This window comes from Streptomyces sp. NPDC060209 (assembly GCF_042728155.1).
GTDB lineage: Bacteria > Actinomycetota > Actinomycetes > Streptomycetales > Streptomycetaceae > Streptomyces.
Map to the genome: position 1 here is coordinate 1 of NZ_JBHWZS010000014.1, position 56,429 is coordinate 56,429.

Genomic DNA, 56,429 nt, shown 5'->3' on the forward strand with positions numbered 1-56,429 from the left:
CACCTGGGGCATCCTGGGGATCGTGGCCGTGATCCCTTCGATGTTCTAGTAGCGGGGACAGGATTTGAACCTGCGACCTCTGGGTTATGAGCCCAGCGAGCTACCGAGCTGCTCCACCCCGCGTCGGTGAACCCCACTCTACGCCACCACCAAGGTGCCCCTGACCAGCTTCGCCTCGCCCAGGTGCATGGCTGTTCAGCGATGGTGATGAGTTGGATGCCCGTCTGGTCGGTTTGGGCGGTGAGGATGCGTGCGACGGTGTGCAATGGTGGCCGGCTTTGACGCGATGGGCTGGGGATGACGGCTCCGCCTGTTGGGACGGCGGGTAGAGGCGCCCGTAGTCCGGCGTGGCGTTGTCGGCAGGGCGTCGGCCGGCCAGGGACTCGGAGATCCCGCGGCCGGCTGGCCGGCCGGGCTTGGGCTTGCGGCTCCTCGGCAACAACGGCTCCAGCACCGCCCACGGCCCGTCTGCGAGATCTCCGCGCCACGAACCACGATCATCCGACGCTGGAGATCCGCTTTCGATTCACACCCTGACCGGGGCCGGGAGATCGCGCCGGCAGGCAGGAGTCCCTCTCTGACCGGCGTACGCCCTGCTCACCTGCGCAGTTGACCGTGCCGCATGAGGCCCCTTGCGGACCTGCCTGCTCCCGGACCCGCCTTCGGGCCGCTGCGGAGCCGTCGGCGCCCGTACTGCTCACCGTTCCCGCCGTTCTCACCATGCAAGATTTCCCGGTGGAGTCAGTGGGCACTCTTGACGAGGCCCGCAAGCGGTTCGACACTCCAGGGGAGAATGTGAGCGAACGGGCAGGAGACCATGGGGCGTTCAGAGCGGGACACGATCTGCGCGCTCCAGCTGCCGTTGCTGACCTCCCGTCGCCACATTGATCTGCTGCGCGTCTGCAGCGCGGCGAGTCCTCTCGGCTGAGGCGGAAGCGGCGACATCGGCAGCGGCTTAGCCCGCGCCTGCGCACCCCATCCGACTCCCCATCCTTCTGCGCATCGTCGCGCGCCGTTGCCGCCGCGCTGCACGCCGCCGCATGTCTGCGTGCCCGAATCCGAACACCGGATCTGCCCACACAACCCGCGTACCGCGACCTGGACCAGGGAGACGCATGCTCGGAGCACCCTCGACAACCACCCCCTCCTTCCGTGGAAGGATCGGCGGTGACACACGCAGCGGCTACTACGCCGCACCGCACCGCTATCGGCTCCACCTCTCACTGTCCTGTCCGTCCTGTTTGCAGATCGCCGTCACCCACAGCCTGCTCCGCCTCGACGACATCCTCCCGGTGACGCTGCTGCCGTCGGTGCCCGACGGCCCCGATGGCAGCCACGCCACGCTGCGCCCGCTGTACGAGGCCAGTTCGCACCAGCACCCCGGCCCGGCTGCGGCGCCTGTGCTCAGCGATGGCTGGACGGGGCGGATCGTCAGCACGCACACCCCCGACATCCTCCACGACCTCGCTCGGTACTTCCGCGGTTGTGGCCCCACACTCCAGCCGTTCGGCACCGAGGAGAAGATCGGGACCATCGGACACCTCTGTGAGCAGGACATCAACGAAGCCGCGCAGCGCGCCGGGCAGCCCGGCACCGACGGCACGGCACGTGACACCGCTCTCTCCACCCTGATCAGCGCGCTGGACTCGCTCGAGCAGCTGCTCGCGTTCCAGGAGTACGTACTGGGCAGCGAACTGACCACGGCCGATGTGCAGGTGTGGGTGACATTGCTGCAACTGGACACCGTGCACCGGCGCCACCTTGACGCCGATGCGGTGCACCGCATCGCCGGCCACCCGCGGCTGTGGGCCTACGCACGGCGCCTGGCATCGCTCCCCGCCTTCGGCTCCCACCTCGACCTGGACGGCATCGACCGTAGGCACGACGCACACTGCCAGGGCCTGGAATCCGCGGGTGCGGCCGTGCAGATCGTGGACTGGGCGGCGGCATACGCACCGAAAGAGGCCCCGGCAGCCGGGGAGCAGCCCGGCTGAGCGGAGGCCCGAGCTGCAACAGTGCTGAGGGGCTTTCCCTCCGTCGCATCTACGGTTGGTGCAAGGCGGCCGCCGGCCCGGCCCCACTCGGGACGGCTGGACGGAACAGACGGCGTTGCAGTGTTGTTGTGCGTCGTGGATGTGAGCATGACCATGATCTTCGGACATTGCGCAGGGCAGGTGCCACGCGTAGCCTCCGGGGAAGGTTATGAGTGTCAGCGTCAAGCCCTGGCTTGCTGACCGGCAACCCTCCTGCGCGGCGGGGTGCTCCAGGTGATGACCAGGCGGAGCCCGGCCGGGTTCCGCAAGCGCGATGCGGGCGAGACCCTCGGGTCCGCCGAGACGGAGGGCGGAAGTGACTGTCATGCCACCCGTGCCCCGCCTGCCTGTCAGGGTTCTTGCCCCGCGACGGCGTCTCCACCTGTACTCCCGGGCCCACATCGACCTGCAGCGTGTCGCCGGCGCGCTCTGTTGTTCCTGACCCGTTCTCCTGCCGCCGAACCTTCCCGACGAAGGCCGGCGATCACGTACGGTCAATCAGGAAGGCGCCCTTTCGTGTCCTCATCTTCTTCCCCGTCCTCCGCGCTTCACCTCGCCGTCGCTCTCGACGGCGCGGGCTGGCACCCGGCCGCATGGCGCGAGCCGGGAGCCCGGCCCCGGGACCTGTTCTCCGCGAGGTACTGGTCCGACATCATCACGGAGGCCGAGCAGGGTCTGCTCGACTTCGTGACGATCGAGGACGGGCTCGGGCTCCAGTCCTCGCACTTCACGGAGCCCGACGGGCGTACCGATCAGGTGCATGGGCGACTGGACGCGGTACTCATCGCCGCGCGCGTCGCCCCGCTGACCCGGCACATCGGGATCGTACCGACCGTGGTCGCCACCCACACGGAGCCGTTCCACATCTCCAAGGCCATCGCCACCCTGGACTATGTCAGTTCCGGTCGGGCGGGCCTGCGGGTTCAGGTGTCGGGGCGGCAGAACGAGGCGGCGCACTTCGGCCGCCGTACGATCCCGCACATCCGCTTCGGAGAGGCATACCCACCGGAGATCCAGGAAGTGATCACCGGACTCTTCGACGAGACCGCCGACTACGTCGAGGTGGTGCGCCGCCTGTGGGACAGCTGGGAGGACGACGCGGAGATCCGGGACGTCGCCACCGGCCGCTTCATCGACCGCGACAAGCTGCACTACATCGACTTCGAGGGCCGCCACTTCAGCGTCAAGGGCCCCTCCATCACGCCCCGGCCACCGCAGGGGCAGCCGGTCGTCAGCGCACTGGGGCACGCGACCGTTCCGTACCGGCTGATCGCACGCTCGGCAGACATCGGGTACGTCACCCCGCACGACAGCGACCAGGCCCGTGCCATCGTCGACGAGATCCGCACCGAGCAGGCCGCGGCGGGGCGTGCGGGGGAGCCCCTGCACGTCTTCGGCGACCTGGTGGTGTTCCTCGACGACGAACCCGCAGCGGCGGCGGCCCGCCGGGACCGGCTGGACGGCCTCGCGGGCCATGCGTACACCAGCGACGCGAAGGTCTTCACCGGCACGCCCACGCAGCTGGCGGACCTGCTTCTGGAGTGGCAGCAGGCCGGACTGTCCGGCTTCCGGCTGCGTCCCGCCGTGATCGGCCACGACCTCGAGGCGATCACCCGCGGCCTGGTGCCCGAACTGCAGCGCCGCGACGCCTTCCGGCGGGCCTATGAGGCCGACACCCTGCGCGGGCTGCTCGGACTCTCCCGCCCCGCCAACCGCTACGCCACCGTCTGAGCCGGAGGGACCACCGATCATGAGCACCAGCAAGGGCACCGGCAAGCCGCTCAAGCAGATACATCTCGCGGCCCACTTCCCCGGCGTCAACAACACCACCGTGTGGAGTGACCCCGAGGCGGGCAGCCACGTCGAGTTCAGCTCGTTCGCGCACTTGGCTCGTACCGCGGAACGCGCCAAGTTTGACTTCCTGTTCCTCGCCGAGGGGCTGCGACTGCGCGAACAGGGCGGCAAAATATACGACTTGGACGTAGTGGGGCGCCCCGACACCTTCACCGTGCTGTCCGCACTCGCCGCCGTCACCGAACACCTCGGCCTGACCGGCACCATCAACTCCACCTTCAACGAGCCCTACGAAGTGGCCCGCCAGTTCGCCAGCCTTGACCACCTCTCGGGCGGGCGCGCAGCGTGGAACGTCGTCACCTCGTGGGATGCCTTCACCGGCGAGAACTTCCGCCGCGGCGGGTTCCTCCCGCAGGAGGAGCGGTACTCCAGGGCCGAGGAGTTCCTGGCCACTGCGAACGAACTCTTCGACTCCTGGCACGGTGACGAGATCGTCGCCGACCAGGACACCGGCACCTTCCTCCGGGACGCGCAAGCCGGAGCCTTCGTGCACAAGGGGCAACACTTCGACATCGAAGGGCAGTTCAACGTCCCGCGCAGCCCGCAGGGCCGTCCAGTGATCTTCCAGGCCGGCGACTCCGACGAAGGACGCGAGTTCGCGGCCTCCAGCGCCGACGCGATCTTCAGCCGGTACAGCACCCTCAAGGAGGGCCAGGCGTTCTACTCCGACGTCAAGGGCCGCCTCAGCCGCCACGGCCGCGCCCACGACCAGCTGCTGATCCTGCCCGCCGCGACCTTCGTCGTCGGCGACACGGACGCCGAGGCGCAGGAGGTGGCCCGCGAGGTACGTCGCCAGCAGGTCAGCGGCGCCACAGCGATCAAGCACCTGGAGTTCGTCTGGAACCGCGACCTGTCCGCGTACGACCCGGACGGCCCGCTTCCCGACATCGACCCGGATCTCGGCGAGCACACGATCGCCCGCGGCCGCGCCCAGGTACGGATGTACCGCGACCCACTGGCCATCGCCCGGGAATGGCGGGAGCGCGCGGCCGCGAACAACTGGTCGATCCGAGACCTGGTCATCGAGACAGGCAGCCGCCAGGCCTTCGTCGGCTCTCCGGCCACCGTCGCCGAGACCATCAATTCCTTCGTCCAAGCCGACGCCGCCGACGGCTTCATCCTCGCCCCGCACATCACCCCCGGCGGACTGGACGTGTTCGCCGACACCGTGGTCCCGCTGCTACAGGAGCGAGGCGTGTTCCGTACGGAGTACGAGGGCACGACCCTGCGCGACCATCTCGGCCTGGCCCACCCCGACGCCGACGCGCCGGGTCAGCGGGCAGCCTCATGAAGTTCCTGGCCATCACCCTCATCACCCACGCCCCCGATCCGGTGACCGGCGTGCAGAAGCCGACCAACGAGCGATTCCGCGAGGTCATCGACAACGCGCTGCTCGCAGAGGAGTTGGGGTTCGACGGCTTCGGCGTGGGGGAGCGGCACGAGCGGCCGTTCATCTCCTCCTCACCGCCGGTCGTCCTCAGCCATATCGCCGCGCTCACCTCCCGGATCCGGCTGTTCACCGCTGTCACCACCCTCAGCCTGCTGGACCCGGTGCGTGCCTACGAGGACTACGCGACCCTGGACCATCTGTCCGGCGGGCGGCTGGAGTTGATCATAGGCAAGGGCAACGGAGCAGCCCAGCGTGAGCTGTTCCACGTCACGCCCGAGGACCAGTGGGACCGCAACGCCGAGAGTTATGAGGTGTTCCGCCGGATCTGGCGGCAGAACAAGGTGACTGCCGCGACGCGTTTCCGCCCCGAGCTGAAGGACGCGGAGGTGTGGCCGAGGCCGCTCCAACAACCCGTCCGAGTCTGGCACGGCAGCGCCACGAGTAAGGAGTCGGTCGACCTGGCCGCCCGGTACGGCGACCCGCTCTTCTCCGCGAACGTCACCAACACCATCGAGCCGTACGCGGAGTTGATCCGCTACTACCGCGAGCGCTGGGAGTACTACGGACACGACCCGGCGCGCATCGCTGTCGGCGCGGGGACAGCGGGCTACTACGCTGCCCGCACCTCACAGGAGGCGATCGCAGCGTACCGCCCGGTGTTCGAGGGATATCTCGCCTTCCAGAAGCGGCTGGGCATCGAGCCGGTGTTCCCGACTCTGGTGGACTTCGTCGAGCGGAGTTCGGCGCTGATCGGCAGTCCCCAGCAAGTGATCGAGAAGGTGCACCGTTACCACGAGCAGTTCGGGCACACCGTCCTGCACCTGCACGCGGACGCGGGTGGTCTCACCGACGCCCAGCACCGCGACTCGCTCGAACTCTTCCAGTCCGACATCGCCCCCGTGCTGCGGCGGGACGTCCCCGACCCGCCGTTCGCCTGGGAGCCGGTGCTCGCCGAGCACGAGTAAGGCCCTGCCGACGCCACGGCCGAGGGCGCGGCCGGTTCCATACCTGCGTCCGTTGCCCTTGCCGCCGAACACTGAGGAGAAACCAGGCCGTGTCCCGCATCCCCCTCGGGGTCCTCGATCTCGTCCCGATCTCGTCCGGCTCCACCGCTGCTGAGACGCTTCGCAACACCATCGACCTGGCCAGGCAGGCCGAGCGATTCGGCTACGCCCGCTACTGGTTCGCCGAACACCACCTCAACCCCGGTGTGGCCGGCACTTCTCCGGCCGTGATGCTGGCCCTGACCGCCTCCGCGACCTCGACGATCAGGCTCGGCTCCGGGGCTGTACAGCTCGGCCATCGCACCGCCCTGTCCACCGTGGAGGAGTTCGGCCTGATCGACGCCCTGCACCCTGGGCGGCTCGACCTGGGCCTCGGCCGCTCAGGCGGACGTCCCGCCAGGCGCTCCGGGGAGTCCTCGCCGATCTCGATTCCCGTCGTCGACGGACGAGCACCCAACGGGCTGAGAATCCCACCGAAGTTCTCCTTCGAGCGCCTGCTCGGCTCACCCAGGATCGCACTCCAGCAGCAGCTGCTGCATCAAACGGGTGCCCAGCCACAGGACTATGGTGAGCAGATCGACGACATCCTCGCGCTGCTGCGGGGTACGTACCGGTCCGGGGCCGGCATCGAGGCGCACGCCGTCCCCGGCGAGGGCGCCGACGTGCAGGTGTGGATCCTGGGCAGCAGCGGCGGCCAGAGCGCCGACGTCGCAGGCCGTAACGGTCTGCGCTTCGCCGCGAACTACCACGTCAGCCCGGCCACCGTCCTGGAGGCCGCCGAGGGGTACCGCGCCGCGTTCCAGCCGTCCGAGGTACTCGACAAGCCGTACGTCAGCGTCTCCGCCGATGTCGTCGTCGCCGAGGACGACAAGACCGCCCGCGAACTCGCCACCGGCTACGGTCCATGGGTCCGCAGCATCCGCACCGCCGAGGGCGCCATCGAGTTCCCCACCCCCGAACAGGCCCGTGCCCACGTGTGGACCGACGCCGACCGGGAGCTGGTCGCGGACCGCGTCGACACCCAGTTCGTCGGATCTCCCGGGCGTGTGGCCGACCAGCTCGAACAACTCCAGGAAGCCACTGAGGCCGATGAGTTGCTTGTCACCACCATCACCCATGGCCACGCCGACCGGGTGCGTTCCTACGAATTGCTGGCCGAGGAGTGGCAACGCCGGTGAGCCGGTCGCCCTGTTCACCGATCACTGCGGTCAGCTGAGGGAGAACCCGCCCTCCCCGCTGATGTTCGTCGGAGCTGGAGCCGGAGTTGCAGCTCCGGCCGAGTGCACACGACTGACATGCAGCCGTCACACAAGGATCGGAATGCGTGGCGGGCCGGTCCGGTTTTCGCTGACATGACTACAGGAGTAGCGCTCAACGCGACCGACGCCGACAACCAGGTCGACGCGTCCGTGCGGCTTGCACATGAGGCCGCGGCTGCCGGGCTGCGGTCGGCCTGGTTCGGGCAGACCTTCGGTGCCGACTCGCCTCTGCTCGCGGCGGTCGTCGGGAGAGAGGTGCCCGGCCTGCACGTGGGTACGTCGGCGATCCCTGTTTTCGGCCGCCACCCGCTGCTGGTCTCCAGCCAGGCCCAGACCGCCCAGGCGGCCACGCACGGCCGCTACCATCTCGGACTGGCGCTCGGCACCAAGCTCCTGACCGAGGCTGGCTTTGGTATCCCCTTCGAACGGCCCATCGGGCGCCTACGCGAATTCCTCATCGCGCTACGGCAGTTGACCGAGTCCGGCGCAGCGGACTTCCACGGTGAACTGCTCACCGCGACGACACCGATCCCCGCACGGGTGCCGGGCGCCGAGGCCGGCGTGCCATTGCTCGTCGCCGCGATGGGACCCCAGGCGCTGCGTGCCAGCGGTGAACTGGCGGATGGGATCCTGCCCTATCTTGCCGGGCCGCGCGCTCTTGGTGAACACATTGTTCCCGCGGTCACCGCTGCGGCAGAGGCCTCTGGCCGGCCCACGCCCCGGATCGTCGCCCTTGTGCATGGCGTGGTCACCGACGAGGTCGACTCCGTACGGGAGAAGGCCGCCGAGCAACTCGCGTTCTACGAGCAGATCCCGTCCTACGCGCGGGTAATCGGACTCTCCGGCGCCCAGCGCGCCGTCGATGTGGCTGTGATCGGCGACGAGCGGACCGTTGCCGATGAGGTGCGACGTTACCGGGACGCCGGGGCGACAGAGGTGGTCTTCTCGGGGACCGAAATCGCCGGAGAGGCAGACCGGCGCCGTACCTGGGCACTCCTTGGAGAGCTGGCTGGCTGAGCGCCGCAGTCCCAATGACAGTCCGGACAACCTCTGGACCCCCATCGGCTTCCGCAAGGTCACCCTCGCAAGCATCCGCCTCACCTTCAGTGCCAGCGCCCGCGACCTCTCGGTGGGGGTGCACGCGGGCTGCCGCTGGACCAGGCGTTGCCGGTCCACCGCAGGATGGACGCGCGAGAGGTGTTCGGGAGGATCGTCACCTTTGCGGGCTGATCCCCCGTACCGTCAGGGCGAGCAGTCTGTTCGCTTCGGCCGCGGGTTCCGGATGATGCTCCGTGGCGAGTGCGACGCCGGTGACCAGCGAGATCAGGTCGGCAGTGGTCACCTCTGGTGCCACTGCGCCGGCCCGGGCGGCGCGGTGCAGTAGCGGATCGACCGCGCCGCCGAGCCGTGCCGAGCAGGCATTCACGTGGTCCGCGTCTGCCGTCCCGTCCTGGAGCAGCGCATCGGCCATGCCGCGCGCGGAGGTTGCGTACGTGGTGAGGGCGCTCAGCCAGTCCAGTAGCGCGGCTCGGGGATCATCCGCGTCGACGAGATCCGCGGCACGGGCGCACAGGGCGTCGATCCGGTTGCTGAACACGGCCTCCAGCAAGGCCCGGCGGCTGGGGAAGTGCCGGCGCACGGTGGCCGATCCGACTCCGGCGGTGCGGGCGATCTGCTCCAGGGAGGCGTCGGCTCCGTGCGCGGCGACCTCCTCTTCCGCCACGGCGAGGATCAGTGCGTAGTTGCGCCGGGCATCCGCGCGCTGGACCGTCATGGCGTCATCTCCGTGCTTGCTAAGTGGCGGGGCCCTCCGTATCGTACTCGGAAGTAAATGGCGGGCCCCGCCGTTTACGTCCGGATGTGATCCGAGGAGCATCATGAACACTGAGTCCGCCCCGGTCCTGGTCGTCGGTGCCACAGGTCAGCAAGGTGGCGCCACCGCTCGCGCCCTGCTCACGGCAGGGATTCCCGTTCGGGCACTGGTCCGCAATCCCGCGACCGCCCGGGCGAAGGCCGTCGAAGCGCTTGGCGGCGTACTGGTCACCGGCGACCTCGACGACCGGGGCTCCGTCGCCCGGGCCGCCGAGGGAGTGCGCGCCGTCTTCTCCGTCCAGATGCCCGACATGGACGGCCGTGGGTTCGAGGGCGAGGTCGCGCAGGCCGGCAACCTGATCGATGGTGCGCGAGCTGCCGGGGTCCCGCAGTTCGTGCACACCTCTGTCTCCGGTGCGGGGCAGCACGTCAGCTGGGTCAAGGGCCGGTGGGCCTGGATGGAGCCGTACTACACCGCCAAGGCCGGGATCCAGGACCGGGTCCGTGAGGCGGGCTTCACGCACTGGACGCTCATCAAACCGGGGTTCTTCATGGAGAACTTCCGTCCCTCCGCGCAGATCATGTTCCCTCGCGGGGTCGAGGGCGGGCTGGTGAGCCTGCTGAAGCCCGCGACCCGGTTGTCCCTGATCGCGGTCGACGACATCGGCACGGCAGCCGCCGCGGCCGTCGCCGAGCCGAAGCGGTTCGACAGGGTCGAGCTTGAACTGGCGGGTGACTTCCTGACGATGACGGAGATCGCCGCGGTCCTCTCCCGAACTTTGGGTACCGGGCTGGCCGCACCCGACATGACGGAAGAGGAGGCGACCGCCGCCGGGATGCCCGGCATGGGCTTCGCGCAGGCCCGTATCAACGAACAGCCCCAGCCCGCCCGCCCCGAGTTCGCACGGGATCTGGGTCTGCCCCTCACCCGCTTCGATGCCTGGGCGCGAGACCACCTCAGGGACACCAGGTGACGCCGATCGGCGCTGAATGGGAGATCGGGCCGCGACCGGCGCCGCGGCCCGGTCCGCGTCGGAAAGAATGCGGTCCGAACCGCCCCCAGGTCACCACCGCGGTCAGGATCGGCAGCACCAAGTTCCGTGCCACATACGGGAACTCCCCGCGCCGCGCGTCCCCCGGTCTCCCGTGAGACAACGAAACGCTCCCAGTCGAGCTCGGCATCCCGCAACTCGGTGAGAACCCCGGTCCGCCCCCTCCCGCAGGGCCTCCACACGCTGGGCAGCCGCTCGTTCTCGTTCCTCTGACATGGTCAGGCGGATACTGGGCGGGACGGATGCTCGGCGTTGAGGATGAATGCCGAGCTGTCGTTCTTCGGCGGCAGGCCGAGGACCGCTCGGGCGGCCAGCTCGCCGAAGGCCGGTGCGTTCTTGAAGCCCTTGCCGGAGAAGCCGGCGCAGACGAAGACCGAGGGCATGCTCGGGTGCTCGCGCATGAACTCGATGCGTGAATGCGTGTAGGCCTCGAAGTACGCCTGGGCACGCATCGGGTAGTCATCCAGCATCGGGAAGAGGTCCCGGGCGACGGCACGGATGGGCTCGAGGTCCCTGCCGGTGATGCGCAGGGGCGCGGTGTCCGGGGACTTGATGGGCAGGTGGTCGCGGAATCCGACGCCGAGCTTCATGGCCAGGCCGTCCGCGGTCGGCAGCCCGTACGAGTAATCGGGTTCCGTGCGCAAGTAGGGGAGAATTCCGTCGAGCGTGCTTCCAGCTTTGGGCAGGTACCACGATGAGATGAGGCGCCGCGTCGCGAGGTACGGTGCCACCTCCGGCAAGAGGGTGGCGGTCCACGCGCCTGCTGCGACGACGACTCGGTCGTAGCGTTCTGTACCGTTGTCGGCCACGATGTCGACCTCGCTGCCGACTTGGTTGATGGCCGTGACACGGCACTCGCGCAGAATTCGTGCGCCGCGTGCGACGGCCGCGTCCGCGACGGCACGAACGGTGCGTTCGGGGAAGATGATGCCGGCGCCCTTGTCGAGGATCGCGATCTCGTCCTCGTGCAGCCGGTATTGCGGAAATCGCAGCTGTGCTTCCTCGCGACTGAGCACCTCGGCGCGGCTGCCGAGAAGGGCTGCGCTCTCGAGCGCGGTGTGCGTTGCGGGGCTGGCGGTGCTGCCGATGGCGAGGGCGCCGGTCAGGTTGCGCAGCGTGCGTCCGGACTCCTCTTCGAGCTCGTGCCAGATGAGATCCGCCCGGGCGGTGATGGGCAGGTACTCCAGGTGTTCTACGTCGATATGGCGGAACAGCCTGGTTTCGCCGCCGGCGGCTCCATGCGAGTGCCCCGGGCTGAAGAGTTCGTAGCCGGTCGCGTCGGCGCCTTGCTTGGCGAGTTGCCAGAGCGTCTGCGCTCCGATGGTTCCCGTTCCGATCACGGCGATGCGAGGAGTGGGCATGTGGATCAGATCTCGATTCCGGCATACAGGCTGCGGTGGATGGGCCTTCGAAACGCGTACAGCGACAGGCCCGCAGCGACTGCTCCGAGCGCGAGGGTCATGAAGTAGGTGTTGTTCGAGACGGCGGTGAAGTACTGCCCCAGCAGGCCCGAGAGAGAGGAACCGAGAGCCAGCGTGAGGAAGTTGATGGCGACCATCTGTGCGGTGAAGGCCTTCGGCGCGATCTGCGTGGCCAGGGAGAGGCCGATGGGCCCGACAAAGATCTCGGAGCTGCCCATGATGAACATGAACACGACGATGTAGGAGAACGGAATTGTGGTGCCGTCGAACAGTGCGGAGATCACCAGGATGAACGCGAAGCCCAGGCCTATCTGCACGAGACCGATGGCGAACTTGGTACCGGCCTTCGGCTGACGTGCCCCCATCCTCTTCCAGATGGCGGCGCCGACCGGGAGCATGGCCACGCCGGACGCGGACGAGATCATGGTGATCCAGCCGACGGGGAACGACCAGTCGCCGATGCTGAGGTCCACGCGGCTCTTGACCAGAAGGGAGATTGCGGTGAACTTCGCGAAGAGCAGCCCGAAATACAGGGCTGCGCCGAGAAACAGTGGGATGTAGGAGCTCACGCGGCGGCGCTCGAAGGAGGTCACGTTCCCTGAGCGCAGGATGATCGTGAAATAGGCGGCGGCAGTGAGGAGGGTCCCCACCGTGACGATCAAGGAGAGCCGCTCGGCCTTGAGGAGGCCGGTCAGGGCCGCCAGGGTGATGACCGCGATCGCGGCGACAGCGATGCAGAGAGCTTTGGGCAGTGCTGTCGCGGGCAGCGGGTTGATGACCTGGCTGGCACGAGAAGGCAGGAAGCGTGCCGATCGGACGTACTGGACGAGGGCGATGACCATGCCTACCGCGGCGAGCCCGAACCCGACGTGGAAGCCCCACTGATTCTGGGCGAGGCCCGTGGTCAACGGGCCCAGGACGGCGCCCATGTTGATCGCCATGTAGAAGTACGAGAAGCCGGCGTCCTTCTTGGCGGCACTCTCGCTCGCGAGGATGAAGCCCACGATGGAGGTGATGTTGGTCTTCAACGCGCCCGTGCCGAGGATGATCAGGACGAGACCTGTGCCGAGCCCGAGCAGCCCCGGCGCGACGGCGAGCACGATGTGGCCCAGGGTGATGACGATGCCGCCACCGAGGACGAGCGTATGGGGGCTGACAAGGCGCTCGCCGGCCCAAGCGCCCAGCAGCTGGGCCAGGTAGACGGCACCGCCATAGGCGCCCGTGATGCCGACCGCTGCGACGGCGGGAAGGGCGAGCCCTCCTTGGCTCAACGCGTCCAGGAGGTAGAACGCGAGGATGCTCTGCAGGCCATAGAAGGAGAAGCGTTCCCAGAGTTCCGTGAACGCCATCCCTCCGACGCCCCGGAGTCCGGACTTCGCATTCTGGGCACGCTGCGGGGACGTAACGGACAAAACAACTCCTTGGGTGTCTCGTCAGATGATCGTGGGCTGTTGCCGAGTGATACGTCGCCATGATGTGCCGGTGCCGGAACGGGAGTTCGACCGTCCGGCTTCGTGTGGCCGCAGGCGGTTGGGTGATCCGACGGTCCTGAGCGGGATCGTGTGGAAGGTCAGGCTCTTGCGGCCCCGTGGGACGCGCGTGAACGGGGCGGCTCCTGGATCACCCCGCACAGGCGACTCCGGTCCCCGACGGGGCGTGGCCACGCGTGACATGAGGTGTGCTGGTCAGTACGTGGGGGGCGCCATGGCCCACATGACCTTGGCGGGGTGTGTACCCGTGCGTTCGGTGACCTTGTGGGGGTGACCACTGTTGTAGCTCACGGAATCGAGCGGGCCGAGGGTGTGGGTTGTGGTGCCGACCTGTAATTCGACCTGGCCTTCCAGCACCAGGAGGAGTTCTTCGGAAGCGCCGTGCGTGTACTGGTCCGTGCCGGTGTTGCCGCCGGGCTCAAAGGTGCCGAGGAGCACTTCGAGGTGGTCGAAATGCGCCGGGGTCAGCTTGAACTTGGACGCCTTGTTGCCGAACTGTCGACTGGTGGCGTCCGCGAAACGCAGAACCGGCCGTGTTGGCGTACTGCTGGACGCGAAGAGATCACCGACGTTGAGCTTCAGTACACCGCAAATCTTCTGCAGGGTGCTGACGCTCCCGTTGGCGCGCCCGCGCTCAAGCTGCGACAGGTAACCGACAGTGATGCCGGTGGCTTCGGAGACTTGTTGCAGCGTTAGGTGGAGAGCTTTCCGACGACGACGGAGGCGGTCTCCGAGCGTGACATCAGACTCGTCAGTCTCGAACATGGCGGCGACGCTACACGAGACTTTGAGTTCTGTCTCAAAAAATTATTCTCTCAGTGTGCTTGATCATGACTGGCAGTGCGCCGTCTCAACCTGCCGTGGAGCTTTTTAGGTGGCGAGTTCAGGTTCCCTGACAGCCTGCTCGCGGGCCGGAGGAAGCTGTATGAGGCGATCTCCGACCGCGATGCCTACGCGAAGGCCTCCGGTGGCCGTTCACCGAGGTCGATGCGATCTCCCAGTCCGGGCCCGCGAGTTCGGGCACCTGCGGTCGGTGAGGACACCGCCGAGGAGACGCCGGCACGGTACGCCGCGCTCCGGGTCCGTGCCCTGGAACGGATGACGTTCAGGCACCACCCGAGGGCCCAGCCCGACGAGCCCAGGAGGCTTGACGCGTCAGCCGACGAGGCTCGCCGGAAGGAACAGGGCCAGAGGGCCTGCTGGGTGGAGGACGCGCCGTGTCGGTTGTCGGCCGCGCCGAGTTGAGTGGCCATCAGCTGAGCGCGAAGTCCTGTTCCTTCATGGTGAGTTCGTGGCCCGAGGTTCAGGCTCTGGGCCATGAAGAGGTGGATGCGGGCAGTTGAGGCCACCGGCGGCGGCCCCGACCAGCGCAAGGTGCTGGCAGGGCTGATCGAGGAACTCCTGGAAGCTCACCCTCTTTCGAAAGTCCTGAGCCGATGCCGGGAGTCGGAGCCAGGACCGGTGCCCGCATCCTGATCGAGGTCGGTGACGGCAGTACCTTCCCGACCGCCGCCACCTGGCCGCTTATGCGGGTCTCGCCCCGGCGACCCGGAGCTCGGGCTCCTCGATCCGCAGTGAACAGCCCCTCCCGGAGAGGAAACAAGCAGCTCCAACGGGCCTACTTAGCCGCCGCGCGCCAAAATCTGTGTTGTTCGGACCGGAGCGGTTGTGGCGCACGGCGCGTCGGGTGCGCCTTCAGCGGGATTCGGACGAGGCAGGCAGGGGCGCGGCTGTCGGCGACGGTGCCCGGCCGGTCTTCTCGTCAGCCACGAGCCGTGACACGCGCTCCCGCTCGCTGCGGCCCCAGGTCTCCTTCGTCAAGAGGATGCCGGCAAGGCCGATCAGCGCCGCACCCAGGTAGAGCAGCGCAGCGCCCGGCCAGCCGTAGGCTCCCACCAGCGCGGCGGCGAGCAACGGTGCGAAGCCGCCGATGGCCGCGGCGATCTGGTAGCCCAGTGAGGCGCCGGAGGTGCGGGTCGCGGTGCGGAACTGCTCGGTGAGCAAGGCCCCTTGGGTCCCGGTGAGCGAGGCGTGGATGAGACCGATACCGATGATGAAGACGGTGACCACGAGGGCGGGTTGGGCGGAGTTGGTGAGCAGGTACATCGGGAAGGCGAACAGGATCGCCACGGTGCAGGCCGCGATGTATATGGGGCGGCGTCCGATGCGGTCGGTGAGAGCGCCGGCCAGGAAGGTCACGGCGATGGCGAGGATGCTGGCGGCGGTGATGGCTCCGAGGGCGACGGGCCGGAGATCGGGGTGGCGGTCGGTGATGTAGTTGAGCAGGTAGGTCGCGGTGGAGTAGTAGGCGAAGGACTCCACGACGCGCAGGGCGATGACGCGCAGGATGCCGCGCCAGTCGCCGGCGAGGGTCGCCAGCAGGGGGTTCTTCTCGGTCTTGCCGGTGGCCTGGGCTTCCTGGAACTCGGGGGATTCCGACAGACGGGAGCGGACGATCAGCGCGACGATGACCAGGACGGCACTGAGCAGGAACGGCGTCCTCCACTGCCAGCTGCCTTCCAGTGTGTCGCTGAAGGCGAACACGCCGCTGGCGAGGGCGATGCCCAGGGGGTTGCCGGACTGCGGGATCGCCGCGAACATACCGCGGCGGTGCCAGGGCGCGTGTTCGTAGGCCATGGTGATCGCGCCGCCCCATTCGGCGCCGAACGCCAGGCCCTGCACCATCCGGATGATCACGAGCAGGACCGGTGCGAGCACCCCGACCTGCTCGAAGGTGGGCAGTACGCCGATGAGGAAGGTAGCTGTGCCCATGACGATCATCGCCGTGACCAGGACGGGCTTGCGTCCGAACCTGTCGGCGAAGTAGCCGCCGACGGCGCCTCCCAGGGGGCGCATGACGAAACCGACGGCCAGGGTGGCGAAGGAGAGAAGGGTGCCGACGAACCGGTCGCTCTCGGGGAAGAAGACCGCGCCGAAGTAGAGCGCGGAGGCGGTGCCGTAGGCGATGAAGTCGTAGTTCTCGACGCTGGTACCCAAGGCCGCGGCGACCGCGGTCTTGACGCGGTCCTTCGAGCCGAGGACGCTTCGCCGTCCGGCGGTGGCGCTGGTGGACATGCAAGGTCTCCTTGGTGGGTCGCCGGCCGGGTGCCGGCATCAACGCAGTGAGAAGGAGGCGGCCGCACGCGCGGGGCCGGGTCCTTCGGCTTGGGTTGCGGGCATGACGAACAGACGCCTGACGAGGCCGTGCGGGCCCGGGCGTTCGGCGTCATTCAGCGCGACGGACGGTCCGTCCGCGCGAGAGGCGGGGCGGTGAGGGTCAGAGGGGCGGGGTCAGGTCGTCGAGCGCGTTGAGCTTGGCGACCCGGCGGCGGGTCTCCTCGTCGTCGTCGAACACGGCGTTGAGGAACTCGCGCATGATGTCGGGTACGAGTGCGTGCGGTACCAGCCACGCCCCCACCGCGATGGCGTTGGCGTCGTCGTGCTCGACGGCCTGGTGGGCGGAGTACGGCTCGTGGGCGAGACCGCAGCGGATGCCAGGCAGCTTGTTGGCGGCCATGACGGCTCCCTGGCCCGTGCCGCAGACGAGCACGGCCCGATCGGCCGATCCGCCGAGCACCGCCTCACAGGTCGAGCGGGTGATGTCAGGGAAGTCGACGGGGTCACCGCTGTAAGTGCCGCAGTCGATCACCTCGTGCCCGAGGACCTCGATAGCCGCGCGCACGGCGTCCTTCAGTGAGAAACCGGCGTGATCTGCGCCGAGGGCGACCTTCATGGCTTGTTCCTTTCAAGTAGGGCGTACTGTCCCGCGTCAGCCGCGGACGCCTCGGCGCTCGCTGGGCGGGGCGGCTGTTCCCGCTGCTCGTGCCGGCAGCGGCGGCAGCGCGACAGGCTCAGGTGTTCAGGCCGTTGTCGGCGGCCGGGGACGTGTCGGTGCGGCTCCGGCGGGAGGCGCGGGGGCCGGGACAATCAACCGGTGCCCCTCACCGCTCGGTCGGTGAAGGTGGTCGCGATGCGCTGACCGACTGCCTGGCGGCCGGCGAGGAGATCGATGAGTCCTCGTACACCGAGCCGGCCGATCGCCGAGGCGTCGTTACGGACCGCGCTGATGGGCGGTGAGGTGAACTCGAACCAGTCGAGGTCGTCGAAGGAGACGACCTCGATGCGGGCTGCCTGCTCCGCGCCGAGCCGCTCCCGCAGCGCGCGCACCGCGCCCAGGGTGGTCTGGCCGTTCGCGCCGAACACGGCGGTGAACGGCACGCCGCGGTCGATGACGCGGCCCATGGCCTGGGCAGCGCCGCCGGCCAGGAAGTCACCGGCGTCGAGCAGCCGGTCGTCAGTGCTGATGCCGTGTGCGGCCCGGCCGGCGACGTAGGCGGCGCGGCGCTCGGCGCCGGTGGAGATCGTGTCCGGTCCGCCGATGAACGCGACGTCGCGGTGGCCTCGGCGTTCGAGCCAGGAGAGCACCTGTTGCACGCCCTGGGCGTTGTCCGTGCCGTACAGCGGTGCGTCGACGCCCTCGACCGTCCGGTTCAGGAAGACCAGCGGCGTCCCCGAGGCGAGTGTGGCGGCGAGCTGCGGCGAGATGTTGTCCTGGGGCGAGAACAGCAGGCCGTCGACGCGCTGGCCGGCGAAGGTCCGCAGGTAGGCATCGGCCTGCTCGGCGTCCTCGTTGGCGTTGGCCAGAAGCACGGTGAATCCGTGCCGGCGCGCCTCCTGTTCGGCTGCGTGAGCCAGCTCGGAGAAGAACGGGTTGCGGATGTCCGACACCAGCAGCCCCAGCACATCGGTCCGAGCCCGCCGCAGGGACCGGGCCGGCCCGTGGGCGACGTAACCGAGCTCAGCGGCAGCGGCGAGCACCCGGGCCCGGGAATCGGCGGAGGTCTGACTGCTGCCGCTCAGTACCCGTGATGCGGTTCCCAGCGCGACCCCTGCCCTGGCCGCGACGTCCTTGATCGTGGTCATCGCCCCACCTCCTCGTGGAAACGTTTCCATACTTCGATGACGTAAAGGTTCCACACGGTGGGCGAAGAGGCAAGGGTCGAGACCGACCCGTGGCCTCGGCGCTCGGCCCCTCACCATGAGGTCGCAGCCTTCGGGGAGGGGCGCCGGCGGCGGTGTCCGACCGGCACACCGCCGGGGTCCGGGGTCGGGACCGCACTCGGCCGCCTGCGGCGGGCCTCCACACGTCACTTGCGCGTGTCCCTGCCGTGACCGGCGCCAACGCATCGGACGACCGGCCCGGCAGGGACGATCGGGCCTCAGGCTGGGGCAGAGGTGCGGGAGACGGCGTGACTTCGTCTTGTCCGGCCATTCCAACTCATCAGCGAAGAGATGCTCGACCACCGGCGAGATGAGGGCGTGCGGATGCGCCTCCAGCCGCCCTCGCTCAGCCGGGGCCCTCTGTCAGTAACGCGGGCGGCGGGGCAGCGGGGTGACCGAACGGGCGTCGTGGAGGGCGGTTCGCAGGCGGTCGTTGCCGATGGTGAGGTGTTGTATGGCGGCGATGGCGAGTTCGAGCTGCTCTGCCGGGTCGCGGTTTTCGTGTCGGAGCCGGTCGTTGTCGGCCCTGGCCTTGATGTAGGCGTCGGCGCGTCAGGAGCGCGCGGCTGACACGGGATGTCTGTCAGCTGGGTGCAGATGTCGGGGAAGTTGCGGCGGAAGGTGGTGTTGGTGAGGCCGAGGCGGGTGGCGAGGGTCAGCACGTTGAGGCTCCGGCCCGTCTCGGCGGCGAGACACTCGATCGCGGCCCGGACATCGGCGAGGCGGGAAGGGGCCGGCGGTGGGCCGTCACGTGGCGGCCCCGATCGTGGTGAGGAAGCGGCGGATCGCATTGCTGGCCCCTCTTATGGCACAACAACCATGCGAGCAGCGCGTGGCGTCGTGTTCCCTGACGCCACGCGGGTGAGCATGTGCGGACCCAGCCCTCTTCCCGCACCGAGGCGATGCGATGCCCCGCGCCAACCACGTCCGCCCCGAGAGCGTCGCCTCAAGGTGGATCTTGCGGCACCGGCCGCCGGAGCAGTCGCTGTTCAGCGCCATCTACGGCCTGGTGCTGGCCAGCGCCCTGGTGGCTGCGCTGGACGTGACGGACGAGAACGCCGATCCCGGTCAGGACGCGCTGTGGGTACTGCTCACCGCGCTGGCGGCGGCCGCCGCCCATGGGTATGCGCACGTCATCGCCCAGCGTGCGTCTTCCGACGGGGCAGCAACCATGAGCAGACTGCGGTTGGTGCTTGCGGAGTGGCCACTGGTCGCCGCCGTGCTGCCGACAGTGGGGATACTGCTTGCCGTGGTAGCCGGGTGGTGGTCAGAAGCCACGGCTGTGGACACAGCCCTGCTGCTCAACACCGTCGCTCTGTTCGGCTGGGGTACCTGGGCCGCCCGCATCGCCGGGTACGGATGGCCGTCGTCGTGCCGGGCGGGGAGCCTGGACATGTTGATCGGCCTGATGATCATCATCGCCGATGTCCTGATCGACTAGCGTTTCCGCCCGCTTTCCCAGGTCACATCGCCGACTGGGGAGAGACCGGTCCATCCCCCGTTGCCGGCCAACCCCCGCGCCTCACCTGAGGACATCGAGGACCTGGGGCGGCTGGGCACTCCACCGGCTACGCCACAGTGCCCCGACATACGACGCCGAGGGCGGCACCTCAACCCCAACGCTGCTGGCCCGCTCCCGCCACTCCTCGGTCCGTTCCCTGGCGCGATACGCCCGTCCCGGAGTCGACGCGGTCGCCCGTCACGTCGCGGAACGCGACCCCGCCGCGCGTCGCCGCACGTGACGCTCGTCGTTCGCGGCCGGCGACAGCGTTCTTACCGGCACCCCGACATCGACGAATCGTCCGCCAGTTGCTGGACGAAGGAGAGAAGGTCGCCCCGGAGGACCTGGCGCAGGTATCGCCGTATCTGACCGAGCACATCCGCCGCTTCGGCGAATACTCCACCCGCGAGCTCGCCGACGAACCCGACGCCTACGACCCGCGCCTGGACGTCGACTTCACCCCGATCCGCGGCGACGGCCCGCCGGCCGACGGATTCAGCGGGGCCGCGTGAGCCGGCCAAGGGCCGGATGCCCGAGCCGGCCGGGCGGGTGTCGGCGAGCACGGAGCCTTGGCACCGCGTCCGAGGGCTGATCCCGGGGACCGGGGGTGAGGTCACAGCATTCGGTCGACCAGCCCGTCGACGTAGTCCGGGGTGAGCTCCATGCCGAACAAGACGCGGATATACATCGGGGCCAGGATGTGGTCCAGCACGCCGAACGCGTCGGGTGCTTGCTCGCCACGTTCGCGGGCGCGATCGAGCATGGACTGCAGTTGCCGCATGCGTTCGGCGCGGAGGTCGTCACCAGCCCGCAGGCCCTGCTGACCGTTGCTCGACAGGGCGACGGCCAGGCGCACCACCGCCACACCGTCGGGCCCGGTGATCTCGCGGGCCACGTTGGCTGCGTAGGTGCGCAGGTCGCCGGCCAGGCTCCCGGTGTCGGGCATCGGCGACTGCGCGTTGAGGCGGGTGAGCGCCACGTCGGTGAGCAGGGTTTCCAGGCTGCCCCACCGGCGATAGATGCTGCTGTCGGCTACGCCCGCGCGGGCTGCGACCTCGCCGACGGTGAAGTTGCCGTAGCCGCGCTCACTGATCAGGTCGGTGACGGCCTGGTGCACCTCCGCGCCGACGCGGGCGCTGCGCCCGCCGGGCCGCTGGGCTCGCTGTCGCTCGTTCATGCCCCCCACCTTAACGCAGTCATGACTTGCGTTTGCGAGACGCCCCCCTTACAGTCACCTAACGCAGTCGATGGCTGCTTTAGAGCGCTCAGGTGCATCGCCACCCTTGTCGGCCATGGCCGGGCGTAACTGACGATCGAGAGGAATCCCCATGGCTGCATCGCCTGCGACCGTAGGCAGTCGATCAAGCCGGGCCGTGCTGCTCACGGCGACCTGCTTAGGCCAATTCATGGTCCTGCTCGACAACACGATTGTTGGAGCGGCGCTGCCCGATATGCAGCACCGGCTGCACACCCAGTTGACCGGTCTGCAATGGATCGTCGACGCGTACGTACTGCTGGTCGCCATGCTGCTGCTGTCCGGCGGTGTCTTCGCCGACCGGTTCGGCCGCAAGCGGGTGTACCTGACCGGCGTGGCGGTGTTCACCGCCGCGTCGGTGCTGTGCAGCCTCGCGCCCTCGCTCGGCTGGCTGGTCGTCGGCCGGGTGCTGCAGGGCATCGGGGCCGCAGCGCTGAGCCCTGCCTCGCTCGCCCTGCTCGCCGCCGCCTATCCCGTACCGCAAGAACGGATCAAGGCGATCGGGCTGTGGGCCGGATTCAGCGGAATCGGTCTGGCCGCAGGCCCCGTGGCCGGCGGCGTGCTGACAGATGCCTTCGGCTGGCCCGCCATCTTCCTGGTCAATCTGCCCATCGGCGTGGTCCTTCTGCTGCTCGGTCTGCGCAGCCTTGAAGAGGCCCGCAATCCGAGCGCCCCCGCGATCGACATCCCGGGGACGGTGCTGTCCGTGATGGGGGTGGGGGCGCTGACCTACGGACTGATCGAGGGGGGTGCCCGCGGATGGACGTCGCCGGTGATCCTGGGAAGCTTCGCCGCCGCGGTGATCCTCCTCGCCGCCTTCGTCGCCGTCGAAGCGCGTCGTTCCGCTCCGATGCTGCCGCTGAGGCTGTTCCGGCAGCGTCTGTTCACCGTGTCCAACACCGCCATGGTCGTGGTGGGGTTCGCGCTCATGGGCTCGTCGTTCTTCTTCTCCCAGTTCTTCGTGTACGTCCAGGGCAGCTCGATCCTGCGCGCCGGCCTGCAGACCCTGCCGATGTCCCTCGGCATGGTGATCGTCAGCCCGTACGCGGGCCGGCTCGCCGCCCGGTACGGCTTCACAATCGTGGTTACCATCGGCCTGGCCCTGGCCGGCCTGGGACTGCTGGCGCTCGGAATGGTGCACGCCGACACCGGCTACGGGGACGTGTGGTGGCGGCTGGGAGTCGTCGGCATCGGCTTCGCCCTGACGATGTCCCCACTGACGGGAGCCGCAATCCAAGCAGTCGGCCCGCAGGAAGGCGGCCTCGCGTCAGGCGTCAGCAGCACCACCCGGCAGATCGGCGCGGTGCTCGGCGTGGCGGTACTCGGAGCCATCGTCCGCACCCGGCAATCCGGCGGCGCCTCCTTCGAGACCGGCCTCAACAGCGCCTTCCTCGCTGCCGGCGTCGTCACTTTGGCCACCGCCGTGTTCACCGGCCTGTGGCTGGCGAGGTCCGAGCCCGCGGAAGGCTCCGTGGCGCCGCAACGTTCCACCGATCCAGATGAGGTCACCATCTTGAATGAGGCATCCGCGAGCAGCCCGAACTAGACCAAGATCATCCCATTGCCCGTTTCTGCCGTATCCGGGACACATCCCCACTGGAGAGGAACCGCCCTCACGATGCCGCCCATTCCCGCTGACCCCACCGTGCTCCACCCGATGCCCGAGCACCCGCGCGTGGTTCTGCTCAAGCAGCTGGTGAAGTCGCCGCTGATCGAGGTCGGTGACTTCACCTACTACGACGATCCGGACGACCCGACCGCGTTCGAGACGCGCAACGTCCTGTACCACTACGGTCCCGAGCGGCTTGTCATCGGCAAGTACTGCGCGCTGGGGACGGGCACCCGGTTCATCATGAACGGCGCCAACCACCGCATGGACGGCCCTTCCACCTTCCCGTTCCCCACCATGGGGGGCTCGTGGGCCGAGCACTTCGACCTGATCACCGACCTGCCCGGCCGGGGCGACACGGTCGTCGGCAACGACGTGTGGTTCGGCCACGGCGCCACGGTCATGCCCGGCGTACGCATCGGGCACGGCGCGATCATCGCCGCCGGCGCCGTGGTCACCGGCGACGTCCCCGACTACGGCATCGTCGGCGGCAACCCTGCCCGGCTCATCCGCACCCGCTACGACGCTGCGGACATCACCCGGCTCCTCGCCGTGGCTTGGTGGGACTGGCCCGTGCAGCACATCACCCGGCATGTACGGACGATCATGTCGGGGACCGTCACCGAGCTGGAGGAGGCCGCCGTGCAGATCGACCAGCCCTGACACCGCGTCCTCGCCACACGCGCCCGCACCCGTCCCGCGTCGGAAACGAGTGATCGCCCATGTCCCGTCGCCGCGCCCATATGGGCACCCACTCCGCACCGGCGGACTCGATCCGGTCGGCCACGAACGGATCGTTGGCGTAGGTGACCCGGTGCCCGCAGGCCGCCAGCTCACGGATGAGCGCGAGGCCGGGGGGTCTCCTCCGGTTACAGCTACCCAAGCTCCTGCGTGCTTGAGCGGTACGGAAGCTGACTGAACGGATGGTGGCCCCCGCCCCCTGGAGAGGGTCACCACCAGGGCCTATCGCACTTCATGGCCCGGTGCATATCGGTCACAGAGACCTGGCACATGTCCCATAACGCATCACGCTGTCTACTCGGCATGGGCATTACATGGGCGTCGCGAGCGCGTTGCCCCCGTCCGGCACCCGGATGCCGAAGCCGCCTGATGGCCTGCGGCGTGGGAGCCCTGCCGGCCCATCGGAGTGACGGTGATCACGGACGCCCGCGGGGGAGCGCTGCGTAGGCTTGTGGGGTCCCGGTGGTGGGGCCGGGAGGGCGCGCGATGCCCTTCTGCCATCACCTGATGGTGCGTCAGGATAGTCGGCAAGTGGTCAGCATGGGTCCTGAAAAACCTGGGGAAGCTGACCGGGCCTGCGACTCGTTGTACTGTGGGCGCACCGCCCTTGACCTGCAAAAACGCAGGCAGGGAGCCTACTTGTGGGAGTCCCCCGATGATGCGTACAATGTTCAAGTCCAAGATCCACCGAGCCACCGTGACCCAGGCCGACCTGCACTATGTCGGCTCAGTGACGGTCGACGCCGACCTGATGGACGCCGCGGATCTGCTGCCCGGCGAGCTCGTGCACATCGTGGACATCGACAACGGCGCCCGACTGGAGACGTACGTCATCGAGGGGGAGCGCGGCTCCGGGGTCATCGGGATCAACGGCGCAGCGGCCCACCTCGTGCACCCCGGTGACCTGGTCATTCTCATCAGCTACGCCCAGGTCGACGACGCCGAGGCGCGTGCTCTCGTGCCGAGTGTCGTGCACGTCGACGCGGGGAACCGCATCGTTGCCCTGGGAGCCGACGCATCCGCCCCCGTGCCGGGTACGCGCACCGAGCGCAGCCCGCAGGCCGTTCCCGCTCGGAGCTGATCCGCCCGCGCCCACCGTACGAGGGAGCACCCGCCATGGCAGAGAACACCGCAGTGGAGATCCGGGACGACCGCGAGAACGGCAAACTGGTGGCGTACGAGGACGGCTCGGCCGTGGGGGCCGTCGCGTATTTCGTGATGCACCCCGAGCCCGGTGCGCTCGTCGCCGTGCACACCGTCGTCGAGCCGGAACACGAGGGCAAGGGCATCGCCGGTGCCCTCGCGCGGGAGTTCTACGCCATGGCGGGCCGCGAGGGGGTTCCCGTCGTTCCTCTCTGCCCGTACATCGTCACGTGGGCCCGGCGTCATCCCGAGCAGGCGTGTCAGGCCCCGGACGAGCTGGTTCGGGGAGCCGAGCGGCAGCTCGGGTCGCATCCCGAGCTGTTCTGAGGGCGGGCGGGCGGCTTCCGTGGACAGGAGTCGCGGTGTGTACGTATGGACTCGGCAGGCGAGGGCAGCCGCACGGGGAGACGGTGGATATGAGATCCACTCGTCCGGATCCACTCGTCGTGTTCGTCGCAGTTGGAGGACCGAGATGACGCACCCGAATCCCGCCCCCGTACCGCCCGCGCCGACGCCCCCGCCCGTGCCGGGGCCGCCGACACCCGTGCCCTCCCCGCCGCCCGTACCGCCGGGCCCTGTGCCTCCCGGCCCCGCGCCCGACCCGATTCCGCAGCCGCCGAACCCGAACCCCGATCCGGTACCCGAGCCGGAGCCCTCGCCCCAGCCGGCGGGGTGAGCCGGAGCTCCTACGGCTTCGTGCGGAGTTCCCTCAGCGCATCGGCGTGGCGCAGCCCGCTCTCCGCCGCCACCGAGTCCAGTGACTGCGCCTCGCGCACCGGGGCGAAGCGCAGACCGCCGGCTTCCCCCGCGAAGCCGTACACCGCCGGCCGGGGCAGGCTGTTGTAGGCCCACGGGGTGGAGAAGTAGTACGCCCCCGTGTCGTACAGGGTCACGAAGTCGCCCTCCCGCAGTTCGGGGAGTTCACGGGCGTGGGCCACGATGTCCCCGGCGAAGCAGCACGGCCCCGCGATGTCCTGGACCACCGGCGGCCCGCTCCGGGGGCGGCCCTCCCCGTCGAAGGCACCGACCCGGAGTGGCCAGGCGTCGGGCATGAAGACCGTGCGGGTGGCGATCTGCGCCCCCGCGTGGGTGAGCGCGATGCGGCGGCCGCCGGCGTCCTTCGTGTACTCGACGCGTGCCCCGATGAAGCCGTTCTTGGCGAGCAGGGACCTGCCGAATTCGGTGACCAGGTCATAGCGCCCGTCGAAGATGCCCGGAGCCGCGGCACGGAGTGCCGCCACGTAGTCCGTGAAGGCGGGGCGGACCTCGTCGTCGGTGAAGTTGACCGGCAGCCCGCCCCCGATGTCGATCCCTGTGATCCGGCGCGTGCCCAGCACCTCGTTGATCTCCTCGGCGAGCCGGTACGTCTCGGCGATGCCCGCGGCGATGAGCTCCAGCGAGCAGCCCTGCGAGCCGACGTGGGCGTGCAGCCTGGTCAGCCAGGGACGCTCGGCGAAGGTCTGCACGACCTGCTCCCGTGCGCCGGGGTCACGCAGCGCCACGCCGAATTTCGACGTGGCCGTCGCCGTGCTCATGGCTCCGATGGAACCGCCCCCCACCTGCGGGTTCACCCGAAGCCCGAGGACGGACGCCGAGCCCGGTGAGCGGAGCTCCTCGATACGGCGGATCTCACCGAAACTGTCCGCGTTCACGGCGACACCGAGCGCCAGCGCCAGTCTCAGCTCGTCGCGGGTCTTGGCGGGCGAGTCCAGGACGATGTGTGCCGGGGCGAAACCGGCCTCGACCGCGAGCCTCAGTTCGCCCGGGCCCGCCACCTCGCAGCCCATGCCGCAGTCGGCGAGCAGCCGCAGCACCGGGATCAGTGAGGCGGCCTTCGCGGCGAAGGTGTGCAGCACCCGTACGCCCTGCTCGGCGGCGAAGGCGTCCCGCAGCGCGTCGACGGAGTCGCGTATCCCGTCGGCGTCGAGGAAGCCCGCGAGGGGGCGCTGCTCTCCGAGCAGACCCTTCGCCACCGCGAGGCGGAGCACCTCGGCGAATCTCGCGGAACGCGGTGCGCGGAGGGAGCCCTCGGTTGCCGCGGGAGCCGACGGTGGCGTACGGCGGGTGTCGTTGATGGGAGCCTCGCAGGTCGGCGTTTTCAGGCGATGAGCGGCACGACGGCCTCGGGCGTCAGCATCCGGAAGGTGAACGCCTGGTGGAAGTAGAGCCGGATGCTGGAGGCGTCGTGGTCCAGGTATCCGATGGACAGGTCCTGGCCCAGGCACAGCTCGAAGTCGCCGCCGCGGGTGGACAGCAGTACCCCGCCGGTGACGGCGGGCGCCCACAGGATGGGTTCGTCGAGTTGCCGCGCCAGGTGGGTGGCCACCGGATAGCCGTGGTCGGAGGTCTCGGTGGCCTCGGTGAACGCGTCGGCGCCGAGCAGCAGCCGGTACGGCCCGTCGACGCCCGCGAGCCGCAGCCGGGTCAGGGCCTGGCTCACCGCGGTCGGATAGTCCCTCGCGTCGGCGGGCAGCGGCAGCGGGGGGTGCGAGGAGCCGTCCCGCAGACCCGTGATTCCGGCCGCCGCGTACCCGTCGATGACGGCCATGTCCTCGGCGAACGCGCAGGTGCGGGCCGCGTCCTTGACCGGCTGCCAGTCGCTGTCCTCCGAGCCGCGTTCCACGTCGTCGACGGCTGCTCTGGTCACGGTGAACGGCACCCGCCACTCGATGACCGGTGTCGCCGTGCGGGCGCGGGCGATCACATCGGGTGTGGGCGGGTCGATGTCCCGCAGGTGCCCGTCGCCGATCGCCGACAGTCCCGGTCCCTGCGGGTCGCTGACGTCCACGACCCGGCGGCCGGCCACATGACGGCTGAAGGTGCGTCTGGCCTCTTCCTCGATCTGCTCCCAGGCGGCGTCGGTGACGGGGGCGAGCTCACGGTGCAGGTTGTTCATCGCGGTGCGCTTTCTTGCAGGCTGCCGATACGCAGCGAACCGTCGCGGACCACCGCCGGGGCCGGGGAGCGCTGCTCCGGGGACTGCGGCTCGGGGACGGCCGTGGTCCCGGCGCCGGAGGGCGGCGGCGGAGGAGCGTCGAGGAAGCCGGCGCTGGGGGCGTGGAAGAGCGAGCCGGTGACCGCCGTCGAGAAGTCGAGAATGCGGTCATGGGTGCCGGGCGGGCTGCCCAGGAACATGTTGCGGAGCATCTGCTCGGTGACCCCGGGGTCGGCCGCGTACCCGATGAAGTACGTTCCGAACTCGCCCTGTTCGAAGCTGCCGAAGGGCATGTTGGCGCGCAGGATGTCGCGTTCGGTGCCGTCGTCCTCGGTGATGGTGTTCAGGGCGACATGCGAATCCGCGGGCTTGACGTCGTCGGCGAGCTCTATGTCGGTGAACTTCGTGCGGCCGATGATCCGTTCCTGCTGCTCTGTGCTCAGCCCGTTCCAGCCGGCCAGGTCGTGCAGGTACTTCTGCACGACGACGTAGCTGCCGCCCTCGAACGCGGGGTCCTCCGGGCCGACCATGGCTGTGGCCCTCGCGTCGTCGCCCACCGGGTTCTCCGTACCGTCGACGAAACCGAGCAGATCCCGGTGGTCGAAGTAACGGAAGCCGTGGACCTCGTCCACGACCTTCACCGCACCGCCGAGGCGCCCGAGGAGCTGAGAGGCCCACTCGAAGCAGACGTCCATCTGTTCGGCGCGGACGTGGAACAGCAGATCGCCCGGTGTGGCCGGCGCACGGTGGACGGGGCCCCGCAACTCCTGGAAGGGGTGGAGGTGGGCCGGCCTGGGGCCGGCGAAGAGCCGGTCCCAGGCGTCCGATCCGAAGCCCGTCACACACGCGAGTCCGGCGCTCGGCACCCGGAAGCCGATCGATCGCGCGAACGCCGCGAGATCGGGCAGCACGTCACGTACGGCGGATTCTCCGCCCGGCTCGATGGTCGCGACCAGAACCACTGCGGCACTGGTCAGCGGCGCCACGACGGGCTGGACAACAACGGGTTCCGGTACGGCGTCGGACATGCGCGCACTCCGTGGAAGATGGACGGGGCTCCCTGCCACTTATCCACACCACGCTCCAGGCCGCACGCCGGACCGGCCCGGCCGGGCGACGGGCGGCCTCCTCAGCCGGCCGTGGTCTCCGACCTGTCGCCGCCCCAGAGCGTGTGGAACGAACCCTCGCGGTCGGTACGCCGGTAGGTGTGCGCCCCGAAGAAGTCCCGCTGACCCTGGGTGAGCGCCGCGGGCAGCCGCTCGGCCCGCAGCCCGTCGTAGTACGAGAGCGCCGCGGCGAAGCCGGGAGTCGGCACGCCCTGCCGTGCCCCCTCGGCGATCACCGCGCGCCAGTCGTCCTGGGCCGCGCCGATCTCCTGGGCGAACTGCTTGTCGGAGAGAAGACTCGGAAGGTCGGGGCGGCTGTCGTACGCCGACCGGATCCGGTCCAGGAACGCCGCGCGGATGATGCACCCGGCCCGCCAGATCGCCGCCACCCCTCCCAGGTCGATGTCCCAGCCGTACTCCTCGCCGCCGGCCCTGATCTGGTGGAATCCCTGGGTGTACGACACGATCTTGGACGCGTACAGCGCCTGCTCGACGCGGTCGGCGAACGCCGCGGCCTCGGCCTCCGGCAGTGCGGTAGGTGTCGGGCCCGGCAGGCCGCGGGCGGCTTCGCGCAGGTCGGCGGGCCCGGACAGGGAGCGCGCGAAGACGGCTTCCGCGATGCCGGACACGGGGACTCCCAGGTCGAGCGCGATCTGCACCGTCCAGCGGCCGGTTCCCTTCTGCTCCGCCTGGTCCTGCACGACGTCGACGAAGGGCTTGCCGGTGGCAGCGTCCGTGTGGGCGAGCACCTCGGCCGTGATCTCGATCAGATAGGAGTCGAGGCGGCCGGTGTTCCAGGAGCGGAATGTCTCCGCGATCCGCGCGGGGGAGTAGCCGGCGACGGACCGCAGAAGGTGGTACGCCTCCGCGATCAGCTGCATGTCCGCGTACTCGATGCCGTTGTGCACCATCTTCACGAGTGCTGGCAAGTGATGCTAGCACTGAGTCTGCTACCTGCGTTTTCCCAGCTCATAGACGGTTTGCCGCCTTGGTGATCTTGGCGCCTCTTGGCGGTTCGGGGCGGTCTTCAGCGGGGGTCGTGCTGACCTCTTGCTGAGTTCGCTGACGGGACGTCAGGGAAGGGTGTCGTGGGCGCCCCCTCTATTGTTGGGCGCGGGGTGCGGGACTCGAGCCGTTCGGTTCTGACTGGCCAGCTAAGGCCTCTGGTGCCCCCGCAGTGCCGGCCTGCCTGGTTCTCCGGAGCCACGCCTGCGATCGGGATGGGACGGCAGCGACCGAGTTCCGCCAGCGAAGACTGAGGCTGCCTGGGTCGAGCAGTCAGGCGCCGCAGCCCGTGTCAGTGGCCCTCGCGCCGCCGGGCCGTCCTCGGCAATGAGCCCCGGCTTCGCGTGCAGACACACATCGGGCTGGGCGAGTTCCGGGGACGCGAGGAACGACAGGATCGAGCGGAGGTGCTGCTGCGCGACGGCGCTGCCGATCGCGCCAATCGATGCACCCACCGCGTAGGACGGCCTGCCGCTCAGCGGGGCTTGCCCCTTGGGCCGACCCGCCTAGTCGAGCGCGTTATTGAGTACGCCGGGGATCGACCGGTTGTACTCGGGAGTGACGATGAGGATGCCGTCCGCCTTGCTGACGGCATCCCGGTACTCGGTCGCGGCGTCGGGTGCCTCGTAGTTCTGGCTGTAGAACGGCAGCTCCGCGAGCTTTTCCAGGGCGAGTGCTAGACGGCGGTTGATCGAGACGGACGAGAGGCTGCCGACGCTGTAGCTGGTGCTCATGTGCTGTGCCCTTACGCGTTGATGATCTCCACGCCCCAGTGGCCCCGCCAGCCGGCGTCGTGCATGGCGGCGATAAAGGCGGCAGTGTCCAGGGCACCGTCACCGGGCATCCGGCGCCGGTCGATGGTGTCCTCCCACAACGTGCCGAGACCTGCTCGTCGGCGTCGTCGAGTTCCACGACGAAGACGTGCTCCATGGGCAGAGCGTCGACCATGCCCTGGTAGGAGCTACCGGCACGGGCGACGTGCCAGGCGTCCGCAACCAGGCCCGCGTGCGGGTTGCTGATCTCGCGCATGCGTATTCACAGGCCGCCGAGAGGGCAGTGCACTTGCTGGCCACGGAAGAAGTGGCCCGCCGCTGGGGGGACGAGTCCGTCCTCGCCGGGATGTCGGTGGGCGCTCTGGCCGGTCACCTCGCACGCAGCATCCTGCAGGTCGAGTGGTTTCTCAACGGACCGGTGGGCGTCGCGGAGCCGGTTACGCCGGTGCGGTACTACGCACGCCTCGTCGGCACGTCAGTGCCTGACTCAGCATTGGACGCCGGGGTACGTGCCCGAAGCGAGGAAACTGCTGCTGCCGGCCCCACCGCAGTGGCTGAAAAGACCCGTGCGGCATGGGAGCGGCTGGCGCAACGGCTCGAAAGTGAGCCTGGCGACCGGCGGGTGGCAATTCTTCACCGGCCGGGCGAGGAGATGCTCCTCGACGGCTACCTGCAGACCCGCTGTGTTGAACTCACGGTGCACCTCGAGGACCTCGCCCTGAGCGTGGGCACCCAGTGCCCGGCACCCGACGCCGTCCTTGCCATCGCAGTGGACGTGCTCGTCGCAGCCGCTCGTGACCGGCACGGCGACCAGGCCGTACTGCACGCGCTCACCCGCCGCGAGCGGGACACAGGCCAAGCCCTGCGCGTGCTGTAAACCCCAACACACGCCCACCGACCGGAACTTAGTCCCGGAGTCGAATCGGCACCATCAGGCCTGTGACTGCCGCACGAGAGGGGTAGTCCAGGGGTGGGTCGAGGCGGCAGCAGCCCGCTTCGCCGTCCATCTCAATCAATGCCGCGGCATCCAGATTCGCCGCTGCGTCTCCTCCAACTGCTGGTCCACGCCCATTCAGCTCTGAACCGCCGCACACAGACAGATCGTGCCGCGCCCACCGGATCACACCCCGGTGGACACGGCACGTCAGTGCGTGCGCACGAGAAAGCGCACGGTGCTTCCTCAGTCAGTCATGTTGCCCATCTTCCAGACGGTCATGGACTTGATGACGCTGCCGTCCCCGAACAGTCGCAGGCCGAGGGAGTCCTGCCGGAAGGGGTAGGCGCGGGTGGTGATGGACTTGTGTGAGTTCGCATATGCCTCGATCATCGAGCGGTCGAGGAACACGTCGAGTGTCAGGGTGCCGCCTGAGAGCGTGAGCGGCCCTTTGTGGATGCCGAAGTTGGGCTCGGCGCTGGAGTTGTTCCCGGATCGTGTTCGGTCGACGCCCATCTGTCCTGCGGGGGCGTCGTAGAACAGGCGGGTTCGTTCTTCGTCTCCGGGGCTGCGGAGTACGTCGAGGCCGAAGGTGTCGGCGGTGCCTCGTTCCATGGTCAGCTTGATGTGGAGCATGTTGCCCTTGACGGCGGCCAGGCGTGTGTTGGCGTCGTTGACGGAAGTCGGCGCGGTGATGTTCAGGAGCGGTTCGCCGGTGTGGAGGCGGGAGACCTCCTCCACGGGGCGGAAGCCGAGGTCTCCGTCGGGCCGCATGCTCAGTTCAATGGGGAGACCGGCGTTGTGCGCCCAGCCGGCGTCGTAGTGGGCGCGTTCGGTGCGCCGGTCCTGGGCGATGCTGAAGACGAGGGAGCGTCCCTTGTCGTCGACGGTTCCGCTGGGGCCGGTGAAGTGGTCGCCATAGTCCATCAACTTGGGCTCGGTCGTGTCGGGGGTCCACCGGCGGGCCCCGGCGTCCCAGGTGCCGACCCAGTAGTAGACGAACTTGCTGCTGTACTCGCCAGGGCCGGCGGGGAAGGCCGGGTTGATTAGCAGCGCCCGGCGCTGCCGGCCCTGTGCGTCCTTGCCGATGGGCAGGAAGGTGGGAAGTTCCCAGACCTGGCCGGTCTTGGGGTGGGCCGCCACGTCGCCAACCATCAGAGGTCCTGAGTAGGTCCAGTCGGTGAGGTTCTTGGAGGTGTAGAGGAGGGCGGTGCCGCCGATGTCGGTGCCCGAGGTGTTCTGGACCCCCGAGCCCATCAGCTGGAACCAGGTGTCTCCCTCCTTCCAGACAAATGGGTCACGGAAGTCGCCGTATCGGACCTTGCGTCCGGCGCCGACGTTGAGGTCGGCGGTCTGGCTGGTGACCAGGGTGGGGTGCATCTTCCACTCGACCAGGTCGGGGTCGCTGGGGTCGACGGGGCGGGCGAGACCGGTTGCCTGGTTGGGGCGCTGGGCGTCGTTCCCGGCCGTGAACAGCAGGACGGGCACGCCGTTCTCGTCGAGGGTCGAGTCGCCGGACCAGACGCCGTCGGGTGCCACGCTGTCGGCGGTGGGAACGAGAGCGTCGGGCAGATCCTTCCAGTGGACCAGGTCCTCGCTGACCGCGTGACCCCAGCCGATGTTGTGCCAGTAGGGGCCGTGCGAGTTGTGCTGGTAGAAGAGGTGGTACTTTCCGTTGACCTGGATGGGGGCGTGGGGCTCGTTCATCCAGTGATTGGGGGCGGTGAAGTGGTAGCCGGGACGGTAGCGGTCGCCGTCGTAGCGTGAGCGGTCCATGGCCATGCGGGCTTGGGGAATGGTGCCGCCGCCGAACGTTTGCAGGTCCTTGTTGTGGCTCGCCGTGACGGCTGCGGGGGTGAGCGGGTCGGTGTGGACCTTCACTTCGTCGATCAGGCCGTTGAACATGTTCACAGCGAAGGTGCCGTTGATGATCGCGGGCTGGTTGTGGCGTCCGATGATCAGAGGGACGTCGGCCTTGGCCAGCCGTGCGGTGGTGGGGACGGTGGTCTGGGCGACCTGCTCGCCGTTCAGGTACAGCCTGATGGCGCCTTCACCCGGGGCGAAGACCGCTGCGAGGTGGGCCCACTTACCGGCGTCCAGGGCTGCAGACTTGGGTACCTTCGTCTCGTACCAGGTGTCTCCGGTGCCGACGCCGAACTCCCACACCCCGTGTCGTCCGACGCCGAGGGAGAAGCCTCGCTTTGCGCCCTTGTCCTGCTGGTTGACGATGGCGGAGGGCTTGCCCTCGTCGCCCCATTCGAACGCGCGCGGGGCGACCCACCCTTCGACGGTCATGCCGTCGGTGGGGATTTGCGTCTGGGACGCGGCGCGTGTGACCCAGGTGGAGTAGCCGTCGAACAGGAGGGCGCCGGAGAGGACGCCTTCCTCTTCGCGCTCGGTGCGCCACAGCGGTGCGCTGTCCGGCTTGTCCACCGCGTCGTTGAAGACGTAACTGATGGGGTCAGCGGCCTGGCTGATCCGCTCGGTGGTTGTGGTGCCCTGGCCTTCGGCGAAGTCCCAGTAGGCGGCCAGACCTTCCTGGGAGGGCACAGGTGCTTTGTCGATGCCGACGCGGACGTCGTCGAGGTTGATGTGGCCCCAGCCTCCGGTGGCCTGGTCGACCGCGGTGATCCGCAGTTGCTTGCCGAGGTGGGCCCGGGCGTCCCAGGTGACGCGGCGGTACGCCTCGTCGTCGGTGCCGGTGGCCTTGTGGAGTACGGTGCCGTCCAGGGTGGTCAGTGCGACGTACAGCTGGGCTTCGTGGCGGCCGCCGGAGACCAGGGCGCTGACCATCCCGGTGCCGTTCACGGTGAACGGCTCGGACGTGATGGTTCCGGTGGCGGCGTCGCCGCCGCCGGCGAATCCCCACAGGTGGTGGGTGCCTGCCTGGTTGAAGCAGCACCCCCACCCCCATCCCGGATCGTCGGTGACCGCTCCGTTGAAGGCGGATCCGGTGGTGGTCCAGCCGCTGAGGTTGCCGGTCTCGAAGCCGGGGTTGGACAGGCTGGTCTCACTCGCGCTGGCGGTCTTCGCCATCAGGGGCGATGTCAGGCCGAGGCATATCGTGAGCGCGAGCAGCAGACGCAGCAGAGTGCGCCGGGTTCCTGGTGCGTGTTTCGCTGGGGAGCGCGTTCGCATGCGAACCTCCGTGTGGGGATGGGGTGAGCGGGTGGAGCGGGACGTTGCCATCGGGCGCCGGTGCGGTTTCAGGGGCAACGCGTATGGGGGTGCGGCTTCTCAGGGGCGCTGGACGGGGACGTTGACGTCGTCGACGTTGATGTGGCCCCAGCCGCCGGATGCGCGGTCGACGATCTCGATGTAGATGCGGTCGCCGATGTGGGCGGCGAGGTCGAAGACGACCCGGCGGTACTGCTCGGCGCCGCGTCCGGTGGCCTTGGCCAGGATCTTGCCGTCGCCGGCGCGGACGACGGCCGCGTAGAGCTGGTCGGGGTTGCCGCCGCCGGAGACGAGCAGGTCGATCACTCCGTCTCCGCCGAGTACCACGGTGGTGGAGCGCAGTACGCCGGTGGCGTCGTCTCCGCCCGCGTCCGGGTTGAAGCCCCACAGGTGGTGACCGGTCGGGTCGTCGTCGGTCTCGGCCTGGTAGAAGGGCCCGCCCCAGCCCCAGTCGGGGCGTGTGGTCACGTTGGCGTCGCTGAAGGTCGTGCCCGAGACGACGGTCCATCCGGTGAGGTCGCCTGTGGCGAAGTCGTGGTTGGGCAGAGCGTCGACGTCCGTCGGACGAGGCGGGTCGTATGAGGCGGGCGCGACAGACCTGTCGTAGGCGCCGTTCATGCGCCAGACGTCCAGGGACACCAGGTGGGCGGATCCGCCCTCACTGGTCAGACGCAGACCGGTGGCGTCTTTACGGGTGGGGTAGACGCGGCTCGTGAGGCTGTTGCTGCCGTTGACGTACGCCTCGAGCATCGAGCGGTCGAGCAGGACCCTCAACCTCAGCTTTCCGTCGTCGAGTTCTACGCTTCCGCCGTGGAGGCCCTTGCGTACGTCCGGGTCGAGGCTGGAGCGACTGCGGTCGATCTGGAAGCGCTTCTCGGCCGTGTCGTAGGACAGCAGGGTTTCTTCGGTGCCGTCGGCGCAGGCGCGGACCGCCAGAGTGATCGTCTGCGCGCCGCGCGGTTCGATGACGGCGCTGATGTCCAGCAGGTCACCGGAGACGTCGGTCAGCCGCCGGTTGGCGTCCTTCACCGAGAGATGCCGGATGTGGGCGAGCTTCTTGCCGCGGAGCCTGTCCGCCTCGTCGATCGGTTCGACCCCGAGAATTCCGTCCGGGCGCAGCGACAGGCTGACGGGCATGCCGGCGTTGTGCGCCCAGCCGGACTGGGCGTGCTGCTGTTCGGTGCGGCGGTCCTGGGTGATGCTGAAGATCACGGATCGGCCGTCGGGGGTGACGAAGCCGGACGGGCCGGTGAAGTGCTCCCCGAAGTCGAACTCGCGGGGCTTTTCGTGGTCGGGAACAAAGCGGTGACGACGCTTGTCGAAAGTGCCGATCCAGTAGTAGGTGTGCTTGACGGCGTCCGGGTTGAACCCTTCCCACCACGGACAGATCAGCAGGATGTGCTTTCCGGTGCGCTTGCCCTGAGGGCCGGGGAGCGGGAGGAGTACCGGCAGCTCCCACACCTCTCCGGGCTCGGGAGTCGTGGCGAGGTCGTTCCAGTGCAGCGGGCCCTTGTATGTCCACGGTCCTTCGGGGCGGCGGGCGGTGTAGAGGAGAGCGGTTCCGCCGTGCTTACGGGTGACCTGCATGCCCTCGTAGTCGACGATGCCGCTGCCGACCAGCTGGTACCAGGTGCCGTCCTCCTCCCAGACGAACGGGTCGCGGAAGTTCTCCGCCCATGCGGTTCCGGGGCCGGCAGGCAGGTCTGCCGGGGCTTCGGTGACCGGTTCGGGCTTCATGGTCCAGGTGGGCAGGTCGGTGTCGCCGTCGCTCCGGTAGGTGGACGTGGCGAGCGCGGTGCGCTGTCGGTAGGGCAGTCGGTCGTCGCCGCCGGTGAAGAAGAGGACCGGTCCCCGGTCACCGTCGACGTAGGCCGAGCCTGACCAGCAGCCGTCGGGACCTACGGAGTCCGCTGCCGGGGCGAGGGCGATGGGGAGGTCGCGCCAGTGCACCATGTCGGTGCTGACGGCGTGCCCCCAGTGGATCTGGCCCCAGAACGGCCCGAGCGGATCGTGCTGGTAGAAGATGTGGTACTTGCCCTTGAAGTACACCGGCGCGTGCGGCTCGTTCATCCAGTGCCAGGGCGGAAGCATGTGGAACTGGGGGCGGTGCCGGTCACCATCGAAGCGGGACCGGTCGTGCGTCAGGTCCGGGCGGGGCGCACGGTGGCCGGGCAGCGCGGCGACTTTCGCGGCGTGTTCCTTACGTGCCGTCGCGTCGTCCAGGGTGCCCGGGCGGATGGCGAGGCTGTCCATCAGGCCCATGTACATGTTGGCGTGGAACTCGCCGTTGAGCAGCGTGGGGCGGTTGTGCCTCCCGATGAGGAGAGGCTCGCCGGAGGCCGGTACAGGGGCCCGGTCGGGGGTGGTGGCGGTTCCGATCGGCAGGCCGTCGCGGTAGAGGCGCAGTTGGTGGTCGGCCGGGTCGTAGGTGGCGGCGATGTGGGTCCATCTGTTCTTGGTGGCCGGCTGGTCCGGTGCTCCCTTGACTTCGACCAGGTCGGTGCCGAAGCCGAGCTGAAAGGCGATCTGGCCGAAGCGGCGCAGGCCGAGAAGGAATCCGATTCTGGCGTCGGGGTCGTGCTGGTTGACCAGGGCTTGGGGCTTGCCGTCGATGCCGTGCTCGTAGGCGTACGGGGCGATCCAGACGTCGATGGTCATGCCGCTGGTGATGTCGAGCTTGCCGGGGCCCTCGGCGGTGACGACGGTGGAGTAGCCGTCGAAGTACAGTGCCCGGCCGAGCACGCCTCGACGGCGTACGGGATCGCTGTCGGGCTTGTAGCGGGCGTCGTTGAAGACGTAGTCGACAGGGTTCGCGGAGCCGGAGACCACCTCGCGGGTCACCGCGCCGGCCTGCTCGTCGAAGTCCCAACGTGCGGTGGGGCTTTGAAGGGCTGCCCATCCATGGGCAGCGGCAGGGGTCGAGGCGAACGAGAGGGGCACGACGGCACCCCCGACGGCGGCGGACACGACCCTGAGGGCTGTTCTTCTCCTCATGCAAGCTCCTGGAGTGCGCGGCAGTCTGACGGTCTGCCAATTCGATTTAGGTGATGGGTCGGCATGGTTCGTGCGCCGTCGGCGCTAAAGCAAGAGCTAACGCACACGGATTCCGAAACCACGCCCCCTAAAACTGCCCGTAACGCCACATAAAGGCAGCGTTACGCAGGTGAGATGTCCGGGGTGTTGACAGCGCATGACGGTTGAAGCAACCTCGTCACACCTTGCTAATCCGATTTAGCCGAACGGGGCTGATCCTCTGATGTCCGAGCGTCGCGTGACCATGGCCGACGTTGCCCGCAAGGCGGGCGTCTCGCCGACGACCGCGTCGTTCGCCCTGTCCGGCCGGACCGACATGCGCATCTCGGACGCCTCCCGTGAACGTGTGCTGGAGGCGGCCCAGGAGCTGGGCTACCGCCCGAACGTCACCGCCCGCAGCCTGCGGACGAAGTCCACCCAGACGATCGGGTTCGTGTCGGATCAGATCACCACGACACCGTTCGCCGGTGATGTGATCCGCGGTGCCATGGAGGCCGCCCGGGAACGGGATCACCTGCTGTTCATCACCGAGGCGGGCGGCGACCGCGCCGCCGAGTCGTCGCTGGTCCACGCACTGCTGGACCGCCAGGTCGACGCGGTGATCTACGCGTCCATGTTCACCCGGTACGTGACGCCTCCCCGGGAGCTGTTCGGACGCCGGGTGGTTTTGCTGAACTGCCTGGCCCCCGGATTCGACGCGCCTTCGGTCGTCCCGGACGAGCTCGAGGCCGGGCGGGACGCGGCCCGGGCCCTGCTCGCAGCCGGCCACACCGAGGGCATCTGGGCGATCGGCGGGCATCAGGCCGTTCCGGCCACCCCGGAAGGGATCATCGCCGGCAACGAGCGTATGCGCGGCCTGGAAGAAGTCCTACGGGAGGGCGGGGCGCGCCTGGACGGTGTCATCGAGTGCGACTGGGACACCCTTGACGGCTACCGTGAGGTGTCCGCCCTGCTGGCGGCGGGCCACAGGCCCCGCGCCCTGGTATGTCTGGCCGATCGGGTGTCCTTCGGCGCCTACCAAGCCCTCGGTGAGGCAGGCCTGTCGGTGCCCGGCGACGTGTCGGTCATCTCGTTCGACGACCAGGACATCGCGTCCGTCCTGCGTCCGGCGCTCACCACGCTAAGGCTGCCGCACTACCAACTCGGATACCTCGCGATGGAGTTGATCCTCCGCACGGGTCCGCTTGAAGAGGTAGTCCACCGCGTGCCCATGCCGCTTCAAAGCCGTGCCTCCCTCGCCGCTCCCACCAGCGGCTGACGCCGGCACCGAAGACAGCCGTCCCGCCGCCCACGCCGATGATTCCGGGGCGGGCGACGGGACGGCCACCAAGAACAGCGACCGTCGCAACCGGTCGCCGAGGGCGGGTCCTGCAAGACCCGCCTCAGTGAGATGGAGGAACCTCATGCTGTTCAGAACAAGACGCCTCGCTGCTGCGAGTGTAGCCGTCACAGCGGCGACCACGCTGGTCGCCGGATGCACCTCCGGGGGCGGCAGCACGTCCGGTGCCAGCGGCGACACGCTGACCCTGTGGACGCACAATGCCGGCAACTCGGTGGAACTCGACATCGTCAAGAAGATCATCAAGGACTTCAACGGCTCTCAGGACAAGTACAAGGTCAAGCTGCAGGCGTTCCCGCAGAGCGACTACAACAACTCGGTCGTAGCGGCAGCCTCGGCCCGCAAGCTGCCCTGCCTGCTCGACGTGGACGGCCCGAACGTGGCGAACTGGGCATGGGGCGGCTACCTGTCCCCGATCGACGTCTCCGGCAGCGGAGTGCCCTTGTCCGACCAGTTGGCCAGCACCGTCGGAGACTACAAGGACCAGCTCTACGCGTTCGGCTTCTACGACGTCTCGCTGGCCTTCTTCGCCCGCAAGTCCGTCCTGAACGAGCACGACATCCGTGTCCCCACCATGGACAAGCCGTGGACGAAGGACGAGTTCGACGCGGCACTCGCCAAGCTGAAGAAGAGCGGAAAATTCGAGTACCCGCTGGAGATGGGCACCGGCGGCACCGGCGAGTGGTGGTCCTACGGCTACTCCCCGCAGCTCCAGAGCTTCGGCGGAGACCTGATCGACCGCGACGACTACAAGGACGCGTCGGGCACCCTCGACGGCAAGAACGCCGTGGAGTGGGCCACCTGGTTCCAGTCGCTGGTGGCCAAGGACTACATAGCGAAGAAGTCCGGAGCCGACCCCAACAAGGACTTCCTGGCCGGCAAGAGCGCCATCCAGTGGGACGGCAGCTGGAACGCGGCCAAGAACGCCGAGAAATTCGGCGACGACCTGGCGATCATCCCCCCGGTCGACTTCGGCAACGGGCCCAAGATCGGCGGATCCTCCTGGCAGTGGGCGATGAGCTCCACGTGCGCCAACAAGGACGGTGCGCAGGAGTGGCTGAAGTTCTCCCGCCAGACCAAGTACTTCACCGACTACGCCAAGGCCACCAGCACCATCCCGGCCACCGACGCCGCCGCGCAGCAGATCGCTGACTACCAGCCGGGTGGCAAGTTCGACGTGCTCGTCCAGTTCGCGCGTGAGTACGCGACGGTTCGCCCAGCCACCCCGGCCTATCCCTACATCTCCACCGAGTTCGAGAAGGCGGCCAAGGACATCCTGGCCGGCGCCGACCCGAAGACCGCCCTCGGCCAGGCTGCGAAGGACATCGACAGCAACCTGAAGACGAACAACTACTACTCCAACTGACCCGTCCGGTCCGGTTCGGGCGCGACCCGCCGTTCGAACCGGACCGATCCTCTGGAGATACCGTGCCCACCACGATCGCAGCCCGGGAGCGGCTGCGTCCGGTCCGGCGAACCCGAACGACCAACGCCCGTCGCCGTGAGAGCTTCACCGCCTTCGGCATGGCCACCCCGGCCGTCGCGCTACTGATCGTCTTCCTCGTCATACCGGTCGCTCTGGCCTTCACCTTGGCGTTCACCGACGCGAGGCTCGTCTCGCCCACCCCAGCCCGCTTCGTGGGCCTGAGGAACTTCATCCTGCTCTTCCAGGACCCGACCTTCTACAAGTCCCTGCGGAACACGGCCTACTTCGCTGCCGTCGTCGTCCCGCTCCAGGCCGGACTCGCTCTGGTGCTGGCCCTGCTGGTCAACGCCAAGGTACGAGGCGTCAACTTCTTCCGGACCGTGTACTTTCTGCCGGTCGTCACCTCGATGGTCGTGGTGTCCCTCCTGTGGACCTTCCTCTACAGGGAGGACGGCCTGGTCAACCACGTCATCTCCACGCTCTCCCTCGGCCATGTCGAGGGACCGGACTGGCTGGGCGACCCGGCCACCGCGATGCCCGCCATCATCCTGATGTCGGTGTGGCAGGGCGTCGGCTTCCACATGATCATCTGGCTGGCCGGGCTGCAGACCATCCCCGCCGAGCTGTACGAGGCCGCGGATCTCGACGGAGCTACCCGCTGGGACCGCTTTCGCCACGTCACCTGGCCGGGCCTGCGTGCCACCCGCACGTTCGTGCTTGTCACCATCACGATCGCGGCGCTCAGCCTCTTCACCCAGATCAGGGTGATGACGCAGGGCGGCCCTCTCGACTCCACCACCACCGTTGTCTACCAGGCGGTGCACACCGGCTACGACCAGCAGCAGACCGCCTACGCGGCTGCCGTCTCGCTGATCTTCTTCGTGCTGGTACTGAGCGTCTCCCTCGTCCAGCGTTTCCTGACCCGGGAGAAGGACTGACATGACTTCCTTCCTCAAGCACCTCGGCGGTCATACCGGCCGCATCGTCCTGGCCCTGGTCTTCGCGCTCCCGCTCGTCTTCATGCTCGTCTCGTCGTTCAAGCCGGACGACCAGATCTTCGGTGACCTGGACTCCCCGCGCGCCTTCCTGCCGATCGGCGCCCTGTCGCTGGACAACTACACCGCTGTGTTCGAACGTGTCCCGGCTGCACGGTTCCTGCTGAACTCCGTGCTGATCTCCTCGATCACCGTGGTGCTCGGCATCGTCGTCAACAGCATGGCCGCGTTCGCCCTGTCGCGGATGCGGTGGCCCGGCCGCAAGCTCGTCCTTACCGCGGTCATCGCCACCCTCATCGTGCCGTTCGAGACCTTCGCACTGCCACTGGTGTGGTGGGTCAACCAGCTTCCGATGCTGAGCGTCAACGGCTTCCACCTGGAGTGGAGTACCGGCTGGATGGACACCTACCAGGTGCAGATCCTGCCGTTCGTCGCCAACGCCTTCTCGGTCTTTTTCTTCCACCAGTACTTCCAGAGCATCCCCAAGGAACTGGACGAGGCAGCCATCGTGGACGGGGCCGGCTGGTTCACCATCTACCGCCGCATCGTCATGCCGCTGTCCGGGCCGGCCGTCGCCACCGTGGCGATCCTGACCTTCCTCCCGGCCTGGAACTCCTACCTGTGGCCGCTGATGGTCGTGCAGACCGAGGAACTGCGGCCGGTGATGGTGGGCATCTCCTACTTCTTCCAGCTGAACGTGGGATGGGGCCAGATCATGGCGTACTCCTCCATGATCACCGTGCCCATCCTGGCCCTCTTCGTGGCCTTCCAGCGCTCCTTCGTTAACAGCATCGCCTCCAGCGGCGTCAAGGGCTGACCCGGCGAAGCGGCCCCGCCGTTCGTTGCTCGTCGCCCTCGTGACTCCCCTGTGCACCACGCACTCTGAGAAAGGCCCCGTGTGTCCACGTCGCCTGCCGACCCCCACCTCCCGGCCGTCCATCTGCGGCCGTCCCGCAACTGGATCAACGACCCCAACGGCCTGGTCTTCCACGACGGCCACTACCACGTATTCTTCCAGTACAACCCGTACGGCCCGCAGCACTCGAACGTGCACTGGGGTCACTTCCGCAGCCCCGACCTGATCAACTGGGAGCCCCTCCCCGTCGCTCTCACCCCTACCCCAGGCGGCTACGACGCCGACGGCTGCTACTCGGGCAACGCCGTCTCCGCCGACGGCCGCATGGTGGCCTTCTACTCCGCGCACCGCAACGACCGCTGGTGGCAGCCGGTCACCACCGCCGAGTCTTATGACAACGGCCGCACATGGGCCAAACGATCAGAACTGCTGATCTCTGATCCACCCGCAGGCACAACCATGTTCCGGGACCCCTACGTCTGGCGGCAGGACGAGCGCTGGAGGATGCTCGTCGGCTCGGCCCTCGACGACGGCCGCGCTGCGGCGCTGCTGTACGAGTCCGACGACCTGGAGATCTGGACGTACTGCGGTCTGTTCCACACCAGCGACAACGTACCCGGCACCGGCCCGATCGGCTGGGAGTGCCCCCAGTATGCGACCTTCGGCGACCGGAGCGTCCTGATCGTCAGCGACTGGACCCCGCAGAGCGGCCCCAGCCATACAACCGTCCACACCGGCCTCGAACAAAACGGCCGCTTCCTGGCAGCCGCATCACCCGCACCCCTGGATCACGGCCCCGACATCTACGCCCCGGCCCTGCTGAAGGCCTCCGGGGAAAACCGATGGCTGCTGTGGGGCTGGGCGTGGGAGGCCCGCGACGACAGCTGGGCGCACGAAGCCGGCTGGGCAGGCGTCCTCACGCTTCCCCGCGAGATGACCCTCACCGCCGACGGGACGGTCGCCCAGCGCCCTGCTCGCGAACTGCTGGACCTGCGCGGCCAGCGTGTACTGCACAGCACCGGGCACGTCACGCAGTCCGAACCGGCCGAACTCGGTCCGGTCAGCCGCACCTTCGACCTCACCGCCGCCCTGATCCCCGGCACCACAGGGACGAGCGGGCTGCGCCTGGTCACCTCGGCGGACGGGTCCGAGTACCTCGACATCAGCCTCGACCCCGCGACGGGGCAACTCGTCGTCGACCGCGGCCATGCCTCACTGGACGCGCGAGCACGAGGAGGTTCGTACACCGCCCCGTGTCCGGCGGCTACCCGCCCGGGCACACCCGTCGAACTGCGCGTGATCGTGGACCGCTCGATAGCGGAGGTCTACCTCGCGGACGGGCAAGTTCTCACCTTGAGGTTCTATCCGCTCGCCGACGGGCCGTGGCGGTTGCAGGCCCGTACAACAGGCACCGGACGCAGCGACTTCGCCGTCGAAGCATGGGACCTGGCTCCGATCGGTATCCGTCGGGAATCGGTTCTGGCGGACCCTAGGCAGGAACCTGCGCTCACACGGCCCTGACGAGCCGGGTGGGCAGGTCTTGTTCCATAGCCCGTCCTACCTGAAGGACAGGTTTCGCCTACACGCATGCATGCCACGCAGTCTGCACCGCATGCCGTCGTTTACGTCCCTCGCAGCACGTCGCGTCCATCCACGCCTCGGCTGCGTCCAATGCGCGGGGGCGACACCCTGCGCCCTCCCTGAGAGGCAGACAGCAACCATGGCCCGATCCGGGTCCCCCGGCAGCATCACCGTTCTCGGCGAGTGCGTCGCCGATATCTTCCAAAACCCCGCTCAGTCCGGCCCCGACGGACTGTCACTGCGGGCCATGCCGGGTGGCGGCCCCGCCAACACCGCCGTCGCACTCGCCCGGCTCGGCACCCCCACCCGCTTCCTCGGACGTTTCTCCAACGACGTCTTCGGCACCCTCTTCCGTACCCGCCTGCACGCCTCCGGCGTCGACCTGACCGGCAGCGTGACCGCGTGCGAGCCCAGCACGCTCGCCGTTGCCGACCTCGATGCGGCCGGTCAGGCCGCCTACACGTTCTACGCCGACGGCGCCGCCGACTGGCAGTGGACCGACCGCGAACTCGCCGAAGCCTCGAAGAGCGACGCAGTCTGCCTGCACACCGGATCCCTTGCGCTAATACGTCATCCCGGCGGCAGCCGAATCGAGGACTATCTCGCCCAGGCACGCGAGCACGCCACCGTGTCCATCGACCCCAATGTCCGCCCCCTGCTCGTACCGCCCTCCGCCTACCGCGACCGGCTGACCCGCTGGTGCGCCGTCGCCGACATCCTCCGTCTCAGCGAGGACGATTGCGCCCTCCTCGCCCCCGGCGCCAGCCTCGAGGAGGCTTGCGACACCTGGCATGCCGCCGGCACGCACCTCGTCGTCATCACTCTCGGCGGACGCGGGGCCCTCGTATCACTGGACGGTTTGCGCGTCACCGTCCCTGCCCCGCCTGTCGTGGTCGTTGACACCGTCGGCGCCGGCGACGCCTTCACCGCGGGTCTCCTCCACCGCCTTGAGGCCCTCGGACACCTCGGCAGCCGACTCGACGAAATTGCCCTCGAAGATGTCACCGACGCCTGCACATTTGCCGCCCACGTCGCCGCCCTGACATGCTCGGTCCCCGGTGCGAATCCGCCCTGGGCAGACGAATCGGCGCTGCGGATCAGCACCGAATGATGTCTGCCACGCCATGTGGGCTGGCAGGCTCCCAGCCACGGTGGAGGGCCTTCATACGAAGCGACCGCAGCGCCAGCTACGTGTTCGCAGCAGCTAGCGCTGCCGGTACCGCCGAGCAACCCGATAGTCCATTCGAAGAAGTTCGGGAACCAGCGGAGACCAACCTGCCTGAGCGCGACTTGGTAACTCCTATGGCCGCGCCTTGCGGATGATGCCCTCCAACTCCCGCTCCAGCTCCGAGCCGAGTTCCCCGCGGTGCGGAGAGCAGCAGCGACTCCTGCCAGGTGTTGAAACCGAGGAGGGGCCATCCCTGCGGGTGCAGGGAACCGGATAAAGATCAAGTTAGGTGTCGCAGGAGGCCACGTTAGTACATGGAATTTCCAATAACTGGATATTCCATGTATTGTGGGTGCATGGATGACGCACGGTTGAACGAAGAACTCATCGACTGCCTCTTTGCGATCCGCACCCAGGTCCATAGCGAGCTGAAGGGGCTGGCCCGCGAAGCGGGGCTCACTGACACCCAGACCGACGTGCTGTGGAGGCTGAGTCGCGGGGACGAGATGACCGCGCGCCGCCTGTCCGATCTCCTGCAGTGCGATGCCTCGACCGCCACATCGATGATCGACCGGCTTGAGAAGCGCGGGCTGGTCCGCCGAGTGCCCCACCCCACCGACCGCCGCGCGAAAGTCATCCAGCTCACCCCAGAGGGATGCGCACTGCGCGACCGCGTAATCGCGCACACCACCCGGCACTCGCCCTTCGCCCGCCTCGACCGCGAGAGCAGGCTGCGTCTGCATGCGCTGCTCCGCGAAGTGAACGACGGCGCCCGGCCGGCAGGCGACCCCACCCCCGGCAAGAACAATTGCGACAAGGAACAACAGCAATGAGCAGCGCGACCACAGTCATTACTGGCGGTGCGTCCGGCCTGGGACTGGTGACGGCACGTCACCTAGTCGAAGCCGGGCAGAGCATCATCCTCGTCGGCCGGGACGCGGCCCGCATCCAGGCCGCCGCCGACCGCCTGCGCACCCTCGCCCCCGCCGGGGACGACGCGCCTGCGCTACGGACGTACACGGCCGATTTGGGGCAGCATTCAGAGGTCCGCGACCTCGCGCTGAAGCTGGCGGCCGATGCCGTCTCGGTGGACGTGCTCATCAACAACGCGGGCGCGGCCTTTCCCCGATATGAACAGACCGTTGACGGTGTCGAACGCACCTACGCGATCAACCACCATGCTCCCTTCCTGCTCACCCACGCTCTACTCGCGGAGGGCGCTCTCGCCCCGAAGGCGCGGGTCATCAACCTGTCCACCTTCGTAGAGAAGCGCGGCAGGTTCGACGCCACGAACCCCGATATTGCGGGGACGTCGTGGAACAGCCGCTTCTACAACCAGATCAATGTCTACGCGACCAGCAAACTCCTCAGCCTCCTGGCCGCCCGCGAGCTTGCCCGACGCCTGCCCGACGGCATGAGCATCTACAACGCCAATCCGGGCATGGTGAAGGGCACCTCGATCAACAGCAACGCCGGCGGTCTGATGCGGCTGACGGCCCCGCTCTTCCGCCCCTTCGCCATCACCCCCGACGAAGGCGTGCAAACCCCCGTCTGGCTCGCCACCACCTCGCCAGCCCCGAAGCCCAGCGGCGGCTTCTTCAGCCAGTCCCAGCCGGACACCCCTTCCCCCCTCGCCCAGGACGACGCCCTCGCCCGCATCGTCTACGACAAGACAGCCGCCCTCCTGGGCCTCGACCCCACGGCATAAGCACATAGGACACCGGAGCCCCGCTACGGCGACGGCCGAATGGTCACTCCCCCCTCGACGCCGACCGGCCGCACCTGATGCTGCCCGACGGGCAGTTGGCGAAGCCCATCGACGCTCCCACAGCCGAACTCCTCGCCGACCAGCGAGCCTCCAAGCGCCCTCGGCTCACCCGTGCGGGCTGGGGTGTCTGCTACCGAACGCCCACGACCCACGACGCGACGCGTTTTGACGGCGCTGCCGAAGGTCGTGGCTGCCCCAGCTCCGGAGAACGCTCTCGGTCCAGGAGGCGCTGTCCTTGGGCCGCTTTCTCTCCGTCGGGGGCCAATGAAGTCTGTTGCGCTGCGGATCCCCATACGCAATGACTCGAACCAAGCCGCTCGGTCTACTGTCCGGTCATGGCATACGAGGAGACCCCGGAGACCGAGCCCACAGCCCTCGACTGGGAGCATGGGACCGGACTGATCGGCGTCCATGACCCGGCCATCGTCGACGCGGCCTTCGAACGCGGTGAACGCCACGTCGGGGTCGCCGTCATCGGGCTTGCCCTGCACCACCCCGACCCCCGGACCATCCTGCCCCGCGTCGCCCAGGCGCTCCGCGCCACCGACCCCACGCGGCAGCACCAAGGCACAGTGGCGCTTGCACACGTCGCGCGGCTGCACCGCACCGTCGACCGGGAATGCCTTGCTCTGCTGCGTACCCAGTCACGTGGCAACGAAGCCGACGACGATCTGTGGGACTTCGTCCCACGCCGCAATCTGCCCTGGTGGCTCTGGAGCCATCAACTCCCAGGACAGGCCAAGTGGTATCTCTTCGAACGCTGGCGCCACTGACTGTGCCCAGACAGATAGCTACTCGGCGGGAATCGATATCGCCGCGTACAGCTCGACCTTCGACATCCGCCGCATGACCAGGACCTTTCACCAGGACCGTCCCGATGCTGCTTCGGCAAGAACCCCGGCGTCTCCTGAACTTGTCGACATCACCCATCCGTGGAACGGGGCGCCTCCCAAACTCATCGACAAGCGACTTCGCTGGAAGTGAACGAAGCCACCTGTCACGTACGACCATGTCTGTAAAGGTCGTTCTGCCTATGATCTGACCTGGGTTTAGAGAGGGGGGTCGATCGTGGCATGGGATGAGAACGGCGAGGGCGGTACACCGGCAGGTCCGTTGGCTCCGGGGGGCGGCGGCATCTTCGGTTCGTCGCCGGCGGAGAAAGCGGCAGCTGCGAACGACATCCAGACTGAGCTGGAGCCGAACACAAAGAGGGTCTCGGATGGGGCGAAGGAGAGCACGGACACGGCGGCCAGGACGCTTGACGGCTGGGAGACTGCCTCCGGCCTGAAAAAGGTCGTGGGGGCCTGGGACCAGCAGGTGAAAGTGCTGATGGGACGGCTCAGCGCGGAAAAGGCTTCCCTGCGCCGAACCTCGGGCCTGTTCCTCCGCAACGATGTCAGCACGGGTGACAATCTCCGAGGTGTCAGATCCAATATCGACGGGCTGTAGGGGGACCGGGCCGATGTTGACGTACCAGGATGTCATGACGACCGATCTCAGTGTTCTGACGACGGCCGCCGAGAAGTGGGAAACCATGGCCGCCGACCTCGCGAAGGTCGAGAAGCGCTACGGGGAAACCGTTCAGAGAATCACGCTGGGACAGAACTGGCAGGGGCTCAGCGTGGAAGCGGCGAACACGAAGTTCGCGACGACCCGACGCGAGTACAAGTCCGCGCAGACCGAGGCCAAGGCGGTCGCCAAGATCCTGACAGATGCGCACGCCGGGTTCGCGGACCTGAAGAAGAAGGTCGAATCCGCCCGCGACGACGCCGTGGCCGCAGGCATGGCGGTCTCGGTAGCGGGACGCGCAGCCTTCGACTTCACACGGCTCCAGGACCCTGCGCAGGAGCGGGCCATGCGACACGACCCGGACCTGAAGGGTGTGGAGGAGTCCTGGTCTTCGTACATCGCCGCGGCGGTAAGGGCCGTGGACGAGTTCGACAAGGCCGTCAAGCAGGCACTCGAAGCCGTGGTCGTGGACGGGAACCTGCTCGACGGCACTGTCGGAGGCTTCAACGCAACCGCCACACCCGTCATCCCGCCGACAGGGCAGGCGCGCAGCGAGCAGAAGTTCACCGACGCCGAGAAGTGGATCTTCGAGGAGATGAAGCGGAACGCGAAGTCGGACACCGTCGGCAACATAAAGGTCCTGCTCGATGAGCCTGAATGGTACGAGTTCGGGCGGAATTATGGATCCGACATCAACGCGGCGATGGTGATGTGGGGCGCGAAGGTGGCTCCGGGCCAGGACTGGGACCACAAGCCCCAGCTCCAGCAGCGGTACGACCTCCAGACCATCGACGACTACTACTTCAAGCAGCCTGGAACGAACCGTGAAGTCTTCTACGACATCTACTCCAACGTTCACTACGGCTACGTCGGCCGCGCCGCCGGCTTCGACACGGACACCCTGATCAAGGGTGCCTCCCTCGGAGAAACCGTGCTGACGGGAGACGACGACCAAGGCGATCAGATCACGATGCGGATTGGGGTCGACCTCTACGACAAGTACGGCGACGACCTGACCGAGGAACAGCTCCAGCAAGGAATCAACGACGCGATGGACAAGATGGAGCAAGCGCAGCGCAACGGCGAGAATGTCCCGCAGGTCAGGACCCGGAAGTGACGCGCGGGCAGTGGGGCTGCGTGGCCGCCCCCGTGGGCGGTCTGGCCACGGGCGTGCTCGGGTCTGTGCTTCTGGCGGCCGCCTGGAAGGCATGCGACGTCGGAGTGAACGGCGCGGCGAACGGCCTCGCACTGATCTTCTACGGGGCACTACTCGCGACTATCGCGGCAGTCTGGTGGGGTGTGCTCATCGGATACATAGGCCGTTGGAACCTCGCAGTTGCCCTCCTTGGGGGCTCAGTCGGCGCGGCGGTCATGGTCTGGATGTTCGTCGCCCTTCTCCACGTTCCGAACGGCTACCGCTGCTGACCCCTGAAAACGCGAGGTTTTCAGGCTGGGACATGTCGCATCGAAGCGGTCCCACCGATCCGGGGACTGCGAGGACGGCCTCGCCGCAAGCCGTGGCGCCTGTATGCCGACCGGGGCTACGACTTCGACAACGAGCGCTGCCGACCCCGTCCCCCAGATCCAAGCTTTCGGCGCCTTTGAAGAGGTGCCTGCGGAAAGCAGGTAGGGGGCTGCTCGCTCCGTGCGTCAGTGGCAGACACATCTTCGACCGGTGACGGTTTCCCGTGCGGAGCATGCACCGTGCGCTCACACGGATGCGACCGGGAAGACGGGCGCGGCGGAAGTCGGAACCGTGCGGCGTGCGGCAGCCGAGTTGTTCGCTGTCACGCTCCGGCGAGGCCAGGTCGCGTGTTGACCGTGACGCTCATTTGGCGCTCCAGGCCCGAGATAGCGCCTCCGGAGCCGAAATGACAGCTCTGACCTGCGGTTTCCGTCGCCCCGTTCGCTGCGACATCTTTCCGATGACAGATGCGGTAATCGACGGCGCCGTCACCTCATGGCGGCCCGGCCGTGCGATAGCCGCTGCGCACCGTAGCGAGGACCGACGGCCGAGGCCATCGCCCGAAGGCGGGTGCGCACGGCGAGGATGGCGCTCGGCGAACGCGGCACCCCTTGGTGGGATCAGTCCCGCACCGAGCGGCGCCGACGCTGGGACACCGGTGCAGCCGAACTCGAAGGCGGTCGGAGGAAGGCCCCACCGCACCGTAGTCGGCGGGGCGCCGAAGATCCGCCGGGGCGACCCGCTCAGCGCGAGACCGGGCGGGCTTTCCCCGGGACTTCACGGTCGTTGCTCAGGGCTGTGCGCCCCGGCCCTTCTGGATGAAGAAGTAACCGACGAGACAGATGCAGGCGATGAGGGCCAGCAGGGCCCAGCCTCCAGCATTCCCGGAGATGATGAGAAACGCTGAGAACAGGGCCCCGGCCACAGCGAAGAACGTGGCGAACTGAACGTACCGCTTCACCACGGCGCGCTGTTCCATCGACCATCCGACGTGAGGCATGTGTTCCCTTCCGCGGGAGTGGGGCGGGGCCTCCCGCCCCACTCCGGGGGCTCAACCGCTGATCGTGTTCGAGGGCGGACGCGATCGCGTCACCCACGGTCCGGTTCGCCGCCGGAGACGGCGAACCGGTCAGAACGGCATGCGGCCGCGGGCCCGACGGCCGGCGGAGCCGCTGCTGCCCACGGCCTTGGAGCTGCTTCGGAACGGCTTGCTGAAGAGCCGGCCCAGCAGCCCAGGAGCCTTGCCACCGACGCGCGAACCTGCCCCGAGGGTTCGCTGGGTCCCACGTTCGGGACCGCGGGACAGCCGAGGCACGAAGAACGCAAGAACGGCCAGAACTACACAGACAGCGATAATGCCAACAATCAGCATGAAGGACTCCCAGGTTGATGTGTCCTGCCGTCTGCCCTCCCGGTCCACCGGTATGCGCCCCCGCTTCCCACCGGGAGCCCGAGTACCGTCGAGCTGTCACAAAGGCAGTGTTGTTGCCAATACGATCGCAGGTCGGGTGCGCAGAGCTGCCCGACGTGCGTCTGTGAGTGGGTTCTTGAGTTGGCCCCGTGTTGCTCGGTGTTGACACGCTCGGGTGTGCCGCCGCTTTCAGGGCGCAGATCCGGGCTGAGCGGAGCCAACGCCGTCCTCAGGCGGTGCTTGCCGGGTCGTGCGGCATGATGGCGGCCATGCGTAGAGGAGGGGGCGGGGGACTCCGCCGACTATGGCCGTGGCGCGCGCGTGACGAGTCGGCGCTCGCCGAGACCGAGGCTGAGATCACCGCCTTCGGTGAGGCCCTGAACGCCCATTCCTTCAGCCCTGGCCAGCCGGGTGCCACCGATGCGATGCGCGCCGAGCTGGCGCGTGCCCTCGATGCGTACGAGCAGGCGAAGCGGTACTTCGTCGGTGGCCGGACCTGGGCGGACACACGCGACGTACCGCGCGCACTGGACGAGGGCAGGCACGCGCTTGCCTGTCTGGATGCCCTGCTCACCGACGAGCCGCTGCCAGAGCGCATGCCGCTCTGCTTTTTCGACGCCCGGCACGGGCGAGCCGTCCGGCAAGCCAGTTGGGCGCCTCCAGGGGGTATCGCGCGCGACATCGCCGTGTGCGCAGCGGACGCGGTGCGCCTGGCGGAGAGCCCGGCTCCGATCGCTCCGCGGCCGGAGCCGACCAGTAAGCTCCCCGGCGCACAGCCGCGTACGGCCAAGTACCCCACGACTACGCCGGTGAGCGCCCCCCAGCTGCAGGTCAGCGGGAAGGGAAGCAGCGGCGAGCAGACGCATCAGCTGGCGATGCCGTCGTACCGGCCGGCCCTCATGGTCTTCTCGACGAACGCGCCGGGACGGGTCGACCTGCGTTTCGAGGGCAGGAAGGGGCGCTCCTCACGGCTCTACCGGCTGACAGGCGACGGTGCCGCCCTCATCGCCCGGATTCCGCTGCCGGAGGCAAAGAAAGCAGTCGCCTTCCGGGTATTTGCCGCCGGCGGCCGGGAGGCGTGGACGGCGACCCCGGCACCACTGCGCGAAGTCCCCCGCTTCCACGACGAGATCAACGGCACCGGGTCCGATGTCGTGCACTACCGGGGGGAGCCGGGTCCGGGTGTTCTGCGGTACGAGGGACCCAGCGTGATCGAGTTGGAGGCTCTGGACGGCCGGCTCGCATACCGGGTGATGGTGGTTGCGGGCAGCTCCGGGGAACGCACGTTCCAGTGGCCGGGCCGCGGCTACTACCAGGTGCGCTCGGCCGGAGCGTGGAGTCTGTCCGCTGCGTGACGACGCGGATAGATCGCTGGCCTCCGGCCAAGCATGATGCGCAGATCGACCCGGACGTGCTGCCTGCGCTGCACGCCGCAAACTTGGTGATCGTCAACTTGGCTGGACGGCGCCTCTTCGGGCGTGCTGCCTTCGCTTCGGCCATGGCCGAAGCGCTCTCTTCCTCGATCAAGGACATCCGGACCTCGCTGGAGGTCGACGACATCCGGTTCACCACCCCCGACGTCGCCATCGTCAGCCTCACCAAGACCGTCTACGACGAACGGTCCGAGGCGGAGGACTCGTCCGAGCTGCCCTCGGTTGGTGTCATGACCTACGTCTTGACCCGCGTGCGGACCGGGTCCGGGACGTGATCCACAATTTCAACACCCGGGTTCGTATCGCTTTACCCGAAGTGCAGGGGCGGCCGGCCGAAGACGTTCACCCTGCCCGAGCGCCGGGAGATCAAGAGGATCGCCAAGTCCAATCCAGTCGAGCACAATCTGCCCTTCTCGACCTGGAGTCTGGTCAAGCTGGCCGACTTCCTGGTCGCCGAGGGGGTGGTCGACGACATCAGCCACGAGGGCCTGTGCATCCTGCTCCGCGAGGAAGGCGTCTCCCTTCAACGCGTGAAGACACGGAAGACCTCGAAAGATCTCGAAAGATCCGGACTACGCGGAGAAGAAGGCCCGTGTCGAGCACCTCTACGCCACCGACGGCGAGGTCATACCCGAGTGCGGCGAGCCCGAGATCATCTTCTGCATGGACGAATTCGGGCCGCTCAACCTCCAGACCCACCCCGGACGCGGCCGAACGCGGTGGCCGGCACAAGAACCCCGACCGAGCCCCCCGGCCACGGCGGCGGGCGACCTACACCCGCCCGCATGGGGTCCGGCACCTGTTCCCCGCCTACGACCTGGGCAAAGACCAGCTCTATTGTCACATCAAGAAGACCAAGAACCGCTCCAAGTTCCTGGAGTTCTGCCGCTACCTGCGCTCTTGCACCCAGCGAAGGTGCGGATCGCCATCATCTACGACAACTACTCCCCGCACCTGACCACGAAGCGCTGCCAACGGGTCGCAACGTGGGCGGACGCGAACAACGTCGAGATCGCCTATACCCCGACGAACTCTTCCTGGCTCAACCGCATCGAAGCGCAGCTCACCGCCCTGCGCTACTTCACCCTCGACGGCACCGACCACGCCAGCCACAAGGAGCAGGGCAGCATGATCCGGCGTTACATCATCTGGCGAAACCACCACACTCACGACCAGCAACTACGAACCGTAGTCAACCAAGCCAACATTGCCTGAAGCGGCGCTAGAGCGGGATTACCCGGACTTGCACCGCGAGCTCGGTTCCGACCTGACGCGCGATCGTAGCCACCAACTCCTCAACCATGGGTTTGTCTGGTGTGCCGTGAACCGTGACCTGAAGGCCGGGCATTTCCCAAGCGAACTCAATCTCCATGCCCTCGACGGCGATCCGGTAGTGGCCATCGCCAGCCACCGGCACCGCCCCCCAGCCCGTTGGCTGAAGCACATCCGGGCACCTATCCGAGCGCACCGGCCCGAGGAAATCGTCGTCATCGGTCGCAAGCAAGTACTCAAGCACACCATCAGTATGTCGGCCTGACAGGGCGGACGTTACTTGATGCGGCACTAGGACGTGGTCATAGGTTCCCATCGGCGTCGCTCTCGCCCAACGCACTGCCTCATCGTCTGAGACGCCATCGAGCACGAGGGACCGGCACGGTAGCCCCCGCCAGTCGATGCCTTGCCCCGCCCAGGGGAGGGTACAGACCGAGACGTCCAACAAGCCGACGCCGTGCCACCATGCCCGTTCCATCGGGAAACAGCGGGGAACCGCGGCCCCTCGCGTACAACGCTCACGCGAACGGCCCCCGAGACGATCAGGGCGAGGGCGAGCAGGACGGCGGCGCCGGTCATCACCAGCGCCCACCCACCGGTCTGCCACAGCGCTGCGGCCAGCGCGGAGCCGATCGTGCCGCCGATGAAGTTGCCGGTGACGAAACCGGTGTTGAGCCGGCTGCGGCTGTGCGGCTCGACGTGCCGTCGGGTCGGCCGCTCCCGCGGACGTCTCCAGCACCAAGGCGTGACAAGGCACCATCATCCCTCGGGGGCATCTCATTGGACGCCGAGATGCCCCCGAGGGTCTTTTGCATACGCGCCGTTCGAAACCCGGCCAGGGCACTCGCGGCGTATCACCGTGTTCGCACCGCACCCAGTTGAGAGCGGTCGAGGCCCGGGTCCGTGAAGCCCCGCGCGACAGTGTGCAGCACACGGGCCATCGCCTGGGCCGCCGGCGTGCTGGCGCGCTGGACGGGCCTGGCCAGGAGGATACGGCGGACCGGGGCGATGTCGCTGGCCGACTGCTCGCTGGACAGGGAGAGAAGGCGTACATCGCTTCTCCGGTTGGTCAGAGCCAGCCGAGGGGCAAGGGCCAGACCGAGGCCGGCGGCGACCATGGCCTGGGCCTCCTGGTAATCATGCGAGGCGTAGGCGATACGCGGTTCGAAGCCCGCTTGGCGACAGGCGCGGCGCAACACGTCCGCGACGGGATGGTTCTCCGCGCGGATGATCCACTCCTGGTCCGCCAGGTCGGACAGCCTTACGTGATCGGAGCTGACCAGTGGGGAACTGGTGGGCACGACCAGCACCGTCGGGTCCTCGAGGAGCGGCGTGAGGATCAACTGGTCGTCGTCGATACGGTTCCAGTCGTAGTCCCACAGCAGCGAAAGTTCCACCTCGCCCGTGTGCAGCATCTCCCGTAGCTGGGCGAGGACTCCGGCGCGTACGACCGTGCGCACCTGCGGGTGTGCCCGGCGGAAGCGGGTCAGGGCCAGGGGCAGCAGCGAGGCACTGGCCGTCGGGAAGGAGCCGAGGGTCACCACCCCGCGGTCCAGGTGCCCGAAGGCCTCCAGGTCGGCTTCCGCGGCCTGGAGTTCACGGCGGATGACGCGGCCGCGCTCGGCCAGCGCGGCGCCCGCGGCGGTGGTGCGCGCGCCCCGGGGCAGCCGCTCGATCAGCGGCTGCCCGGCCTCGCGCTCAAGCAGGGACATCTGTTGGGAGGCAGCCGAGGTCGTCATGGACAGCGCCTCGGCGGCGGCAGTCAGCGAGCCGCGCTCGGCGACCTCGGCGAGCAGCAACAGTCGGCGAACGTTGAGCATGCAGTGAGTTTAGTTCAGCTAAACCCTACTCAAGGAAAGAGACATTGTGCTCAAGCCAACAGCTCTGCGAGAGTCGGCGCGACGCAGCGGCCCCGCACCCGTTGTGCTGAGAGAAGGACGCTCTGACATGCACGTTCCCGCAACCCTGGTACGAGGTGGGACCAGCAAATGCTGGCTCTTCCCCCAGGTGCACATGCCTACCGACCGCGACCGGATCGAGCGCATTCTGGTCGACGCGTACGGCGCGGCAGACCCCGTTCAGCTCGACGGAATCGGCGGCGCCACCCCCACCACGTCCAAGGCGGCTGTGGTGGGGGCCAGTGCCCGCGAGGGCGTCGACATCGACTACCTCTTCGCCCAGGTTGGCATCGGCACCGGCACGGTCGAGTGGGGCAGCAACTGCGGCAACTGCGCCACGGCCATCGCCCTTTATGCCGTGGCCGAGGGCTTGGTGCCGCTCAAGGGCGACCGCACTCCGGTGGTCATGCGCAATATCAACACGGGCGCCGTGCTGGAGGCCGAGGTGGACACGCCGGGCGGCCGGGTCCAGGAGTTCGGTGACCGTACGGTCCCGGGCACGCTGGCCGGCGGTGTACCGGTGGGACTCGCCTTCCGCGACCCGGCGGGGGCGACGACCGGCCACTTGCTGCCCACTGGCTTGCCTGCCCAGGAACTACCGGTCGGTGAACTTGCGGGCGGTGCCAGGATCCCGAACTCCGGGGCACCGCTCATCGTGAGCATGGTGGACGCCGGTGCGCCGGTCGTCCTGGTGGACGCTGTGCGAGCCGACCGGACCGGGGCCGAGACGCTGGACCAGATGCGTGCCGAGGCGTCCTGGCTGCGCGCGACGCGCCACGC

General features: G+C 68.3%; 50 protein-coding genes, 1 tRNA gene, 5 pseudogenes and 1 riboswitch (1 of these 57 running past the window's edge). Of the genes and pseudogenes, 35 read left to right on the forward strand and 21 right to left on the reverse strand.

Annotation, left to right across the window (positions count from 1 at the left end; genetic code table 11):
- Positions 1 to 49: 49 nt before the first annotated feature.
- Positions 50 to 123 (reverse strand) — tRNA-Met (locus tag ACFWFI_RS04890).
- 694 nt (positions 124 to 817) lie between these two features.
- Here ACFWFI_RS04890 and ACFWFI_RS04895 point away from each other — a divergent pair.
- From ACFWFI_RS04895 to ACFWFI_RS04930, 8 genes are all read left to right on the forward strand, one after another.
- Positions 818 to 928, forward strand: coding sequence for a putative leader peptide (locus ACFWFI_RS04895; protein ID WP_387385541.1), 111 nt, complete (start codon positions 818 to 820; stop codon positions 926 to 928).
- Between the two features lie 187 nt (positions 929 to 1,115).
- The gene (locus tag ACFWFI_RS04900) at positions 1,116 to 1,994 is read left to right on the forward strand and encodes a glutathione S-transferase C-terminal domain-containing protein (RefSeq protein ID WP_387385544.1); all 879 of its coding nucleotides are present in this window, start codon (positions 1,116 to 1,118) and stop codon (positions 1,992 to 1,994) included.
- A gap of 204 nt (positions 1,995 to 2,198) precedes the next feature.
- A riboswitch (SAM riboswitch) is annotated at positions 2,199 to 2,311 on the forward strand.
- Positions 2,312 to 2,358: 47 nt separating this feature from the next.
- Entirely contained in the window at positions 2,359 to 2,475 is a 117-nt protein-coding gene (locus tag ACFWFI_RS04905; protein WP_387385662.1) for a putative leader peptide, read from the forward strand.
- Positions 2,476 to 2,549: 74 nt separating this feature from the next.
- Positions 2,550 to 3,764: an LLM class flavin-dependent oxidoreductase gene (locus ACFWFI_RS04910; RefSeq protein ID WP_387385547.1), complete on the forward strand. Its 1,215-nt coding sequence runs from the start codon at positions 2,550 to 2,552 to the stop codon at positions 3,762 to 3,764.
- 19 nt (positions 3,765 to 3,783) lie between these two features.
- Positions 3,784 to 5,178, forward strand: a complete 1,395-nt coding sequence (locus tag ACFWFI_RS04915; protein WP_387385550.1) for an NtaA/DmoA family FMN-dependent monooxygenase — start codon at positions 3,784 to 3,786, stop codon at positions 5,176 to 5,178.
- Positions 5,175 to 6,242: an LLM class flavin-dependent oxidoreductase gene (locus ACFWFI_RS04920; protein ID WP_387385553.1), complete on the forward strand. Its 1,068-nt coding sequence runs from the start codon at positions 5,175 to 5,177 to the stop codon at positions 6,240 to 6,242. Before ACFWFI_RS04915 ends, ACFWFI_RS04920 begins: the two co-directional genes overlap by 4 nt.
- An 89-nt stretch (positions 6,243 to 6,331) precedes the next feature.
- On the forward strand, positions 6,332 to 7,459 hold the full coding sequence (locus ACFWFI_RS04925) for an LLM class flavin-dependent oxidoreductase (protein ID WP_387385556.1): 1,128 nt from the start codon (positions 6,332 to 6,334) through the stop codon (positions 7,457 to 7,459).
- Positions 7,460 to 7,633: 174 nt separating this feature from the next.
- Complete coding sequence (locus ACFWFI_RS04930) at positions 7,634 to 8,557, forward strand: LLM class F420-dependent oxidoreductase (RefSeq protein WP_387385558.1); 924 nt, start codon at positions 7,634 to 7,636, stop codon at positions 8,555 to 8,557.
- Between the two features lie 196 nt (positions 8,558 to 8,753).
- Here ACFWFI_RS04930 and ACFWFI_RS04935 read toward each other — a convergent pair whose 3' ends face one another.
- Positions 8,754 to 9,314: a TetR/AcrR family transcriptional regulator gene (locus ACFWFI_RS04935; protein ID WP_387385560.1), complete on the reverse strand. Its 561-nt coding sequence runs from the start codon at positions 9,312 to 9,314 to the stop codon at positions 8,754 to 8,756.
- A gap of 103 nt (positions 9,315 to 9,417) precedes the next feature.
- Between ACFWFI_RS04935 and ACFWFI_RS04940 the strand changes: the two genes are divergently transcribed.
- Entirely contained in the window at positions 9,418 to 10,326 is a 909-nt protein-coding gene (locus tag ACFWFI_RS04940; RefSeq protein ID WP_387385562.1) for an NmrA family NAD(P)-binding protein, read from the forward strand.
- A gap of 296 nt (positions 10,327 to 10,622) precedes the next feature.
- Here ACFWFI_RS04940 and ACFWFI_RS04945 read toward each other — a convergent pair whose 3' ends face one another.
- The 3 genes from ACFWFI_RS04945 to ACFWFI_RS04955 form a co-directional block, all read right to left on the reverse strand.
- Positions 10,623 to 11,765 carry an FAD-dependent oxidoreductase gene (locus ACFWFI_RS04945; protein WP_387385564.1) on the reverse strand — a complete coding sequence of 381 codons (1,143 nt, stop codon included), beginning with the start codon at positions 11,763 to 11,765 and terminating at the stop codon, positions 10,623 to 10,625.
- Positions 11,766 to 11,770: 5 nt separating this feature from the next.
- A complete protein-coding gene (locus ACFWFI_RS04950; protein WP_387385566.1) occupies positions 11,771 to 13,174 on the reverse strand; it encodes a peptide MFS transporter in 1,404 nt (467 codons plus the stop codon).
- Positions 13,175 to 13,510: 336 nt separating this feature from the next.
- Positions 13,511 to 14,080 carry a helix-turn-helix domain-containing protein gene (locus ACFWFI_RS04955; RefSeq protein WP_387385568.1) on the reverse strand — a complete coding sequence of 190 codons (570 nt, stop codon included), beginning with the start codon at positions 14,078 to 14,080 and terminating at the stop codon, positions 13,511 to 13,513.
- A 671-nt stretch (positions 14,081 to 14,751) separates the two neighbouring features.
- Between ACFWFI_RS04955 and ACFWFI_RS04960 the strand changes: the two are divergent.
- Both ACFWFI_RS04960 and ACFWFI_RS04965 read left to right on the forward strand, forming a co-directional pair.
- Positions 14,752 to 14,895 (forward strand): annotated as a pseudogene (locus tag ACFWFI_RS04960) (transposase); the annotation flags it as partial.
- A complete protein-coding gene (locus ACFWFI_RS04965) occupies positions 14,832 to 15,176 on the forward strand; it encodes a hypothetical protein (RefSeq protein WP_387385665.1) in 345 nt (114 codons plus the stop codon). The pseudogene ACFWFI_RS04960 and the gene ACFWFI_RS04965, both read left to right, overlap by 64 nt.
- On the opposite strand, the pseudogene ACFWFI_RS04970 reads toward ACFWFI_RS04965, so the two are convergent.
- The 3 genes and pseudogenes from ACFWFI_RS04970 to ACFWFI_RS04980 form a co-directional block, all read right to left on the reverse strand.
- Positions 15,125 to 16,390 (reverse strand): annotated as a pseudogene (locus tag ACFWFI_RS04970) (MFS transporter); the annotation flags it as partial. The gene ACFWFI_RS04965 and the pseudogene ACFWFI_RS04970 overlap by 52 nt on opposite strands.
- A gap of 202 nt (positions 16,391 to 16,592) precedes the next feature.
- The gene (locus ACFWFI_RS04975; protein WP_387385570.1) at positions 16,593 to 17,048 is read right to left on the reverse strand and encodes an RpiB/LacA/LacB family sugar-phosphate isomerase; all 456 of its coding nucleotides are present in this window, start codon (positions 17,046 to 17,048) and stop codon (positions 16,593 to 16,595) included.
- Positions 17,049 to 17,242: 194 nt separating this feature from the next.
- The gene (locus tag ACFWFI_RS04980) at positions 17,243 to 18,238 is read right to left on the reverse strand and encodes a LacI family DNA-binding transcriptional regulator (RefSeq protein ID WP_387385573.1); all 996 of its coding nucleotides are present in this window, start codon (positions 18,236 to 18,238) and stop codon (positions 17,243 to 17,245) included.
- A gap of 985 nt (positions 18,239 to 19,223) precedes the next feature.
- Here ACFWFI_RS04980 and ACFWFI_RS04985 point away from each other — a divergent pair.
- A complete protein-coding gene (locus tag ACFWFI_RS04985; RefSeq protein ID WP_387385575.1) occupies positions 19,224 to 19,757 on the forward strand; it encodes a hypothetical protein in 534 nt (177 codons plus the stop codon).
- A 137-nt stretch (positions 19,758 to 19,894) separates the two neighbouring features.
- Positions 19,895 to 20,329, forward strand: a complete 435-nt coding sequence (locus tag ACFWFI_RS04990; RefSeq protein WP_387385578.1) for a Tn3 family transposase — start codon at positions 19,895 to 19,897, stop codon at positions 20,327 to 20,329.
- A 101-nt stretch (positions 20,330 to 20,430) separates the two neighbouring features.
- Here ACFWFI_RS04990 and ACFWFI_RS04995 read toward each other — a convergent pair whose 3' ends face one another.
- Positions 20,431 to 20,994, reverse strand: a complete 564-nt coding sequence (locus ACFWFI_RS04995; RefSeq protein WP_387385581.1) for a TetR/AcrR family transcriptional regulator — start codon at positions 20,992 to 20,994, stop codon at positions 20,431 to 20,433.
- A 151-nt stretch (positions 20,995 to 21,145) separates the two neighbouring features.
- On the opposite strand from ACFWFI_RS04995, the gene ACFWFI_RS05000 reads away from it, so the two are divergent.
- The 4 genes from ACFWFI_RS05000 (at position 21,146) to ACFWFI_RS05015 (ending at position 24,892) form a co-directional block, all read left to right on the forward strand.
- A complete protein-coding gene (locus ACFWFI_RS05000) occupies positions 21,146 to 22,618 on the forward strand; it encodes an MFS transporter (RefSeq protein WP_387385583.1) in 1,473 nt (490 codons plus the stop codon).
- 72 nt (positions 22,619 to 22,690) lie between these two features.
- Complete coding sequence (locus ACFWFI_RS05005) at positions 22,691 to 23,344, forward strand: CatB-related O-acetyltransferase (protein WP_387385585.1); 654 nt, start codon at positions 22,691 to 22,693, stop codon at positions 23,342 to 23,344.
- A 733-nt stretch (positions 23,345 to 24,077) separates the two neighbouring features.
- Positions 24,078 to 24,503 (forward strand): aspartate 1-decarboxylase, encoded by a 426-nt coding sequence (gene panD / locus ACFWFI_RS05010; RefSeq protein WP_387385587.1) that lies wholly within the window; start codon positions 24,078 to 24,080, stop codon positions 24,501 to 24,503.
- 35 nt (positions 24,504 to 24,538) lie between these two features.
- A complete protein-coding gene (locus tag ACFWFI_RS05015; RefSeq protein ID WP_387385589.1) occupies positions 24,539 to 24,892 on the forward strand; it encodes a GNAT family N-acetyltransferase in 354 nt (117 codons plus the stop codon).
- A gap of 359 nt (positions 24,893 to 25,251) precedes the next feature.
- Here ACFWFI_RS05015 and ACFWFI_RS05020 read toward each other — a convergent pair whose 3' ends face one another.
- From ACFWFI_RS05020 to ACFWFI_RS05045, 6 genes and pseudogenes are all read right to left on the reverse strand, one after another.
- Complete coding sequence (locus ACFWFI_RS05020; RefSeq protein WP_387385667.1) at positions 25,252 to 26,538, reverse strand: type III PLP-dependent enzyme domain-containing protein; 1,287 nt, start codon at positions 26,536 to 26,538, stop codon at positions 25,252 to 25,254.
- A 125-nt stretch (positions 26,539 to 26,663) separates the two neighbouring features.
- Positions 26,664 to 27,461, reverse strand: coding sequence for a family 1 encapsulin nanocompartment shell protein (locus ACFWFI_RS05025; RefSeq protein WP_387385592.1), 798 nt, complete (start codon positions 27,459 to 27,461; stop codon positions 26,664 to 26,666).
- Complete coding sequence (locus tag ACFWFI_RS05030; RefSeq protein WP_387385594.1) at positions 27,458 to 28,528, reverse strand: Dyp-type peroxidase; 1,071 nt, start codon at positions 28,526 to 28,528, stop codon at positions 27,458 to 27,460. The genes ACFWFI_RS05025 and ACFWFI_RS05030 overlap by 4 nt, the downstream gene beginning before the upstream one ends.
- A 101-nt stretch (positions 28,529 to 28,629) precedes the next feature.
- Positions 28,630 to 29,523: pseudogene (locus tag ACFWFI_RS05035) on the reverse strand (NADP-dependent phosphogluconate dehydrogenase); the annotation flags it as partial.
- A gap of 594 nt (positions 29,524 to 30,117) precedes the next feature.
- Positions 30,118 to 30,345, reverse strand: a complete 228-nt coding sequence (locus ACFWFI_RS05040; protein ID WP_387385597.1) for an NADPH-dependent FMN reductase — start codon at positions 30,343 to 30,345, stop codon at positions 30,118 to 30,120.
- An 11-nt stretch (positions 30,346 to 30,356) separates the two neighbouring features.
- Positions 30,357 to 30,485 carry a hypothetical protein gene (locus tag ACFWFI_RS05045; protein WP_387385599.1) on the reverse strand — a complete coding sequence of 43 codons (129 nt, stop codon included), beginning with the start codon at positions 30,483 to 30,485 and terminating at the stop codon, positions 30,357 to 30,359.
- Positions 30,486 to 30,532: 47 nt separating this feature from the next.
- Here ACFWFI_RS05045 and ACFWFI_RS05050 point away from each other — a divergent pair, with 47 nt between their 5' ends.
- On the forward strand, positions 30,533 to 31,261 hold the full coding sequence (locus ACFWFI_RS05050) for a maleylpyruvate isomerase N-terminal domain-containing protein (protein ID WP_387385602.1): 729 nt from the start codon (positions 30,533 to 30,535) through the stop codon (positions 31,259 to 31,261).
- Positions 31,262 to 31,564: 303 nt separating this feature from the next.
- Here the strand turns inward: ACFWFI_RS05050 and ACFWFI_RS05055 are convergent, their stop codons facing one another.
- Both ACFWFI_RS05055 and ACFWFI_RS05060 read right to left on the reverse strand, forming a co-directional pair.
- Positions 31,565 to 34,456, reverse strand: a complete 2,892-nt coding sequence (locus tag ACFWFI_RS05055; RefSeq protein ID WP_387385605.1) for a GH32 C-terminal domain-containing protein — start codon at positions 34,454 to 34,456, stop codon at positions 31,565 to 31,567.
- 99 nt (positions 34,457 to 34,555) lie between these two features.
- Positions 34,556 to 37,489, reverse strand: coding sequence for a GH32 C-terminal domain-containing protein (locus tag ACFWFI_RS05060; protein WP_387385608.1), 2,934 nt, complete (start codon positions 37,487 to 37,489; stop codon positions 34,556 to 34,558).
- Between the two features lie 262 nt (positions 37,490 to 37,751).
- On the opposite strand from ACFWFI_RS05060, the gene ACFWFI_RS05065 reads away from it, so the two are divergent.
- The 13 genes and pseudogenes from ACFWFI_RS05065 to ACFWFI_RS05125 form a co-directional block, all read left to right on the forward strand.
- Complete coding sequence (locus ACFWFI_RS05065; protein WP_387385610.1) at positions 37,752 to 38,786, forward strand: LacI family DNA-binding transcriptional regulator; 1,035 nt, start codon at positions 37,752 to 37,754, stop codon at positions 38,784 to 38,786.
- 145 nt (positions 38,787 to 38,931) lie between these two features.
- Complete coding sequence (locus tag ACFWFI_RS05070; RefSeq protein WP_387385614.1) at positions 38,932 to 40,233, forward strand: type 2 periplasmic-binding domain-containing protein; 1,302 nt, start codon at positions 38,932 to 38,934, stop codon at positions 40,231 to 40,233.
- 62 nt (positions 40,234 to 40,295) lie between these two features.
- A complete protein-coding gene (locus ACFWFI_RS05075) occupies positions 40,296 to 41,231 on the forward strand; it encodes a carbohydrate ABC transporter permease (RefSeq protein WP_387385615.1) in 936 nt (311 codons plus the stop codon).
- Between the two features lies 1 nt (position 41,232).
- Entirely contained in the window at positions 41,233 to 42,105 is an 873-nt protein-coding gene (locus tag ACFWFI_RS05080) for a carbohydrate ABC transporter permease (protein ID WP_387385617.1), read from the forward strand.
- Between the two features lie 81 nt (positions 42,106 to 42,186).
- Positions 42,187 to 43,665, forward strand: coding sequence for a glycoside hydrolase family 32 protein (locus tag ACFWFI_RS05085; RefSeq protein ID WP_387385619.1), 1,479 nt, complete (start codon positions 42,187 to 42,189; stop codon positions 43,663 to 43,665).
- 199 nt (positions 43,666 to 43,864) lie between these two features.
- The gene (locus ACFWFI_RS05090) at positions 43,865 to 44,836 is read left to right on the forward strand and encodes a carbohydrate kinase family protein (protein ID WP_387385622.1); all 972 of its coding nucleotides are present in this window, start codon (positions 43,865 to 43,867) and stop codon (positions 44,834 to 44,836) included.
- 413 nt (positions 44,837 to 45,249) lie between these two features.
- Positions 45,250 to 45,726, forward strand: a complete 477-nt coding sequence (locus tag ACFWFI_RS05095) for a MarR family winged helix-turn-helix transcriptional regulator (RefSeq protein WP_387385625.1) — start codon at positions 45,250 to 45,252, stop codon at positions 45,724 to 45,726.
- The gene (locus tag ACFWFI_RS05100; RefSeq protein WP_387385627.1) at positions 45,723 to 46,601 is read left to right on the forward strand and encodes an SDR family NAD(P)-dependent oxidoreductase; all 879 of its coding nucleotides are present in this window, start codon (positions 45,723 to 45,725) and stop codon (positions 46,599 to 46,601) included. The genes ACFWFI_RS05095 and ACFWFI_RS05100 overlap by 4 nt, the downstream gene beginning before the upstream one ends.
- A gap of 395 nt (positions 46,602 to 46,996) precedes the next feature.
- Entirely contained in the window at positions 46,997 to 47,434 is a 438-nt protein-coding gene (locus ACFWFI_RS05105) for a hypothetical protein (RefSeq protein WP_387385629.1), read from the forward strand.
- A 295-nt stretch (positions 47,435 to 47,729) separates the two neighbouring features.
- Positions 47,730 to 48,110: a hypothetical protein gene (locus ACFWFI_RS05110; RefSeq protein WP_387385631.1), complete on the forward strand. Its 381-nt coding sequence runs from the start codon at positions 47,730 to 47,732 to the stop codon at positions 48,108 to 48,110.
- Complete coding sequence (locus ACFWFI_RS05115; RefSeq protein WP_387385633.1) at positions 48,082 to 49,287, forward strand: polymorphic toxin type 44 domain-containing protein; 1,206 nt, start codon at positions 48,082 to 48,084, stop codon at positions 49,285 to 49,287. Before ACFWFI_RS05110 ends, ACFWFI_RS05115 begins: the two co-directional genes overlap by 29 nt.
- Positions 49,284 to 49,595, forward strand: a complete 312-nt coding sequence (locus ACFWFI_RS05120; RefSeq protein WP_387385635.1) for a hypothetical protein — start codon at positions 49,284 to 49,286, stop codon at positions 49,593 to 49,595. The genes ACFWFI_RS05115 and ACFWFI_RS05120 overlap by 4 nt, the downstream gene beginning before the upstream one ends.
- 39 nt (positions 49,596 to 49,634) lie before the next feature.
- A pseudogene (locus tag ACFWFI_RS05125) lies at positions 49,635 to 49,733 on the forward strand (IS5/IS1182 family transposase); the annotation flags it as partial.
- 692 nt (positions 49,734 to 50,425) lie between these two features.
- Here the strand turns inward: ACFWFI_RS05125 and ACFWFI_RS05130 are convergent.
- Together ACFWFI_RS05130 and ACFWFI_RS05135 are read right to left on the reverse strand one after the other, a co-directional pair.
- Positions 50,426 to 50,635, reverse strand: a complete 210-nt coding sequence (locus ACFWFI_RS05130) for a hypothetical protein (RefSeq protein ID WP_387385637.1) — start codon at positions 50,633 to 50,635, stop codon at positions 50,426 to 50,428.
- 129 nt (positions 50,636 to 50,764) lie between these two features.
- On the reverse strand, positions 50,765 to 51,007 hold the full coding sequence (locus tag ACFWFI_RS05135) for a DUF6411 family protein (RefSeq protein WP_387385640.1): 243 nt from the start codon (positions 51,005 to 51,007) through the stop codon (positions 50,765 to 50,767).
- 308 nt (positions 51,008 to 51,315) lie between these two features.
- Here ACFWFI_RS05135 and ACFWFI_RS05140 point away from each other — a divergent pair, with 308 nt between their 5' ends.
- The 3 genes and pseudogenes from ACFWFI_RS05140 to ACFWFI_RS05150 all read left to right on the forward strand — a co-directional run.
- Positions 51,316 to 52,401, forward strand: a complete 1,086-nt coding sequence (locus tag ACFWFI_RS05140) for a hypothetical protein (protein WP_387385642.1) — start codon at positions 51,316 to 51,318, stop codon at positions 52,399 to 52,401.
- 56 nt (positions 52,402 to 52,457) lie between these two features.
- Positions 52,458 to 52,754, forward strand: a complete 297-nt coding sequence (locus ACFWFI_RS05145; RefSeq protein ID WP_387385669.1) for an SgcJ/EcaC family oxidoreductase — start codon at positions 52,458 to 52,460, stop codon at positions 52,752 to 52,754.
- Positions 52,733 to 53,694, forward strand: a pseudogene (locus tag ACFWFI_RS05150) (IS630 family transposase); the annotation flags it as partial. The gene ACFWFI_RS05145 and the pseudogene ACFWFI_RS05150, both read left to right, overlap by 22 nt.
- Positions 53,695 to 53,701: 7 nt before the next feature.
- On the opposite strand, the gene ACFWFI_RS05155 reads toward ACFWFI_RS05150, so the two are convergent.
- Positions 53,702 to 53,995 carry a hypothetical protein gene (locus ACFWFI_RS05155; protein ID WP_387385644.1) on the reverse strand — a complete coding sequence of 98 codons (294 nt, stop codon included), beginning with the start codon at positions 53,993 to 53,995 and terminating at the stop codon, positions 53,702 to 53,704.
- A gap of 610 nt (positions 53,996 to 54,605) precedes the next feature.
- A complete protein-coding gene (locus tag ACFWFI_RS05160; protein ID WP_387385647.1) occupies positions 54,606 to 55,571 on the reverse strand; it encodes a LysR family transcriptional regulator in 966 nt (321 codons plus the stop codon).
- Between the two features lie 127 nt (positions 55,572 to 55,698).
- On the opposite strand from ACFWFI_RS05160, the gene ACFWFI_RS05165 reads away from it, so the two are divergent.
- A protein-coding gene (locus ACFWFI_RS05165) for a PrpF domain-containing protein (RefSeq protein WP_387385649.1) crosses the window boundary here: on the forward strand, positions 55,699 to 56,429 show its 5' portion. 412 nt of this gene lie beyond the right edge of the window; 731 of the gene's 1,143 nt are visible here — the first part of the coding sequence; the start codon lies at positions 55,699 to 55,701; its stop codon lies off the right edge, out of view.

Coding starts and splice junctions, on each gene's coding strand:
- ACFWFI_RS04895 (WP_387385541.1), top strand. CDS start 818: ATGGGGCGTTCAGAGCGGGACACGATCTGCGCGCTCCAGCTGCCGTTG.
- ACFWFI_RS04900 (WP_387385544.1), top strand. CDS start 1,116: ATGCTCGGAGCACCCTCGACAACCACCCCCTCCTTCCGTGGAAGGATC.
- ACFWFI_RS04905 (WP_387385662.1), top strand. CDS start 2,359: ATGCCACCCGTGCCCCGCCTGCCTGTCAGGGTTCTTGCCCCGCGACGG.
- ACFWFI_RS04915 (WP_387385550.1), top strand. CDS start 3,784: ATGAGCACCAGCAAGGGCACCGGCAAGCCGCTCAAGCAGATACATCTC.
- ACFWFI_RS04920 (WP_387385553.1), top strand. CDS start 5,175: ATGAAGTTCCTGGCCATCACCCTCATCACCCACGCCCCCGATCCGGTG.
- ACFWFI_RS04930 (WP_387385558.1), top strand. CDS start 7,634: ATGACTACAGGAGTAGCGCTCAACGCGACCGACGCCGACAACCAGGTC.
- ACFWFI_RS04935 (WP_387385560.1), bottom strand. CDS start 9,314: ATGACGGTCCAGCGCGCGGATGCCCGGCGCAACTACGCACTGATCCTC.
- ACFWFI_RS04940 (WP_387385562.1), top strand. CDS start 9,418: ATGAACACTGAGTCCGCCCCGGTCCTGGTCGTCGGTGCCACAGGTCAG.
- ACFWFI_RS04945 (WP_387385564.1), bottom strand. CDS start 11,765: ATGCCCACTCCTCGCATCGCCGTGATCGGAACGGGAACCATCGGAGCG.
- ACFWFI_RS04950 (WP_387385566.1), bottom strand. CDS start 13,174: ATGGCGTTCACGGAACTCTGGGAACGCTTCTCCTTCTATGGCCTGCAG.
- ACFWFI_RS04955 (WP_387385568.1), bottom strand. CDS start 14,080: ATGTTCGAGACTGACGAGTCTGATGTCACGCTCGGAGACCGCCTCCGT.
- ACFWFI_RS04975 (WP_387385570.1), bottom strand. CDS start 17,048: ATGAAGGTCGCCCTCGGCGCAGATCACGCCGGTTTCTCACTGAAGGAC.
- ACFWFI_RS04980 (WP_387385573.1), bottom strand. CDS start 18,238: ATGACCACGATCAAGGACGTCGCGGCCAGGGCAGGGGTCGCGCTGGGA.
- ACFWFI_RS04985 (WP_387385575.1), top strand. CDS start 19,224: ATGCCCCGCGCCAACCACGTCCGCCCCGAGAGCGTCGCCTCAAGGTGG.
- ACFWFI_RS04995 (WP_387385581.1), bottom strand. CDS start 20,994: ATGAACGAGCGACAGCGAGCCCAGCGGCCCGGCGGGCGCAGCGCCCGC.
- ACFWFI_RS05000 (WP_387385583.1), top strand. CDS start 21,146: ATGGCTGCATCGCCTGCGACCGTAGGCAGTCGATCAAGCCGGGCCGTG.
- ACFWFI_RS05005 (WP_387385585.1), top strand. CDS start 22,691: ATGCCGCCCATTCCCGCTGACCCCACCGTGCTCCACCCGATGCCCGAG.
- panD (WP_387385587.1), top strand. CDS start 24,078: ATGATGCGTACAATGTTCAAGTCCAAGATCCACCGAGCCACCGTGACC.
- ACFWFI_RS05015 (WP_387385589.1), top strand. CDS start 24,539: ATGGCAGAGAACACCGCAGTGGAGATCCGGGACGACCGCGAGAACGGC.
- ACFWFI_RS05025 (WP_387385592.1), bottom strand. CDS start 27,461: ATGAACAACCTGCACCGTGAGCTCGCCCCCGTCACCGACGCCGCCTGG.
- ACFWFI_RS05030 (WP_387385594.1), bottom strand. CDS start 28,528: ATGTCCGACGCCGTACCGGAACCCGTTGTTGTCCAGCCCGTCGTGGCG.
- ACFWFI_RS05040 (WP_387385597.1), bottom strand. CDS start 30,345: ATGAGCACCAGCTACAGCGTCGGCAGCCTCTCGTCCGTCTCGATCAAC.
- ACFWFI_RS05055 (WP_387385605.1), bottom strand. CDS start 34,456: ATGCGAACGCGCTCCCCAGCGAAACACGCACCAGGAACCCGGCGCACT.
- ACFWFI_RS05060 (WP_387385608.1), bottom strand. CDS start 37,489: ATGAGGAGAAGAACAGCCCTCAGGGTCGTGTCCGCCGCCGTCGGGGGT.
- ACFWFI_RS05065 (WP_387385610.1), top strand. CDS start 37,752: ATGTCCGAGCGTCGCGTGACCATGGCCGACGTTGCCCGCAAGGCGGGC.
- ACFWFI_RS05070 (WP_387385614.1), top strand. CDS start 38,932: ATGCTGTTCAGAACAAGACGCCTCGCTGCTGCGAGTGTAGCCGTCACA.
- ACFWFI_RS05080 (WP_387385617.1), top strand. CDS start 41,233: ATGACTTCCTTCCTCAAGCACCTCGGCGGTCATACCGGCCGCATCGTC.
- ACFWFI_RS05090 (WP_387385622.1), top strand. CDS start 43,865: ATGGCCCGATCCGGGTCCCCCGGCAGCATCACCGTTCTCGGCGAGTGC.
- ACFWFI_RS05095 (WP_387385625.1), top strand. CDS start 45,250: ATGGATGACGCACGGTTGAACGAAGAACTCATCGACTGCCTCTTTGCG.
- ACFWFI_RS05100 (WP_387385627.1), top strand. CDS start 45,723: ATGAGCAGCGCGACCACAGTCATTACTGGCGGTGCGTCCGGCCTGGGA.
- ACFWFI_RS05105 (WP_387385629.1), top strand. CDS start 46,997: ATGGCATACGAGGAGACCCCGGAGACCGAGCCCACAGCCCTCGACTGG.
- ACFWFI_RS05130 (WP_387385637.1), bottom strand. CDS start 50,635: ATGCCTCACGTCGGATGGTCGATGGAACAGCGCGCCGTGGTGAAGCGG.
- ACFWFI_RS05135 (WP_387385640.1), bottom strand. CDS start 51,007: ATGCTGATTGTTGGCATTATCGCTGTCTGTGTAGTTCTGGCCGTTCTT.
- ACFWFI_RS05140 (WP_387385642.1), top strand. CDS start 51,316: ATGCGTAGAGGAGGGGGCGGGGGACTCCGCCGACTATGGCCGTGGCGC.
- ACFWFI_RS05160 (WP_387385647.1), bottom strand. CDS start 55,571: ATGCTCAACGTTCGCCGACTGTTGCTGCTCGCCGAGGTCGCCGAGCGC.